This is a genomic window from Synechococcus sp. CBW1002 (assembly GCF_015840915.1).
GTDB lineage: Bacteria > Cyanobacteriota > Cyanobacteriia > PCC-6307 > Cyanobiaceae > CBW1002.
The window spans coordinates 958,010-1,014,592 of record NZ_CP060398.1 but is presented as its reverse complement, the minus strand read 5'-3'; the positions used below and the strand labels follow the sequence as shown (position 1 = coordinate 1,014,592).

Genomic DNA, 56,583 nt, shown 5'->3' with positions numbered 1-56,583 from the left:
GTCACATCGTGACGGATCAGCTCGAAGCGGGGATGGCCGATCCACTGGGCGATGTTGGCCTTGCGGCCGGTGAAGTAGTTGTCGAGGCAGAGCACCTCCTCGCCGGCCTGCATCAGCCGATCGACCAGATGGGAGCCCACGAAACCGGCGCCACCGGTCACCAGATTGCGCAGGGGGCCAGAGCGCAGTGATGGGGTCGGGATCATCGCTTCAGCCCTCCCCCACCCGCCAGACCCGCAGGCCAGCGGCCCGAGCCGCCACCGCATCGGCAACGCCGCGGGCGTCGAACAGCCAGGCCGGCTGGCGCATCCGAGCCATCAGGGCCGACCAGTCGAGCTGGCGGTAGTCGCTCCATTCGGTGAGCAGCAGGACCGCATCGGCGCCCTGCACGGCTTCATCGACGGTGGCTGCACGTCGCCAGCTCCCCTCCCCCGCCTGAGCCGCCTGAGCCGCGGCTGCGGGGGCCACCGCCGCCTGGGCCAGGTCCCGTTCGATCTGTTGCGTGCTCACCTTGGGATCATGGAGGCTCAGCTGCGCCCCCTCCTCGAGCAGATCGTGGCAGATGCGGATTGCCGGCGCTTCGCGGGTGTCGTTGGTGTCGGCCTTGAAGGCGAAGCCCAGCACCGCCAGGCGCTTGCCGGTGACGGTGCCGAACAGTTTCTGCACCACCAACCGGCTGATGCGGTGCTGTTGCCAGCTGTTGAGCCGCACCACCTGCTCCCAGTACGTCGCCACCTCCGGCAGGCCGTAGTGGTGGCAGAGGTACACCAGGTTGAGGATGTCCTTCTGGAAACAGCTGCCACCGAAGCCGGGGCCCGCCGCCAGGAAGCGGGCACCAATGCGGTTGTCCGTGCCGATCGCCCGAGCCACCTCCTGCACATCCGCTCCGGTGGCTTCACAGATGGCGGCGATGCTGTTGATCGAGCTGATCCGCTGCGCCAGAAACGCATTGGCGGTGAGCTTGGACAGTTCACTGCTCCAGAGGTTGGTGCGCAGGATCTTCTCCGGCGCCACCCAGTGGCCGTAGATCGCGGCCAGGGCCTCGATCGCGGCCGGATCCTCGCCGCCGATCAACACCCGATCGGGTTGCTCCAGATCGCCGATCGCCGTGCCTTCCGCCAGGAATTCGGGATTGGAGAGCACCGCGAAACTTTTGGCGGCCGGTCCACCGGCATCTTCTCGGGCCTCGGCCTCCCCCTGAGCCGCCTCCAGGATCGCCTTCACCGCTTCGGCGGTGCGCACCGGCAGGGTGCTTTTCTCCACCACGATCGTGTGGCCCCGGGCGCAGCGGGCCACCTGGCGGGCCGAGGCCTCGATCCAGCGCAGATCACTGGCCTGACCAGCCCCCAGCCCGCGGGTCTTGGTGGGAGTGTTGACCGAGAGGAACACCATGTCGGCCGCCGCGATCGCCGCGTCCACCTCGGTGCTGAAGTGCAGGTTCCGGCCCCGGGCGCGGCCCACCACCGCATCCAGACCCGGTTCATAGACCGGCAGGCGGCTGAGATCGGCATCGTTCCAGGCGGCGATGCGGGCAGCGTTGAGATCCACCACCGTCACCTGCAGGTGGGGGCAGCGATCGGCGATCACCGCCATGGTCGGGCCGCCCACGTAGCCCGCACCGATGCAGCAGATGGTGCGGATCCCTGAAGCGGCAGTCATCGCAGCGGTTCGCGGTGGGGCGAGGTTAAGGGGAGCTGAGGCCCCGGGCTCAGCAAGCCAGCAGATGCGCCAGTTGCGCTGGTATCTCAACCAACGCCAGCCTCCGGCCCGGACTCGTCCGATCCGCCACGGTTTCAGCCTCGACTCCAGGCGCTTCGCAGCGCCGCAGGTCCTTGAGCAGGGCCTCGCCGGCGACTGCCTCCTCGTCGCCGATCACCACCGCCCAGGCGGCGCCCTGGCGATCCGCCCGCCGCAGCTGCTTGCCAAAGGCGGCGCCACTGGCATCGAGCTCCACGGCGATTCCCGTGCGGCGCAGATCACGGCACAGCTGCAGCGCCACGGCCTCGGCTCGCTCGCCCCGGTTCACCAGATACACCTGCGGCGCTGCGGCCGCCATCCAGGGCTGGGCCTCCGATTGCTGCAGCAACAACACCAGCCGCTCCATGCCGAGGGCCCAGCCGATCGCCGGCGTCGCCGCCCCACCCAGCTGCTGCACCAGGCCGTCGTAGCGGCCGCCGCCACACACGGTGGCCTGGGCGCCCAGCTGATCGCTGGTGATCTCGAAGGCGGTGTGGCTGTAGTAGTCGAGGCCGCGCACCAGCCGCGGATTGAGCGTGAAGGGAATGCCGAGGGCCTCGAGCCCCTGGCGCACCTGGGTGAAGCGCTCATGGCTCTCGCCGCTGAGGGCGTCGGCCAGGGCCGGCGCACCCGCCAGCAGTTCCTGGGTTCCAGGGTGCTTGGAATCGAGCACCCGCAGGGGGTTCGTCTGGATGCGGGCCTGGGAGTCGGGATCGAGCTGCTGCCGATGGGCCTCCAGCCAGGCCAGCAGCTCGGTGCGGTAACGGATCCGGTCCTCGGGAGCTCCGAGGGTGTTGAGCTCGAGGGCCAGACCGCCCACCCCCAGATCGGCGAGCAGATCCCAGGCGATGGCGATCGCCTCCACATCGCTGCGGGCATCGGGGAAGCCGAGCAGCTCGACGCCGATCTGATGGAACTGGCGCTGCCGGCCCGCCTGAGGGCGCTCGTAGCGGAACATCGGCCCGCCATACCAGAGCCGTTGCGGCCCCTGGCTGAGCAGGCCGTGCTGAATCGCCGCGCGCACCACCGAGGCGGTGCCCTCCGGCCGCAGGGTGCAGCTGCGCTCGCCCCGGTCGAGAAAGGTGTACATCTCCTTCCCCACCACATCGGTGGCCTCACCGATGCCGCGGGCGAACAGATCCGTCACCTCCAGCAGGGGGGTGCGGATCTCGGCGATGCGGGCCCGGCGGAAATGGTCGCGGGCCGTGGCCTCCACGTGCTGCCACAGGCCGATGGAGGCGGGCAGCAGATCAACCATGCCCCGCAGACTCTGCAGCTTCTCCACCATCGCCCCGTGCCGGCCCGCCCCGTCATTGCAGACAGTCTGCGGGATCGCAGGCTGTCCGTACCCTGAAGCCAGGCCCGCTTCCCCTGCCCGCCATGGCCCTTCTGCTGATCACTGGCGGCGCCGGCTTCATCGGCAGCCACTGCTGCGTGGCGCTGCTTGAGGCGGGGCATGCGCTGGTGGTACTCGACAACTTCGACAACAGCTCGCCGGAGGCGCTGCGGCGGGTGGCGGAGCTGGGCGGCCTGGAGGGAGAGGCAGGCGGGCCCTGGCGCGATGGCGACGGCGCGGTGCGGCTACGTCTGGTGGAAGGGGATGTGCGCTGTGCCGACGATCTGGACACGGCCTTCACTCCCACCCCGGACGGCGCCACCCCCGGCGACATCACCCCGCCCGGCATCGCGGCGGTGGTGCACTGCGCCGGCCTCAAGGCTGTGGGGGAATCGGTGGCGGAACCGCTGCGCTACTGGGACACGAACCTGGGCGGCAGCCTGCGGCTGCTGGAGGCGATGCGCCGCCATGGCTGCCGCACGATCGTGTTCAGCAGCAGCGCCACCCTCTACGGTTATCCGGAGGCGGTGCCGATTCCGGAGACGGCCCCGATTCAGCCGATCAACCCCTACGGCCACTCCAAGGCGGCGGTGGAGCAGGTGTTGGCTGATGTGGCAGCGAGCGAGTCCGGCTGGCGCATCGCCCGGCTGCGCTACTTCAACCCGGTGGGATCCCACCCCAGCGGCCGCATCGGTGAAGACCCCGAGGGGATCCCCAACAACCTCTTCCCCTACCTCAGCCAGGTGGCGGTGGGCCGGCGCCAGACGCTGCAGATCTTCGGCAGCGACTGGCCCACCCCGGACGGCACCGGCGTGCGCGACTACATCCACGTCATGGATCTGGCCGATGGGCACCGGGCCGCCCTCGACACGCTGCTGCGGGAAGAGCCCCAGCTGCTCACCGTGAATCTGGGCAGCGGCCAGGGCCATTCGGTGCTGGACGTGGTGCGCGCCTTTGAGGCGGCCTGCGGCCATCGCCTGCCCTATGAGCTGGTCGATCGCCGACCAGGGGACGCCGCCACCACGGTGGCCGATCCCAGCCTGGCCAGCAAGCGGCTGGACTGGCGCACCCGGCGCAGCCTGGCGGACATCTGCCGGGATGGCTGGGCCTGGCAGAGCGCCAACCCCCGCGGCTATGGCCCCTGAGAGCCGCAGGCTTCCGCAGCAGCATCTCGTGCTGGCCGGCGGTGGCCACAGCCATGCCCTGGTGCTGCGGAGGTGGGCGATGCGGCCCGAGCGGCGACCGGCCGCCCTGGTCACCCTGGTGAGCCGCTCCGGCACGGCCTTCTATTCGGGCATGGTGCCGGGGCTGGTGGCCGGCTGGTACGACCGCCACGCCTGTGCCATCGACCTGCGGCGCCTCTGCTATCTGGCGGGGGCGGCCTTCGTGGAGGCGGAGATCACCGGGCTGGATCTCCGGAAGAGGGAGGTGCACCTGGCCGGCCGGCCGGCGCTGCGCTGGGACCGGCTCAGCCTCGATGTGGGAGCCGTGACCGCACCGACGGCAGGCGTGAAGGCTGGCGATAGAGGGGTGCCAGAGGCTCCCGTGCCGGTGAAGCCGTTGGAGCCCTTTCTGGACTACTGCGACGGCCTGACCCCCAGCGCCGGAGGCAGCCTGCGGATCCGCGGCGGTGGCGCCGCCGCCGTGGAGCTGGCCCTGGCCCTGCGAGGGCGGGGGATCGCCTGCGCTCTGCTGCTGCGCGGAGCGGAGCTCCATCTCGGCTCGGCCGCCGCCAACCGTCTGGGCGAACGGCTGCTGGCGGCCGCCGGCATCGGCGTGCAGCGCCACCAGCCGGAGAATGCCCCGGCTGATCTGGCCTGCACCGGCAGCCGGGCCCCGGCCTGGCTGGCCGCCGCGGGTCTGCCGGTGGAGCCGACCTCGGGCCGGGTGATCACCGATTCGAGCCTGCGGGTGATCGGTGAGGCGACGATCTTTGCCAGCGGAGATTGCGGCCTGATTGGAATAGATCCGCGTGCGGCCTCGGGGGTCTGGGCTGTGCGGTCTGCGCCGGTGCTGGCCACCAACCTGGAGCGCAGCCTGATCGGGCGCCCCCTGCGGCCCTGGCGGCCCCAGCGGCGGGCCCTGCAACTGCTGGGCCTACCGGGGCCTCCCCGCCAGGCGGTGGCGCTGTGGGGCCCCTTGGCGATTGGGCCGGCGGGGTGGCTCTGGCGCTGGAAGGAGCAGATCGACCGGAGTTTTCTGGAGCTGTTCACGGCCCTGCAGCCGATGCAGACCGCCAATGGCGAGCCGATGGCCTGTCGCGGCTGCGCCGCCAAGCTGGCCGCGGCGCCCCTGACCGCCGCCCTGGCCCGCGTCAGTGGCAGCAGCCATCCACCGGCGCCGGAGGATGCGGTGGAACTGGGCCGCGGCGCCAACGGTGAGCATTGGCTGCAGAGCGTGGATGGGTTCCCAGCCCTGCTGAGTGACCCCTGGCTGAATGCCCGGCTCACAACCCTGCATGCCTGCAGCGATCTCTGGGCCTGCGGTGCCTCGGTGCACAGCGTTCAGGCGGCCGTGACCCTGCCGGCTGTGGGGCCCAGCCTGCAGGAGGAGCTGCTGGTCCAGACCCTGGCCGGGATCCGCTCGGTGCTGGAGCCGATGGGAGCCTCTCTGATCGGCGGCCACACCCTCGAGGAGCGCCAGGAGCTGTCTGACGGGGTGGGTGCAGCGGCACAGAGGCAGGCCGCTGCTGAGCCACCCGGCCAACGGATCACCCTGGTGCTCACAGTGAACGGCGTTGCCCCGCCAGAACAGCTGTGGCCCAAGGGCGGCCTGAGCCCCGGGGATCAGCTGCTGATCATGAAGCCGATCGGCAGTGGCGTGCTGTTTGCCGCCGCCATGGCCGGCGCGGCCCGGCCGGAGTGGATCGCCGCGGCCCTGGCCGAGATGCAGCGCAGCCAGGCGGATCTGGTGCCGCTGCTGGCGCGTCACGGCTGCCGGGCCTGCACCGACATCACCGGCTTCGGGTTGCTGGGACACCTGGGCGAGATGCTCGGGATCGGTCGCGGCGAAGGACCCCCTCCCTTGGCCGTGCGGCTGCGCGCCGCTGCGGTACCCGCCCTGGCCGGTGCTCTGGAGCTGCTGGAGGAGGGCTTCGCCAGCAGCCTCGCCCCCGACAATGCGGCAGCCCTGGCCACGCTGGACGGCCCGATCCGACTGGACCAGCCAGCCCCAGGCTCCCCGTTGGGGCTGCTGATCGATCCGCAGACCTGTGGCCCCCTCCTGGCCGCTCTGCCGGCGGCCCAGGTCGCCGATGCCCTGGAGGCCCTGGCAGCAACCGGGTTTGAACAGGCCAGCGTGATCGGTGAAGTGGTCGAAGCCTGATCGAGGCCAAGCGCCCGAGCAGCGGTGACCGCTGCGGCTATGGGGGCCTGTGCTGGAATCCCCCCCGACAACGTTGCGGCCAGACCTGATCTCCGCGCAGCCCTGCCTATGGCCACGACTTCTGCCGTGATCGCGTCCGAAGACACAGCTCCGCACGGCAGGAGTCCACGCCGGTGGGGCTGGCCGGGCGAGGGGGCGACGGATTGGCTGGATGCCCTGCTGCCGCTGATCTTCGCCCTGCAGCTGTTCCGCTCCCAGGAACTGCTCGCCACCGGCCTGCTGCTGATCTGGCTGGCCCTGCGGCTGGTCAGTCAGGCGGTGCGGCAGGTGCGGCAGAGGCCGGCCGGAACCCCCTGGGCGGCCCTGATGCTCGGGCTGCTGCTGGTGAACGTGCGGGTGGTGCTGTTCGGCGAGGAGAGCAGTCCCTCCGGCCCCAGCGATCTGCTGATGGTGGTGCTGGGCCTGGCTGCCGGTGCCGGTCGGCGGCCAGCCTCCTGGCGGGCCTCGTTGCAGTGGATCGGCCTGGCGACCCTGCCTGTGGTGGTGCTGCTGGCCCTGCACTGGCCCGGCAGCCTCGACTTCAGCACCCCCCTGGAAGTCGTGCTGGAACAGAAGAAGGTTGGGATTGGCGGCCTGAATCGCGTCGCCACCCTGGCGATGCTGTTCAGTGTCTGCGCCGCCTATGGCGGGCTGCTGGAAAAGACCGGCTGGAAACGCCTGGCCCTGCTGGCCACGGCGCTGCTGGGCTATGGGCTCTGCCTGCGCACGGGATCACGCCTGGCCCTGCTGGCACCGCTGCTGGCCATGGCGATGGCGTATCTGATCAGTCGGGCCCGGGGCCGGTTGAAGGCCGGCCAGGCAGCGCTGCTGGCCCTGGGCGGCTCCGCGGCCCTGGCCGCCGTGATGAGCCTGTGGTGGTTCGTGCTGGCCCCCAGCAGCGGCCGCAATCTCCTCTCCGACCTGGGCCGCCTCAAGGCGGCGGAGTGCTACGGAGGCATCGCCTTTTCCGGTCAGAACCGCTTTCTGTACGGCATCGGCTTCGGCACGCGGGCGCGGGAGTTCTGCGCTGAGGCCACCGCCCAGGCGCGCGGTGACGGCTGGCGGCCGATGGGCCATGCCCACAACAGCGTCGCCCAGATCCTGGGCGAAACCGGCAGTCTCGGCCTGCTGGCACTGGTGCTGCTGCTGGTGATCCTGGTGATGGCGATCAGGTGGCGCCTGCGGCACACACCGTTGCGACTGGCCTGGGGACGCGACGGCACCACCCTCACGGAAGCGGCGATCGCCCTGGATCTGCTGCTGCTGTTCAACGCCCTGGCCACCACGGTGTTCCTGATCAATCCCGCCAGCCAGTGCCTGATCGGCTATCTGGCCGTCACCGCCTTGTGGGGGCTGCCGGACGCCGCAGTACCCGAGCCTCCTCCAGCTGATCGATGGCTTCCAGCCGGGCCTGGCGCAACCGCATCCCCAGCTGGGGACCAGGCGTCACACCCTGAGCCAGCAGATCCTTCGCAGACAACGGCGACCTGACATGGCGCCAGAGCAGCCACCAGCGCAGCAGGGGCCGCCGCCGGGTACTGCCACTGCCGCAGGCGAGGGCCAGGGCGACCGCCTCGGCTGAAAGCCCCGGACTCTCCAGCAGCTGGGTCCACTGGGAGGGCTCCGCTGGGCCATCGGCCGGAGCGGAAGCCGCCTCCGCCAGCCGCTGCAGCAGCAGCAGCCACTGACTGAGCAACTTGTGCTGGCGATGGGGCAACTGCAGCCGCTCGGCCAGGGCGAGGGGATCGGCGGCAGCCGCCACCAGGGCCGCCGGCAGGGGCAACCCGAAGCGCTGGGCCCACGCCAGCCGCCGCGGCCAGGTTCGATCCGCCTGGATCCGTTGATCAAGCAGCTGCAGCGCCCCCCACCCCTGCAGTGCCGTCAGAGCCCGGCGCCAGGCCTCCCTTTCCAGCAGTAGCTCCAGTTCCATGCGCAGCCGGGTGCCCAGGGCCGAGGGAGCCTGCCCCGGCGGATCGCCCGGCCGCCACCCCCAGGGCCAGGTGGCCAGGGTGCTCTGCAGTTGTTCCAGGCTCTCCGGGGCCAGCGTGAAACCGAGGCGGGCGACGTAGCGGGCACCTCGCAGCACCCGGGTGGGGTCATCGCGGACGCTGGCGGCGTGGAGAAAGCGGAGCTGGCGCCGGACCAGATCCCGTTGGCCGCCGTGGGGATCCAGCAGGCAGCTGGCATCCGGTGGGGAGGCGGGATCACCACGGCAGGGCACCAGCAACAGGGCCATCGCGTTGATGGTGAAGTCCCGCCGGGCCAGATCGTCATCGAGGCTGCCGTAGCGCACCCGGGGGTTCTCTCCAGGCACCGGGTAGCTCTCTTGGCGCGCACTGGCCAGATCAAGCAGCAGCGGCTGGTCGCCCGCCTGGAGGGCCTCACCGTGACAGGCGCCGAGATCCAGCTCCAGCTCCACCGTGCCGTAGGCACCGTGCTCCTGGAGAAAGGGCACCAGCTGGGGCCCCAACTGCTGCCGTAACCGGCGGGCGAGCCGATGGGCCGCCGGCGGCCGTTCCAGCGCACTGACCCGCTCCGGCTGGGAGTCTTCGGGAGCTGGCTGCCAGCTCCCCTCGATGGCAATAGCGGCCTCGGGGCTGGCTGCGGGCCAGCTGACCCCGCCCAGACTGGCCTCTTCCACCACCAGATCCAGGTCGGGCAGCCCCCGCCAGGGATCGTGGTGCACCCGGTGCAGCAGCAGATCGCGCACGGCACCGCCCACCAGGGCGAGGCGATGGTGCACGGCGGCCTGGCGCAGCAGGGGCAGCAACTGGGGCGGCAGGCCCGGGATCTCCATGACGCGCAAGCCCCGTCCAGACCGGAGATGGGGAGAATGGGCGCATCATGAAGGAACTGCGCCGGTGTCGGCCCTGACGCGCTGTCTGGAGGAGGAGGCCGGGGCGATCGCCGCCGCGGCCGGTCGCCTCGATGCCGGCCAGGTGGAGGCGGCCCTCGCGCTGCTCGATCGCTGCGCCGAGGATCGGGCCAAGCTGGTGATCACCGGCGTGGGCAAGAGCGGCATCGTGGCCCGCAAGATCGCGGCCACCTTCTCCTCGATCGGGCTGATGGCGATCTACCTCAGCCCCCTCGATGCCCTGCACGGCGACCTGGGGGTGGTGGCGCCGCAGGACGTGGCCCTGCTGCTCTCCAACAGCGGTGAAACCCAGGAGCTGCTGGAGATCCTGCCCCATCTGCAACGCCGCGGCAGTGCCCGCATCGCCCTGGTGGGCCGGCTGGACTCCAGCCTGGCCAGGGGCTGCGATGCGGTTCTGGATGGCTCGGTGGACCGGGAGGCCTGTCCGCTCAACCTCGCCCCCACCGCCAGCACCGCGGTGGCGATGGCGATCGGCGATGCCCTGGCGGCGGTGTGGATGGAGCGGCGCGGCATCTCCCCCCAGGACTTCGCCCTCAACCATCCGGCCGGCAGCCTCGGCCGCCAGCTCACCCTGCGCGTCGGCGACCTGATGGTGCCGGCCGACCGTCTCCACCCCCTGGCTCCGTCGGCGGATCTGCCGGCGGTGATTGCCCAGCTGACGCGCGATGCCATCGGCGCCTGCTGGGTGGCACCCCCTGACGAGCCCGAACGGCTGGCGGGGCTGATCACCGATGGTGACCTGCGCCGCGCCCTGCAGGCCCATGGCCCCGGCACCTGGGCCACGCTCACGGCCCGCGACCTGATGACCGCCGATCCGATCACGGTGGGGCCTGGCCTGCTGGCGGTGGAGGCGCTGGAGCGGATGGAGCGGAACCGCCGCAAGCCGATCTCGATCCTGCCGGTGCTGGCCAACGCCGGCGGCAGCGCCGATCAGGACAGGCACCTGCTGGGGCTGCTGCGGCTGCACGATCTGGTGCAGGCCGGCCTCACCAGCGGGCGGAGCCCGCAGCCATGATCGGCGCCCTGGAATGGATGCGACAACGGCGGCGCTGGCGACAGCTCGGGCCTCGCCTGGATCAGCTGCGCCTGGTGGTGCTCGATGTGGACGGGGTGCTCACCGACGGCGGTCTCTGGTACGGCCCCAACGGCGAGCTGTTCAAGCGCTTCGATGTGCGGGACGGACTGGGGATCCGCCTGCTGCAACAGGCCGGGCTGGAGGTGGCCCTGCTCAGCGGCGGCATGGGCGGTGCCACCGAGGCCCGGGCCCGCCATCTCGGCATCCGCCATTGCCTGGTGGGAGTGAAGGACAAACCCGCCGCCCTGGCGCGGCTGCTGGAGCAACTCGACCTGGAGCCAGCCAGCACCGCCTTTGTGGGCGACGACTTCAACGACCTGGCGGTGCGCCCCTGCGTGGGGCTGCTGCTGGCCCCGGCCGATGCGGCCCCACCCCTGCGGCGGCAGGCCGATGCTGTGCTCGAGCGCAACGGCGGCGACGGGGCCGTGCGGGAGCTGGTGGAGCGGATCCTGGGGCGCCGGCCGCAGTGGCGTCAGCTCTGTGCCGAGGGATGGCGCGACCGCAACGACTGAACGGCGATGTCCTGAGCCACGGGGCCTCCTGCGGCGTTCATCTGGGCCGCGATCCCCCTGGCCTGTTCGAGCTGTTCCGCCGTATCCACCGACAGGGAGTCGCCCTCCACCGGGAAGGTGCCGATGCCGATGCCCGCCTCGATCAGCCGCAGCTGTTCCAGCTTCTCGACCTGCTCCAGGGGCGAATGGGGCAGCGCGGCCCAACCGGCCAGCACATCGGCGCGGTAGCCATAGAGGCCCACATGCCCCCAGTAGGGGGCGTGGTCGGGCCAGTCGGCCGGCTCCACATCGCGCACGTGCGGGATCGCCGAGCGGGAGAAGTAGAGGGCGCGGCCATCGGCGGCCAGCAGGGTCTTGACCACATTGGGGTTGTGGACCTTGGCGGCGCTGAGGCGATAGACGGGCGTGAGCACCTCCGGCAACGGCCGGCGCCGCCCGAATTCAGCGGCCATGGCATCGATCACGGCGGGATCGAGAAAGGGTTGATCCCCCTGCACATTGATCACCAGGGTGGTCTCGGCACTCAGGGGCGCCGTCCCGGTGTCGGCCATGGTCAACAGGGTCTGCACCACCGAGGCGATCCGGTCACTGCCGGAGGGGCAGTCGGCGCCTGTGAGCAGGGCCGGGAAGCCCCAGCCGGCCGCGGCGTCCACCAGCTCCGGGCTGTCGGTACAGAGCACCACGGCGGCGGGGGTCTCGGCGGCGGCGCAGCGCTCCAGCACCCGCCGCAGCATCGGCTGGCCGCCGATGTCGGCCATCACCTTGCCGGGCAGACGGCTGGAGGCGAGCCGGGCCGGTACCGCCACGATCGTGGGCAGCGGCGAGGCGGCATCAGGACTGACGGAACGAGGCACGCGGATCACTCCCACAGACGGGAGGCGGCATCGCGGGCCGCGAACCACTCCGCCGCCAGCGCCTCCCCCATGGTGCGTTGCTCCCGGAACCAGGGGCCGCCCAGGGTCCAGTGCAGCAGCACAGGTCCCCCCTCGCCGGCCGATCGCTGTGGCGGAGGCTGCACGGCCACCAGATGGTTCCAGCGATCGGGAAGGGCACCGATCTCGTGGTCACCGGCCAGCCAGTGGAAGCGGTGCAGGTCGAGGCCGGTGGCCGTGTTCACGTAGTCGGGCGTGAGGGCGGTGCAGCGGCCAGCCTGGAACAGGATCAGCGAACTCCAGTTTTTCTTCGGGTAGGCGCTCTGCACTTCCCCCTGGAACTTGCGGGTTTCGGCCGGCACATGCTCGTGCTGCACACAGAGCACGGCATAGCGCTCGTCGCGCAGCGCCCAAAGTTCGGCGATATCGCCGCGGCAGAGCATGTCGCAGTCCATGAAGATCCCCCAGCCGCGGTAATCCATCAGGTGTGGCACCAGGAAGCGGCTGAAGGAGAAGGCGGTGCTCTGCTTGGGATCCCGGGCGCGCCAGTAAAGCCCCTGGGCCTCCAGCTGCGGCGTGACCAGCGGCGTGATCGCCAGAGGCGCCGAGCTGTGCTGATAGAGGCTGTCGATCAGCACCGTCACGGCGGCCCGCTCCCGCGGATCCACGCCGATGAAGATCGGGATGGGCTGGGTCATGGGGCGAGGCTAGGGCGATCCTGCACCTGGCCCGACCCGAGGCCTGACCCTGCCGCCATGACCTTCACCCTGATCGCCGGCCCCTGTGTGATCGAGAGCCGCGAGCTGGCTCTGGAGATCGCCGCACAGGTGAAGGCCATCACCGACCGGCTGGGCATCCGCTACGTCTTCAAGGCCAGTTTCGACAAGGCCAACCGCAGTTCCGGCGGCTCCTTCCGCGGCCCCGGCGTGGGCGATGGCCTGGAGGTGCTGGCCGAGGTGAAGCAACGCTTCGGGCTGCCGCTGCTCACCGACATCCACGAGAGCCACCAGGCCGCACCCGTGGCCGCGGTGGTGGACGTGCTGCAGATCCCCGCTTTTCTTTGCCGCCAGACCGACCTGCTGCTGGCCGCCGCCGCCGCGGTGCAGGGCACAGACAAGACGATCAACGTCAAGAAGGGGCAGTTCCTCGCCCCCTGGGACATGGCCCAGGTGGTGCGAAAGCTGCGGGAGGCCGGTGTGGAGAACCTCTGGCTCACCGAGCGCGGCACCAGCTTCGGCTACAACACGCTGGTGGTGGATTACCGCAGCCTGCCCCAGCTCCACGACCTGGGCTGCCCGGTGATCTTCGATGCCACCCATTCGGTGCAGCAGCCCGGCGGCCGGGGCAGCAGCACCGGCGGGCAGCGCGAGTTCGTGGCGCCCCTGGCCCGGGCGGCGGTGGCCGTGGGCGTGGATGGGCTGTTCATGGAGGTGCACCCCGACCCCGATCGGGCCCTCAGCGACGGGCCGAACATGGTGCCTCTGCACCGCCTCGAGCCGCTGCTGGAGCAGCTGTTGGTGATCCGTGCGGCCGTCGCGGCAGGCTTTCAGCCCTCCAGCCTCTGAGCGGCTGCGGGCCAGTGGCAGCGATAGAGACGCAGGTGAGGCCGGCTGGGCAGGTCGCGGCGGCAGGCATAGCCCAGCTCCTCAACCCGGGCGAGGGCTGGATCGATGCGACGCTGCACGGAGTCCGGGCCACCGGTCTCGGCCATTACCAACCGATCGGGGGGCTGCTGGCGGCGCAGCAGACGGCGCAGATCGCGCAGATCGCCCCAGGAATCCAGGCCCGTCGGGGCAGGACGGGGCGGCACAGGCCCTGGTGACACCGGGGCTGGATTCATCGTACCGGCCTGACGCAGCAGCCGCTCGGCCGTGCGGAAATGATGGGCCCGTGGACTGATCCGCACGGGCGTGTCCTGACTGACCAACACCAGCAGGCGGAAGTCGTTCATCTCGCGGGATCCCTGAAACACGCCTCCCTGTTGCAGGGGGCGGAAGGAATCCACCCAGAAGGTGAGCACCAGGGCCGTGGCCAGGGCCAGCGGCAGCAGCCGCAGCAGGCTGCTGGCCGGAGCCGGTAGAGACGCAAAGGCCAGCGCCACCACGGGAACCGCCGCAGGCAGCAGAACCACGAAGTAGCGGGGGTAGGCGATGGGCTTCACGAACGACACCCCCACCACCAGCAGCACCAGCAGGCCGCCGGAGAGCAGACCAGACCCGTCCAGCCAGGCCAGCCAGGGGCGTTGGATACCAACGCCAAGGCCAGCCTCTGCCGTGACACGCCGGCTGCACAGCACCAGATAAAGCGCTCCCATCGCCAGAAGCAGGGCCAGCTTCGGCAGCGGCCAGGGTCCCAGGGCCCGCGCCAGTACCTCCTCGGCCATGCCGCCATCGGGCCTGCCGATCCACTCGCCGGCCTCCGATCCCTCCAGCAGATAGCGGCGGCTGTGCCAGATCCAGGCGAGGCTCGGCAAGGCGGCCACGAGGCAAACCGCGGCGCTCTCCAGCCGCAGCCGCAGCGGCCGCCAGGGCACCGTGAGATCGGTGATCGCCAGGGCCACCCCGTAGAAGAGGCCGTAGTAGTGGGTGAGGCTGGCGGCGGCCAGGGCCAGGCCGTAGCCGATGCCATCGGCGGGCTTACCGCCCTGGTACCAGCGCCGGCGGCAGAGAAGGGCCAGGGCGATCCAGAGCACCAACAGCGCATACCCCTTGGCCTCGATCGAGAAGCGAATCGGGAAGGGGCTGCAGAAGGCCAGGATCACGGCCAGCGCCACAGCCAGATGGCGCCGTGGGGGTGCCAGGGGCCTGGCCATCTGAGCCACCTGGGCCACGATCACCCCCCCACCCAGCAGATAGGACCCCCAGGAAAATAGCCGCAGGAACACGGCCGTGTCGGGCACCAGCTGCCCCCAGAGCCAGAGCAGGCCGTAATAGAGGGGCGGGTGGGTGTCGGTGGTGAGATAGGTGAACAGATAGGCCAGTGAGGGCTGAAACGACTTGCGGGCCGTGCTGAGCTCATCGCCCCAGAGGCTGGTGGCATCCACCAGGGCCAGGGCCCGCCCGGCAAACAGCACCGCCACCCCAAGGCTCAGCCAGACGAGCCAGCGCAGCCCCGGTCCTGCGCTGGGGCGGTTGGTGGACGTCTCCTGCAGGGCGGTGTCAGGCAGAATCGGATCAGAGTGCATGGTCGGATCCCAGGGATCGCCGCTCAGGCCAGCGGCTCGATCGGCGCCAGGCGCGGATCGAGGATCTTCGGGCCCATGCCTTCAAATTTCACGGCGATCGAGATCTTCTCGCCACTGCCGAACAGATGGGTCACATGGCCATCCCCGAAGGCGGCATGGCGCAGCCGGTCACCCACCACCCAGCTTCGGGCCGCACCGGCGCGGCGCCGCACCGCATTGGTGGCGGCGCCGGCCTCCCCACCATCAGCCACGCGGCGGGACTCCTCGCGATCGACACGGGTGAGCCGATCAAGCCGCTGCTCCCGGCGCAGGGCCGCACCGCCGGAGCGCGGAATGTCGCCCTGCACCAGCTCCTCGGGCAGCTCCGAGAGAAACACCGAGGGCACCGCCGGCTCGCGCATGCCGCCCCAGAGGCGCCGCTCGCTGGCATGGGAGAGAAACAGACGCTCCTTGGCGCGAGTGATGCCGACGTAGCAGAGGCGGCGCTCCTCCTCCAGGGCGGCGGGATCCTCCAGGGAGCGGTAGCTGGGGAAGAGGCCCTGCTCCATCCCCACCAGAAACACCACCGGAAACTCCAGCCCCTTGCTGGCGTGCAGGGTCATCAGCGTCACGCGGTCCTGGTCGGTGTCCTTGCTGTCGGCGTCGCTGGCCAGGGCGGCCGAGGCCAGGAACCCCTCCAGATCCCCCTCCTCGTTCTCCTCCTGGTACTGCAAACCGGCATTCACCAGTTCGTTGAGGTTGCGCCGCCGGTCCTCGGCTTCATCGGTGCCGGCGGCGATCAGCTCGGCCAGGTAGCCGCTCTGCTCCAGCACCCGCTGCACCAGCTCAGAGGGAGGAGCGTCCTGGATGCGGCGCTGCAGATCCGTGATCAGTTCATGGAACTGCAGCAGCCCCTTGGCCGAACGGCCGCCGAGGGAGCGCACCGCCTCGGCATCGCTCACCACCTCCCACAACGGAATCCCCAGCTGATTGGAGGCATCGGTCAACCGCTCGATCGTGGTCTTGCCGATGCCGCGGCGAGGCACATTCAGCACCCGCAGCAGGCTCACCGTGTCGGCCGGATTGACCAGCAGCCGCAGATAGGCGAGCACATCCTTGATCTCGCGCCGGTCGTAGAAGCGCAGACCGCCCACCACGATGTAAGGGATCCCCCAGCGCACCAGGGCCTCCTCCATGGCCCGGCTCTGGGCATTGGTGCGATACAGCACCGCCATGTCACCCCAGCGCAGATCGGGATGGGCGGCCTCGAGCATGCGCATGCGGTGCACCACCGCCTCGGCCTCGGCGATCTCGTCGTCACAGCGGGTGAGGGTGATCAGCTCCCCCTCGCCGCGGGTGGGGCGGAGGATCTTGTCGATCCGCTCGCTGTTGTGGGCGATCAGGGCGTTGGCCGCCTCCAGGATCGTGGCGGTGGAGCGGTAGTTCTCCTCCAGCTTCACCATGGTGCTGGTGGACTCATCGGCAGCGCCGTCGCCGAAATCGTCCTGAAACCCCATCAGGATCGTGAAGTCGGCGGCACGGAAGCTGTAGATGCTCTGGTCGGCGTCGCCCACCACGAACACCGAGCGCCCCGCCCACTCCTCAAAGGCGGCGGGGTCGCGCCCATCGGTGACCAGCAGCTTGATCAGGTCGTACTGGGTGCGGTTGGTGTCCTGGTATTCGTCCACCAGCACATGGCGAAAGCGACGATGCCAGTAGTTCCGCACCTGCTCGTTCTGGCGCAGCAGCTGCACCGGGAGCAGCAGGAGATCATCGAAATCGAGGGCGTTGTTGGCGGCCAGGGCGCGGCGATAAAGGCGGTAGGCCTCGGCCTCCTTGCGGCCCCGCACCCCCTCCGCCCTGGCCTCCAGCTGCTCCGGCAGCCAGCCCTGGTTCTTGGCATTGCTGATCGCCCAGCGCACCTTCTTGGGCTCGAACCGCTTCGGATCCAGACCCAGCTCCTGGGTCACGATCTCCTTCACCAGGGTCTGGGCGTCGCTCTCGTCGTAGATCGAGAACTGCCGCGTCCAGCGCAGGCCTTCGGGGTCGTGGAACTTGTCGATATCGAAGCGCAGCAGCCGCGCGAACAGGGCGTGAAAGGTGCCGATCCACAGCTCCTTGATCACCTCGCGGTAGATGCGGCTGCGCAGCTGCTTCTGCTGCACCAGCGGCAGGGTGCTCCAGGGCTGGCCGAACTGGCTCTGGGCCAGCTTCTGGGCCAGCAACAGCTCCAGCCGCTCCTTCATCTCCCGGGCGGCCTTGTTGGTGAAGGTCACCGCCAGCAGATCGGCCGGATCGACGCCGTGGTGGCCGATCAGGTGGGCGATGCGATGGGTGAGGGCGCGGGTCTTGCCGCTGCCCGCCCCCGCCACCACCAGCAGGGGACCGGTGTGGTGGTCCACCGCCCGGCGCTGGGCGTCGTTGAGGCCGGCAAGAAAGCTCACGGGCTGAGGCTATCGCCGGGCAGAGGCGCCGGCGTGGCCGCCACCTGTTCGATCAGGCCCTGCAGGGCCTGCAGGTGGTGCTGCACCGTGAAGTGCTCCTGGCAGCGGCGCCGTCCCGCCGCCCCCAGCCGGCCGGCCAGGGCCGGGTCCTCCCCCAGACGGCGGATGGCCTCCGCCATGGCCGCCACGTCACCCTCCTCCACCAGCAGGCCCGTCACCCCGTGCTGCACCACCTCGGGGATGCCGGCGTGGCGGGTGGCCACCACCGGCAGGCCACTCAGCTGGGCCTCCAGCACCGCCACCGGCGATCCCTCCTGATCCCCATCCGGTGCGGTGAGCGAATGCTGCAGGAAGGCCCGCGCCCCCCGCAGCCGCTCGGCGATGGCCGGCGGCGGCAGCAGGCCGGCGAAGATCACCCGATCGTCGAGGCCGAGGTCGCTGGCCCGCTGACGGGCCCGGGCCAGCAGGGGCCCCTCCCCCACCATCTCCAGCCGCCAGTCGGGATGGCCGGCGCTGGCGCGGGCGAAGGCCTCGAGGCTGAGCAGCGGCCCCTTCTTGGCCACGAAGCGGCCCACCGCCAGGAAGCGGGGCGGAGCGGCGGCCGGATCGGCACCGGCGAAGCGGGCGGGATCGGCCCCCGAGGGACTGATCAGCACCGGCAGGGGCCGCTGGCGCTGCGTCGCCAGGGCCAGCAGGGTGGCGCGCATCGGCTCCGACTTGACCACCACCGCCGCCACCAGCTGCAGCAGGCGGCGATAGCGGGGCCGCAGCGTGGCCAGGTAGCGGCGGGAGGAGGCATCGGAACCGCGGAAATGAACGATCAGCGGCAGGCCGGTGGCGGGCACCAGCTCCATCACCCGCACCGCGTGGAAGCCGAATTCCGCCAGCACCAGATCGGGCCTCTCCTGGCGGCAGATGCGGATCGCCACCTGGGAGGGGAGCCAGGTGCCAAAGCGCTGCAGCGCCTCCAGCGGTACCAGGGCGGCCAGGCGGTAGCAGGCCTTGCTGACCAGGATTGCCAGGCCGTAGGCGAGCCGCAGGGGCGGGCCGCCCCAGGGCCGCTCGTCGCCGCAGTAGGCCACCGTGTCGCAGGCGAGGCCGGCCAGGTTGGCGCGGATGAAGGTCTCCGAGGGCGCCCGCCGCGAGGGGGCGAACACCAGCAGGCGCAGGGGCTTGGGAAGCGCCACCTCAGGCGAGGTTGAGCAGGTCGCGCCAGACCGGCTCGAGCACCGGCCAGTCGTGGCGGCGCAGCAGCGCCGCCGCCGCAGCGCCGCAGCGCCGCTGCAGATCGGGATCCTCCACCAGCTGCTGCAGGGCTGCCGCCAGAGCCGCCGCGTCGCCGGTGCGCACCACCAGCCCGGTGACCCCCGGCTCCACCAGCTCCAGGGGCCCGGGCGAGGCATCGGTGACCACCGACGCCAAGCCGAAGCCCATCGCCTCCAGCAGAGCATTGGGCATGCCTTCGAAGCGGGAAGGCAGCACGAAGATCGGCGCCTGGCGAAAGAAGCGGGGCGGATCGCTGCAGAAGCCCTCGAAGCTCACCTGGGCGGCAATCCCCAGCTGGCCGGCCTGCCGTTCCAGGGAGGCGCGCTCGGGGCCATCACCCACGATCCGCAGCCGCCATGTCTGCCGGATCGGCAGCGGCAGCTGGGCAAAGGCCTCCAGCAGCACGTCCACCCCCTTCTGGGGCACCAGCCGGCAGACCGTGAGGAACTCGCGCGCGCGCTCCGCCAGGGGCAGCCGCTCACCGGGGCGATGGCTCTGGGGCAAGGGGTTGGCCAGCAGGTCCAGCCGCCGGAACGGCTGCGGGAACTGGCGCAGCACCGCCAGCACACCGCTGGTGTTGGCGGTCACCACATCGGCGCGGCCGTAGAGCAGGGGCCGCAGCCGGTTCCAGGGGAAGGGCAGGTGCTGCAGGCGGGGATCGTTCCGCTCCGACACCACCAGATGGATCGGCAGATCCCAGACCGCCAGAGCGGACAGCATGTTGGTACGGCTGAGCAGGGCGAGCAGCCGCTGGGGCCGCTGCCGCTGTACCAGCTGGCGCAGGCGAGCCCCCTGGGGGCCAGCCACGTTGCGGGTCAGCCGCAGCAAGAGGCGCTGCAGGCCGCCACGCCAACCCGTCGCCGGCGGCCAGAGGGGCAGCTGCAGCCCGAGCAGCAGGCGCAGCCCCAGCGGTGAGAGACGGCGCCGGATCCGGCCGATCCAGAGGGCCGCCACCCGCCCAGCGATCGCCAGCGGCGAGCGATCCGAGACATCCACCTCGGGGCCCAGCCGCTGCCGGTCGCTGGCCACCAGCGGGCCCAGATCGATGTGCTCCACCCCGGGCGGAGGCTCCAGCACGGCCGGCTGATCAGGCAGCAGGGTGATCAAGCGCACCCGCAGACCACAGGCCGCGAAGTGCCCCGCCGCCAGCACCGCCACCTTCTGGGCACCACCGGGGCCCAGATGGGGCAGCACGATCCAGAGATCATCCCCGGGGGCTGAGAAAGCGGCGGCAGAGGCGGCGGTGGTCAGGGGCGCGGACATGGCGGAGGCACGGCTCAGGGCAGCAGGGGCTGAAGGGCATCGAGGAACTGCTCCCGCACCGTGGCTTCGCCATAGCGCTGGCGAACGGCGCGGGCCTCGCTGCCAAGGCGCCGCCGCAGAGGGGGATCATCGATCAGCCGCTCCAGTTCACGCTCCAGCAGCGCCGCATCGGCCTGGGCCGGCACCAGCCAGCCATCCTGGCCATGGCGAACGATCTCCTCCGGACCGGTGGGGCAGGCGGAGGCCAGGCAGGCACAGCCGCTCACCATGGCCTCGAGCAACACGTTGGGAAACCCCTCGTAGCGGGAGCTGAGCACAAACAGGTCGCAGGCTCCGTACCAATCGGCCACGTTGCCCACCGGGCCCGGCAGATGCACCCGCTGACGCAGCAGCGGGTCGGCCTGCCATTGCGCCACCAGTTCCGCCACGGCGCGGCGATGGCTGCCGCTGGCCGGATCGAGGCCCAGAATCACGAGATGCCAGCTGGGATGGCGCGGCGCCAGGCGGGCAAAGGCCGCCAGCAGCCGGTCGAATCCCTTCTGGTGGGGCTTGGTGCCCACCGCCAGCATCAGCGAGGCGCCGGCGGGGATCAGGGTGTCGGGGTCGATCCGTGGCGGGAAATCGGCCAGGGGCCAGCCGATCGGGTTCGGCACCAGATGGCAGCGCGACTCCGGCACCGCCTGGGTGGTGGCCAGCCAGGCCAGGGTGCGGCGGGTCTGTACGAGGTGGGCCGCCGCGCGCGGATAGGTGAGCCGGCGCAGCCAGCGCCAGGGCAGGGCGGGCGGCTTGGCGGGCGGATAGTTGCGCTCCGACACCACCACGGCCCAGGGCAGCCCGGCGCTGACCAGCAGCAGCTTGATCGCCGGCAGGGTCGTGATCCCCAGCGCCAGGCAGGGGCGCAGCTGACGCAGCAGCCTGCGCAGCCGCAGCAACCGCCACGGGAAGCCCCACCAGCCAAGGGCCTTGAGCCAGCGGGGCTCGGGCAGCTCGACGCGGCGATCCAGACCGGCGGGCAGGGGGTAGAAATCGCGCTCCGGCCCGTGGCGGGTGAGCAGCAGCACCGGCAGGCCGGCCTGCTGCAACCACTGGGCCCACTGCAGGGTGATGCGCTCGGCGCCACCGGCCTTGAGCGCATCGATGTAGAGCAGCACTGGCCCGGGCGACGGCGGCAACAGGGGATCCCCCATCAATCCCGCCGGCTCCGCGAGGCCCTGCCCCGGCTCCCTGAAGCCATGGCGGCAGGCTTGTAACGCAGCCGCCACAACCGCATCAGCCGCCGACTGGTGAGCCGTCGCTGCCGCAGGCGCACCGGCAGGGTGAACCACAGCACCTGCAGGATCTGCAGAGGGGTGAGTCCACGCCTCCAGGACCGATCGAGCCGGATCGGTCCGCCCGCCTTGAAGCGCATGTCGTTGCCATGGATGTTGCGGCGCGGTCCGTGGCCCCAGTCCATCTGGGCCTCCTCGAAGGGCAGACCGATCGCCGTCATCAGCCGCTGCAGTTCACGGCGCGGTTGGCCGGCGAGGCGCTCGTAGTGCACCAACAGATGGCGGCGGCGATGGAGCAGGTCATCAGCACGGAAATAACCATTGGCGTAGTTGTAACAAACCTCGCGAAGATCAGCGCCCTTCTTGACATAGCTGTGCACCAGTCCCAGGGGGCCGCGCAGCAGATGAATCGGCAGCAGGTCATAGCCGCCGTAAAGCTCCTGGCCCTGGAGAAGATCACGCAACCGCGGCAGACTCTTGGAGGAATCCACGATCGTTCGGCAACCGCTCACCGCCGCCACACTCTCGTAGAGCGCCAGGTTGTGGCCATGGTTCACCCAGGGGTCGACGCTATCGAGCCGCAGGGCGTCAAAGCTCAGGCCCGTACTGGCCCGCAGCTGGTCCTGCACGGACCTCCAGTAGGGACACTCGAGAGGATCGAGGCCATGGCAGCTGCAGCGCTTGCGGCTGCGATCAGTGGCGGAAAGCATCTTGATCTCACCCACACTGGTGAGGCCGGAATGACCGCTGAGCAACAGATCCAGCAGGGTGGAACCGCTGTGGCCGCGACTGGTGATGTAGAGCACCCGCAGGGGCGGCAGCAGGTGCCGGGACTCAGGCGAAGACGACATCAACGCAACCGTCATCAGGATGAAGTGGGCAACCCGGGCAGGGCGGCATCGCGGTAGCGCTGCAGCGCCGGTGCGATCCGGGTGCGAAAGCCGTGGCCATCGACCTTTTTCTTGAACAGCAGCGCCACCAGGGGATAGAGGGGCTCCAGCCGCCGGTCCTCCAGGCTGAGTCCTGTCAGGGCAGCCGCCACCTGGCGCGCGAAACCGGCATGGTCTTCGCGGGCAGGGGAGGCCTGGTGCCGGGGCGACTGGGCCTCCCGCACCACCGCCTCGATGCGGGTCGTCACCTGAGCCAGGGCGGCAGCATCCTGGCGCGACCAGGCCTCCAGCCAGGAGCAGCCGAGGCAACGCAGCAGATTGCTGAGCAGGCGATAGCTCACATCGGCGTCGATCCGATCGAGATCAAGCTGCTCGGCCAACTGGGCAGAACGCCGCGCCACAGCGGAGAAGGCCTGAAAATCCTCCAGGGAGAAGTGCAGGCGCCCCAGCACGGTGTAACAGGAGATCAGCAGCTTGGCCCTGTTCTCCCGATCCTCCCGCCCACAGCTGGGCGTTCCGGGATCCGCCTCCAGCTCTTCGGCCAGCCGGGCGATCGGCGCCACTGCCGCCGCCATCGACTCGGGATCCTGGTCTTCCAGGGTGCGGTAGGCCCAGGCGATGGCGCCATAGGCACGGAAGTGGGCCGGCAGCGGCTCAGCCGCCGCGATCCTCTGCAGCAGCAGGGCATGGTCGCGGGCGTGGGCGGAGCGGAAGCGGCGGCGGAACAACAGGCGATACAACAGCTCGCTGCTGCCCCAGTCGGACCAGAGGCGGATGAACAGTTCCAGGGCCGCTGCGACGTCGCCATCGGCGCAACAGCGCAAGGCCAGGGCTTCGAGCAACAGGGGGGCAGCGCCGGGAGCGCGGCACCAGCGCTCCAGCCAACGCCGGCCCCGGCGCGGCTGATCCAGCCGCTCGCAGATGATCACCACAGCCAGCCGCAACCGGGCCAAAGCCCAGCTCCAGGGGGCCAGGCGCCGCATGCCGGTGGGCCTCACACCCATCTCAGAGGGGCCGCGGCCAGAGCCCGAACCGCAGCAGCAACCGCAGGCGGAAGCGCGCCTGCGCCAGCCGGATCGCCAGCCGCTGCCGGCGGGAGAGCTGACGCCGCCAGCGTTCGTCGAGGCGGATCGTGGAGGCGCGGCTGGTGCGCGTGCGCTTGTTGCCGTTGACGTTGTGATGCTCGTGCCGGGTCCAGTCCAGCTGGTCGGGCTCAAAGGCGAGTCCGGCCGCCTGCATGATCCGCCCCAGCACCTGTTCCGGCTGGCGACAGAGGCTCTCGTAGGACACGAGCAGATGGGGATGATGGCGGAGCAGGTCGTAGCGGGGCCAGAGATTGCGGTGGTAGGTCTCCAGCTCTTCACGCCAGGGGCGTCCCTTGGCGATGTTGGAGCACACCACGCCTTCCGGCCGCCGCACGATGTGCACCGGCAGCACCTGCAGATCGGGGTCCTGCAGCAACAGCTTCAGGCGGGAGAGTTTCTTGGAGGAATCGACGAACACCGCGCACCCTGTCTTCTGCTGCAGCACCGTCAGCAGGCGGCGATTGGCGTCCCGAAACGCTGCCGGTTCGGTGGCGTGGATCTGCAGCTCGGCCAGGGGCGGTGAGCCGGAGGCCTCAAGCCGGCTGGACACGTCCTGCCAGAACAGGCAGGTGGCAAAACTGGATGCCCCGCAGGCACATTCCCCTTCCGATTTAGCGGTGAGTTTATGGATTTCACCCAGGGTCAGGCAGGCAGAATGGGAGCCGATCAACATATCCAGCAAGGTGGAACCGCTATGGCTATTGCTGGTGATGTAGATCAGCTTCAACGGGGGCATCGACGCGTCAGTAACAGAACGAATGAACAGAAAATCGGTAGCAGTCGAGGCTAGCAGTGCCCCTGAGGCTCGCTCTCCAGAAACGCCAGCATGCGGCGACTGCGCTCGCTGTAGGTGACGGAACCGGCAAGTCGCAGGCGCTCGGCGGCGGCGGCAGGGTCAGGCACCAGAGCCTCCGCCACGGCGGCGGCGAAGCTCTCGGCGTCTGGGGCAAGGGCCACCACGGAGGCATAGGGCTCCAGCGCCGGCAGTGGCGTGGCCACCACCGGCAGGCCAGCGGCCAGGTACTCGAAGAACTTCATCGGGAACATGGCGCGGGTATAGGCATTGATCCGCGCCGGAATCAACCCCACCGCCGCCCCCTTGAGATAGGCCGGCAAGGCCCCATAGGGCCGTGGGCCGAGGCGGTGGATGTTGGGGCAATCCGCCAGGGCAGTGATCAGCGTGGCGGGATCCCCCTCACCCACCGCCCCGATCAGCACGATCGACCAGTCCGGATGGCGACGGGCCACGGCAGCCAGCAGCTCCATGTTCATCTTGTAGGTCGCGATCGCTCCCACGAACAGGAGCCGCGGTGCCGGGATGCACCCCAGATCGGCCGGCAGGGGCAAGGCGGGATCCAGTGCCTGGCGGAAATGCTCCACGTCCACCGCATTGGGCAGCAGGGTGCAGCGCCGAGCCAGCGGCCGGCAGCGTTCCTGCAACACCGGGGTGGTGGTGACGACTCCATCCACCTGGTGGCAGAGCTGCTGTTCGTCGCGCCGGATTCGGGGCCCATCCATCCCCGGCTGCGTATCGATGGCATCGACACAGTGATAAAGCGAACGCCGGTAGGCGTGCACCGGCAGCAAGGCCGCCGTGCGGGGGTTGTAGGTCCAGAGCAGATCGCGGCGCAGGCCCAGCTGGAGCCGGGCCAGGGCCAGAGTGGTACGCAGCACGAGGCCATTGAGGCGGTCCACCCACGGCCCTGCTGGCAGGGGCAACTGCAGCGGCGAGATCACCCAGATTCCAGGGCGCACAGGCCGCGGCCTGGGGAAGGACAACCGCAGGCGGCGCCACAACCGGCCCCGATCCCGCTGCCCCAGGGTGGGGGGTCGCAGGCCGAGGGAATCCACATAAAGCACCCGATGACCCAGCTCCGCCAGGCTCACAGCCACGTGCTGTTTGTTGGTCCAGAAGGGATGATCCCAGTCGGCCGTGGCCAGCAGGGTGATGTCGAGGCCGGGGCTCACGAGGCGGCCGCGAGGCTGCGCTCCAGGGTGGCCACCAGTTCCTCAAAGCTGGAGGAAGCAGCCCGCAGCTGCTCGAAATTGCCGGCTGCCTTGATCCGGCCCGCCTCGAATTCGTAGATGCGGTCGCAGCGAACGATCGTGGAGAGGCGGTGGGCGATCACGATCGTGGTGCACCGTCGGCCGATGATCTCGAGCGCCTCGATCACCTCCGATTCCGTCTTGTTGTCGAGGGCGCTGGTCGCCTCATCGAGCAGCAACACCTCGGTGCGCCGGTAGAAGGCCCGCGCCAGTGCAAGCCGCTGGCGCTGGCCACCGGAGAGCCGCAGGCCATCGCGACCGATCGGGGTGTACAGGCCATAGGGAAGTTCGGCCACTACCTCGGCGAGCTGGGCCGATTCCAGCGACTCCCAGACCAGGTTCAGATCCACCTGATCGGGGTCTTCGCCGAAGGCGATGTTTTCCAGAACGCTGCCGCGGGTGAAGCTCACGATCTGGGGCACATAGGAGCAGCAGGACTGCCAGGCCCGGCGATCCTGCGAATCCAGGGGCGTGCCATCAATCAGAAGTTGTCCTTTCTGGGGGGTGAGCAGTGCGAGCAACAGCAGGCCCGTGGTGGTCTTGCCGCTGCCGGTGGACCCCACGAAGGCGACACGGGAACCTACCGGGATGGTGAGGCTGAGATCGGTGATCGTGGAGTGGTTGGTGGTGGGATAGGCATAGGTGATCCGATCCAGCCGGATCGTGCGGCGCGGAATGAAGGCCTGCGGGCTCATGGGAGTGCCTCCCGGCCCCAGAACAGCCGTGGGGATCTCACTACCTTCATCGGCAATCTGCATCAGCTTGAGCAGGCTGGAGATGTTGGGTAGACCGGAGCGGAGCTTGGTGATCGACGCGAAGGTTTCCTGCAGGGCTGGGGTGAGGCGCAGCGAGGCCAGGGCCAGGGTGGCGAGAAAGGGGATGACCTGCTTCACATCGGAGAAACCGCCACCGAGCACCGCCGGAAAGATGGCAAAGGAGAAAATCAGCGTGATGCCAAGCGGCTCGATCGTGAGCTTGGGGAACCAGGGCAGGAGCGTATTAAGAAACTCGAACTTTTTGGCCTCTTGGGCCTTGTCGCGGAAGGAATCGGCATAAAAATCCTCGGCGGCGTAGAGCTGGATCTCGCGGATCATCGTCATCGAGTCGATGAAGGTCTGCTTCATCTGCGAGGCCAGATAGAGCTTCTGTCGCTCTGCATGGCGCAGATAGGGCGTCATGAACACCGAAAAGAGGCCGTAGGCGAGCGTGAGACCAGCGAACAAACCGAGCGCATACCAGCGCCCCACATAGAGAATGCCACCAGTGAGCAACACCACCGAAAAGAACGACGAAAACAACGGCAGACAAGGCCGCAGAATGCCGCGTGTCACCTTGGTGACGTTGGTGAGCAGCTGCGTCGCCAGCTTGGAGTCGTCCTGGGCAAGATGAAACTCGTAGGGAAGATAGAGAATGCCGCGATAGAGATGATCGGTCAGATAGAGCCACATGCGCTCGATGTACTGCTCCTGCGAAATCACCAGCCAGAGGCGCGCCAGCGAGCGGAGCCACGAGATCAGGATGAAGGCACCGATCAGGAAGAGGACAAACTCAAAGCGATCTGAGCCGGGAATATGAATCGGAATGATCTGGCGCTTCGCCTTCGACATCAACAGCGAGGACATCAGCTGGGCCAGAATGCCCACTGACAGGATATCAAGAACACCAGGCAGCACTGCCAAGGGCAGCAGCCAATAGAACTGCCGCCTGAGTGATTTCGGGAGGGTCAGAATGAGCTGCCGAAGCTGATCGAGTGTCTGGCTTTTCGGCAGCCGCACGGAGAACACCTGTGATCTCCCCCAGCTTATGGGGGCTCCCCTGCCACGCCGCCAGGCAACGGGCCAGCCACTTAACCGATCGACCCAAGCTGGCGGGAAAGCAGGCGCCGCAAGCGATCCGCCCGCTGCCGCCAGCGCAGCTGCCAGCGGGGTGGGGCCAGCAGCGGCGGCTCGCCGGCGCTGAGCCTGTCCCAGTGGTGGTTGATCTCCTCCAGGGCATGGCGCCAGCGCCGCCGCAGCTCCGGCTCGCTGCAGGCCTCCAGCAGGGGCTGGAGACGATCCGGGTCAGCGCGCCAGGCGCTGGGATCCCTGACGGCGGCAGTGATCCGCTCCAGATCTGCGGCCAGGCTGCCGGCGCCGATCTGATGGGCAATCGACCCGGGATCAAGGCTGTCGGCCAGGGCGTGGTTGAGGCTGCTGAACACAACGCAGCCGCAGGCGAGAGCTTCGAGCGGCGGCAGTCCGAACCCCTCCGTCAACCCCCGCCCCCGCCAGTAGTCGGCCGAGTCGTAGAGCACCACCGTGGCCCGGTTGAACAGATCCACCAGATCGTCCACCCAGCCGCTCTGCACCTCCACCCGCAGTCCCTGGCGCCGCAGGGCCGGCACTAGTTGCGTGAGCACGTAGGCACTGCTCTTGCGCTGCTGCACCAGCACATCAATCGGGCGGCGGCCCTCCAGCCCATCGCCATCGCTCCCGTCAGAACCGGTCCCATCGCCGCCGGCGGCAGGGCCGCCCGGCCGGAGGCCGCGCTCCATCCAGTCGCGTTCGAGGGCGTTCGGCACCAGAAACAGGGGCTGGCGGGGCGCCGCATCCCCCCAGTAGCCGAGCGTGTTGCGGCTTACCGCCAACACCGGCACGGCGGGAGGCAGGGAGAAGCCATAGCCACTGCTGTGGGCGTGATAGGCCACTGGGCGTCCGCGCAGGCGGCGCAACTGGCTTGGCACCTCAAACCCCCAGCTCACAATCCAGAGGGCCTCGCCGGGCGGCTCCTCCGACGCCAGCAGATCATCGAGGAAGGCCAGGCCCTCCTCCCGCTTGCGGTAGGTCACCACCTCCGCCGGCACGATCTCCTGCAGCAGGCGCAGGGTCTGCAGCTCCACAAGCAAGCCGCCACAGCGGAACCGGCCAGTGGTGCCGGGCAGCAGGAATCTCAGGGGACGCAAGCGCACGGGCTCCAGCAAGGGCGAGTGTGTCGCATCCAGGCCCCGTCCAACGGCAGGGCCTGATCTCAGCCGGGCCTCAGGCCGCCACCACTTCAGTGCTGCCGGTGCGTTGGCGACGGGTGAGGAAGCCGAACAGCACCTTGCCGATGGCGGCGATGAGGTTGCCCTCCAGTTCCTGGAACATCACCATGTTGAGGTGGAACGCATGGTTGGCCTCCTCGACGATGCGATCGGCCATGGCCTGATCGATCGGCAGATGGTCCAGGGTGGCGCGGTAGTTGACCTTGAAGGCCTTCTCGTCGTCGATGGCGTCGAACTCGTAGAAGCGGAGGCCGTCGTGCTCGCCCAGGTTCATCGCCTTCTGGGCGATGTTCTTGAGGATCTGCCCACCGGAGAGATCGCCGATGTAGCGGGTGTAGTGATGGCCCACCAACAGCTCGGGGGTCTCACGGGCCACCTGACGCACCCGGTTGACGTACTCCACGGCACCGGGGGTGGGCTGCAGCTGCTGGCGCCAGTCGGAGCCGAAGTAGAAGGCCATGTCCTGCTCCAGCACCGCCTTGCGGTTGAGGGCGTCGAAGGCGATCGGGCCCACCACCGGATGGTCCTTGAGGCGGCCGATCTCCTCCTCCATGGCGCTGTAGAGGACGTAGAGGTTGGCGACGAGCCGGCGATAGCTCATCTTGTCCACCACCCCCTTGAGGAAGCAGCTCACAAAACCGGTGTTCTCGGCCATGGTGTGGGACTTCTTGGTTCCCTCACGCAACTGAGAAGCAAGCGCGACAGACATCAATCCGGAAAGCTGCATAGCCAGTCCAAGCAAGTTAGGCGCAGCCTTCCCAGCGGCGGCGACAAGGTTGCGAAGGATTACGTGGGCAGCGCCTGCCCCAGCCCTGCGCCGCAGCCCCAAACCCAACGGGGATCAGGCGGCTCGCCGATCGTCACCGGCTTCCGGGGGGCCGCCGTCGGCATCGGAGTCGCTGCTGCCGAGGGACTGGGCGCCAGCACCGAACAGATCGAACAGTTCGCGGCAGAGCAGCTGCAGGGTCTGGACCACCTCAGGACTGGGCAGGTGGCTGCCGGAGGGTTGCCACTCCCCCAGCGTGGCCAGTCGCCAGCGCTCCGATTCATAGGTGAGGCCGCGGATCAGAACCCCCAGCAACCGCGGCCGGCTGCGGGCGACCGCCGCCTCCGGCGCCCGCTCCAGCCGCAGCTGCAGCAGCAGCGAGCGGCATTGGGTGCGAGGGCTCCAGCCGGGGAAATGGAAGGAGAGATCCAGCGATTCCCGCTCGTTGAAGGCACGGGTGAGGGGATCGTCCCGCCAGGGGGTGAGGTTGGCGCGGGCCGCGGGGAAATGGCCCCGCACCAGGGTGACCACCGAGGCGATCGCCTGAGCCAGTTCCAGCGATCGTGCCTGATCGGCGGCGTTCATGCCGTTCCCCGGGAGCAGAACCAGATCATGGCCAAAACCTAGGCTCAGCCGGTCGGTCCATGCTGCGGCGCCCCGGCCGGTCGCGCCAGCCATGGTGGGCTGATCCCCATCAACCCCGGTCCCTTCACCCCCTCGCGCATGGCCACCTACGAGAAGCTCACCGCCCCCAGCAGCGGCACCGCCATCCGCTTCGAGAACGGTCAGCCGGTGGTGCCCAGCGACCCGATCATTCCCTTCATCCGCGGCGACGGCACCGGCGTCGACATCTGGCCCGCCACCCAGCGGGTGCTGGATGCGGCGGTGGCCAAGGCCTACGGCGGTGAGCGTCGCATCGAGTGGTTCAAGGTGTTGGCCGGCGACGAGGCCTGCGACCTCTACGGCACCTACCAGTACCTGCCCCAGGACACGCTCACCGCGATCGAGGACTACGGCGTGGCGATCAAGGGGCCCCTCACAACGCCGATCGGCGGCGGCATCCGCTCCCTCAACGTGGCCCTGCGCCAGATCTTCGATCTTTACTGCTGCGTTCGTCCCTGCCGCTACTACAACGGCACCCCCAGTCCCCACAAGCGGCCCCAGGACCTGGATGTGATCGTCTATCGGGAGAACACCGAAGACATCTACATGGGGATCGAGTGGGAGGCCACCGATCCAGTCTGCATCGAGCTGATCGAGCACCTCAATGACACGGTGATTCCCGCCAATGGCAAGCTCGGCAAGCGCCGCATCCCTGCCGGCTCGGGCATCGGCATCAAGCCGGTGAGCAAGGACGGCACCCAGCGGCACGTCCGCAAGGCGATCCAGCACGCCTTGGGCCTGGAGGGCTCGAAGCGCCATGTGACCCTGGTGCACAAGGGCAACATCATGAAGTTCACCGAGGGGGCCTTCCGCGACTGGGGCTACGAGCTGGCCACCACCGAGTTCCGCGACGTCTGCGTGACCGAGCGGGAAAGCTGGATCCTCGACAACCTCGCCCGTAACCACGGCCTCACGATTCAGGACAACGCCCGCCTGATCGAACCCGGCTACGACAGCCTCACGCCGGAGAAGAAGGCAGCAGTGGATGCTGAGGTGAAGCAGGTGCTCGACGCGATCGGCGAGAGCCACGGCTACGGCAAATGGAAGAGCATGGTGCTGGTGGACGACCGCATCGCCGACAGCATCTTCCAGCAGATCCAGACGCGGCCCCAGGAGTATTCGGTGCTCTGCACCCTCAACCTCAACGGCGACTACATCTCCGATGCCGCCGCCGCCGTGGTGGGTGGCCTCGGCATGGCGCCGGGCGCCAACATCGGCGACAACGCCGCCATCTTCGAGGCGACCCACGGCACGGCGCCCAAGCACGCCGGCCTCGACCGGATCAACCCCGGCTCGGTGATCCTGAGCGGCGTGATGATGCTCGAATACATGGGCTGGCAGGAAGCCGCCGACCTGATCACCGCGGGGATCAGTGCCGCGATCGCCAATGGGGAGGTCACCTACGACCTGGCCCGGCTGATGGAACCGCGGGTGGAGCCGGTGAGCTGCTCGGGCTTCGCCGAAGCAGTGGTGCGGCACTTCGGGGGATGAACGCCACCGACCCCTGCGTGCACTGCGGCTTCTGCCTGCCCACCTGTGCCAGCTACCGGGTGCTGGGCACGGAGATGGATTCGCCGCGGGGTCGCATCCACGCCCTCAAGGCGATCGCGGCCGGCGAGCTGGAGCTCGATGCCACGGTGGCGGGCCATTTCGACAGCTGCCTCGGCTGCTTCGCCTGCGTCAGCGCCTGTCCCTCCGGCGTGCGCTACGACGAGCTGATCGAGGCGACCCGGCCCCAGCTCAACGCTCCGGAGCTGCGCACCCCGGTCCAACGCAGCTTCCGCCGCCTGCTGTTCGCCCTGCTGCCCTACCCCCAACGGTTGCGGGCCCTGCTCACGCCCCTGCGGGCCTATGCCGGCACCCCCCTGCAGGCCTTGGCGCGCCGCAGTGGCCTGCTCCGCCTGCTCGGCCCCCAGATCGAGGCGATGGAGCGGCTGCTGCCGCCCCTGCCCGCCGAGAGCTTCGCGGACGGCTTCCCGCTGGTGGTTCCGGCGATCGGTCAGCGCCGCTACCGGGTGGGGCTGGTGCTCGGCTGTGTGCAACGCCTCTTTGATCCGGCGGTGAATGCCGCGGCGGTGCGGGTGCTGCGTGCCAACGGCATCGAGGTGGTGATCCCCCCGGCCCAGGGCTGCTGCGGCGCCATGACCCACCACCAGGGCGAAGAAGCGTTGACCCGCAGCCACGCCACGGCCCTGATCGACAGCTTCGCGGCGGTGGTGGGCCCAGGGCGGCCCGCCGGAGCCGAGCCGCTCGATGCGGTGCTGGTGGCGGCCTCCGGCTGCGGCCACACCCTCAAGCACTACGACGCGCTGCTGGCCAGCGAACCGGCCTGGGCCGCCCGTGGCTCCGCCTTCGCCGCCGGTGTGGCCGACCTGCAGGAGTTCCTGGAGCGGGTGGGCCTGAGCGACGCGTTCCGGCAAGGCCTGCAGCCCCTGGACCATGCCGATGGCAGCCGGGCCAGCGCCGATCGCCCCCTGCGACTGGCCTATCACGATGCCTGTCACATGCTCCATGGCCAGGGCATCCGTGAGCAGCCCCGGGCCCTGCTGCGTGCCATTCCCCATGTGGAGATCCGTGAGGCGGTGGAGGCGGGGGTGTGCTGCGGCAGCGCCGGCATCTACAACCTGGTGCAACCGGAGGAGGCCGCCGCCCTCGGACGGATCAAGGCCGACGACCTGCGCGGCACCGGAGCCGATCTGGTGGTGAGCGCCAACATCGGCTGCAGCCTCCAGATCCGCCGCCACCTGGACGACACACCCGGTGGGGCGGCCCCGCTGCCGGTGGTCCATCCGGTGCAGCTGCTGGAGCGCAGCTTCCGCGCCAGCGCTACCTGAGGAGAAACACGTGGGCGTTCTGGTGGATGGGGCCTGGCAGGATCGCTGGTACGACACCAGTGCCAGCGGCGGTCGCTTCGTGCGGGACAGCGCCCGTTTTCGCAACTGGATCACACCGGACGGTTCCGCCGGCCCGAGCGGTGAGGGCGGCTTCCCCGCCGAAGCAGGCCGCTACCACTTGTACGTATCGCTGGCCTGCCCCTGGGCGCACCGCACCCTGATCGTCCGGGCGTTGAAGGGCCTTGAGGATCTGCTGCCGATCTCGGTGGTGCACTGGTTCATGGGCGAGCACGGCTGGACCTTCGATCCAGGCCCCGGCGTCATCCCTGACCCCGTGTGCCAGGCGCGCTTCCTGCATCAGCTCTACACCCAGGCCGATCCTCACTGCAGCGGCCGCGTCACGGTGCCGCTGCTGTGGGACCGGCAGCGGGGCACGATCGTCAGCAATGAGTCGTCCGAGATCATCCGGATGCTCAACTCCGCCTTCGACCAGCTCGGGGCCCGGCCGGGCGACTACTACCCCGAGCCCCTGCGCCCCGCGATCGACCGGCTCAATGCCCGGATCTACGACACGCTGAACAACGGCGTCTACAAGTGCGGCTTCGCCACCAGCCAGGCCGCCTATGAGGAGGCATTCGAGCCCCTGTTCGCCACGCTCGACTGGCTGGAGCAGCACCTCAGCCAGCACCGCTATCTGCTCGGAACCCAACGCACCGAAGCCGACTGGCGCCTGTTCACCACCCTGGTGCGCTTCGATCCGGTCTACGTGGGGCACTTCAAGTGCAATCGTCGCCGCCTGGTCGAGTATCCCCACCTCTTCGCCTATGTGCGCGAGCTGTATCAGATGCCCGGCATCGCCGCCACGGTGGACTTCGATCACATCAAGCGGCACTACTACCAGAGCCACCCCACGATCAACCCCTCCGGCGTGGTGCCCCTGGGTCCATCCATCGATTTCCAAGCGCCCCATGGGCGGGAGCGGCTCGCCCCTCCATCCACAGCCAGCTGAGGTGCAAGGTGTCTGCGTCGCCGAGATTGCCCGGGAAGGTGAGCAGCGGCAGGCCCGCCAGCGGACCACAGGCACCCGCTGGCTGCACCAGTGACAACCCCGGCAGCAGCTGGCCGCGCAGATCCACCGCCGCCAGATCCAGTCCATCGGCCAGCAGGGTGTGGGTGGTGATACCGCCCTTGCTGATCAGATAGCCGAGATCCGGCGCCAGGCTGGCTGCCAGCCGGGCCATCAGGGCCGCCAGTGCCAGCCCGAAGGCGCGGCGCTCGGTGGCACTCCGGCAGAGCAGCTCCCCGCGGCTGCTGAACAGCACCGGCGTGCGGCCGCTGGTAAGGATCCGCCGCAAGGCCTGCCGCCAGTCCTGCTCGAGCGAGGCCAGCAGCGGCGCCGGCAGCGGCCCCTCCAGCACACGGGCCAGGCGGCGCACCTCCACCTCCACGCCGGCGCAGGCCGGATCGGCGAGCAACCGCTCCAGCTGGGCATCGGCCAGGGGAACGTGGGAGCCCACCAGCACCAGCCCCGGCAGCGGCGTGCCGGCGCGATCACAGCGGCGCAGGGCCGCCAGGCCGCCGGCATCCAGTGGCGGCGGCGGCAGCTCCGCCAGGCCATTCAGCAGGCTGGCGGCGGACTGGAACAGGAACCGCCGCGGCCGGCCCCATCGCTCTGCGGCGGCTGGAGCCGTGAGCTGCCGCAGCGCGGCTCCCAGGGCCAGCAGGTGCTGCGGCCGCTCCGCATCCACCACCACCACCGGATTCCCCTGGAACGCCGCCAGCTTCCGCAGCAGGGCCTGGTCTCCTCCATGTCCAGCACCATCCTCTGCGTGCCCTTCGTCTGCAGAACCCGCCGCTGCCTCAGCTCCTGCCGCCGCCTCCAGCTCCCGCCAGCCGATGCGCTCCACCTGATCGGCGCGGATCCGCCCGGCGCTCTTCTCCTCCACCCAGGCCGGCAGGTCGCTGGTGCCGTAGCCGAACAGGCCATCGCGGGCGAAGGCCGTGCGGTGCACCGGTTCCCCATGCAGGAGATGCACCCCATCCACCGTGGTGCGTCCCCCCGGCAGGAAGGCGGGTGCCAGAACCGTGGCATCGAAGGGACCCAGTTCCGCCGCGATCACCTCCACCTCCAGGGGGAAATGGCTGCGCAGGGTGGAATCGCCGCGGCTCACGATCAGCCAGGCACCGATCCGGCCGGCAGCCACCGCCTCCTCCAGCAGCGGCCGCAGGCAGCGGCAGAGCTGCCGCACCCGCTGCCGCGCCGCCTCGGGATCAAGGGCGCGGGTGTTGGCCAGCAGAAACAGCAGCGGCGCGGGATGGGCCAGCGCGGCCCGCAGGGTCCCGGCGTCCCAGCGCAGCAGCAGGGGGCAGCTGTGCACCGTCTGGGATCCGGTGGGATCGTCGTCGAGCACAACGATCTTCAGGGGTGCGTCCGCCATGGCACCATCGTGCCGTGATCAGTCCTGAGCCCCACGAGCTGCCCGATCTGGTGCGGGATCTGCATCAGCGGGCCTTGCCGTGGCTGCCGGCGGGCCAGGCCAGCCGGCTGACCTGGGGGCCAGCGGTGGAGCCGGGCAGCACGGTGCTGAGCTGCCGGCGGCTGAACCGGGTGCTGGAGCACAACCCCGGCGATTTCACCATCACCGTGCAGGCCGGCACACCACTGGTGGAGGTGCAGGAGGCACTCAACCACCACCGGCAGTGGCTGGCCGTCGACTTCCCCTGGGGCCGAGGCTCGTCCGGCTCGATCGGGGGCCTGGTGGCCCGCGGCCTGGCTGGTGGCTTCCGCCACCGCTACCTCGGCATCCGCGACCAATTGATCGGCATCGGCCTGCTACGGGCCGATGGGGTAGCAGCCAGGGCCGGCGGCAAGGTCGTGAAGAACGTGGCCGGCTACGACCTGATGCGGTTGTTCTGCGGCAGCTGGGGCTCCCTCGGCCTGATCACCGAACTCACCCTGCGCACCCTGCCCCTGCCGCCCCAGCGCCGCGGGCTCTGGATCCAGGGTGATCTGGCAGCCCTGGGGCGGCTGAGCCGCTGGCTGCTGCGCTCCAGCCTCACCCCCGAGCGGGTCGACTGGTGGAGCGGCCCCCTGGCCGCCCAGGCCGGCCTGGCGGATCAACCGCTGCTGCTGCTCAGCCTGGCCAGCGTCAGCCCCCAGACCCTGGAGGAACAGATCGCCTGCCTGGGCGAGCAGGCCCTGCAGGCCGGCCCGCTGCACTGCCAGCCCCTCGATGGCGAACGGCTCGAGGCCCTGCAGGCGATCGGACAGGGCCAGACCACCGCCGAACCGGCCTGGCTGCTGCGGCTGGGTGTGAAGCCCGGACAGGCCGAGCAGCTCCTGGCTGCCCCCTGCCTGCGGCAGCTGCCCCTGGTGCTGGGCGCCGGCAGCGGACTCGGCCTGGCCTGGGCCGCACCAGACGCGTGCCTGCCCGCCTATCGGGTCGAGGAGCTGCGCCGCCTCTGCAAGGAGCTGGGCGGCTACCTCACGGTGCTGCTGCAACCAACCGGCGCCGGCCTGGCCGCCTGGGAAGACGCCCCCTCCCGCCCCCTGATCGAAGCGGTGAAGCGCCAGTTCGACCCCAGACAGCTGCTGGCCCGCGGCCGTCTGCCGGGGGTGAGGCCCCTGACTTAGGAACGGGCCGGCGGCTGCACCACGTAGCGGCAGCGCAGCGTCTGGGAGGTGCCGGGCTCCAGCTCCAGCCGCCGCTGGGAGGCCGGATGGCCGGGCTCCAGGGCACCGCGCTCCGCCGTCCAGGGCTCCAGGCAGACCATCGCTCGCGGCGGATCGCTCCACACCACCGCCAGATCGAAAGGCGGCTCGGTCTCCAGCAGCACCTCCGGCGCGCCGCCGCCGGGGTGGAGCGTCACCGGCCCGGCGGGATGGGCCAACAGATCCACCCCGGCCGCCAGCCGGTCGAGCAGGGCCTCGGTGCTGGCCTCGGCGCCGGCCGCCTGGTCGCGGCAACAGGGCGGCAGGCCCGTGAGGCTCGCCTGCGAAAGGACCGGCACCGCCAGGTAGGGGTGCAACCCGAAGGCGAAGGGCATGGGCGGATCCAGGGGCCCACCCGTGTGGGAGACCGTGGCCTCGATCGCCAGGGCTCCCGGTTGCAACCGCAGCTCCAACGCCAGCCGGAAGGAGAAGGGATAGTGGGCTCGGGTGGTGCTGGGTCCATCCTCCAGGGTGAGGCGAACACCGCAGCCATCCGGCAGAGGATCGAGGCCCCAGGGCAGATCGCGGGCAAAGCCATGCTGGGAGAGCGGATAGCGCCCCTGGGGCAGCACCAGTTCGTTGCCGGCCAGATTGCCGCAGATGGGAAACAGCACCGGCATCCCTCCCCGCACCGACAGGGCGGGATCGGCGAACCGTTCCGCGTCGAAGTAGAGGATCTCGCGGCCGCCCCAGGGCCCATGGCAGAGCCAGCCGGTCAGCAGGCCGCCCCGTTCGGGTACCAGGCGCAGGGCATCGCCGCTGATCGGGTCGGTGAGGAGCCAGTGGGGATAGGGCTCAGAGCACGGGCGCAGCATCCGGCCGGGGATCCGCGGGCATCCCGACCGTAGGCGGAGTCTGCGCCGCCGGCAGCGCGGCCAGCCACGCGAGCAGGGCCCGGTTCACCTGATCGGGCACCTCATCGTGGGGGCAATGGCCGGCCTCCAGCACCACCTCACTGGTGGCCGCCGGCGCGTGGCGCTGGAAGGCGGCGCGGCGACCGGCGGCGTTGATCCAGGGATCGCGGATCCCCCAGAGCAGCAGCAGCGGTGCCTCCAGCTGGGCGAACAGCTCGTCCAGCGGCTGACCGCGGGGGATGTCGAACACGGTGCGGAACACCCCGAAGGCACCGGGATCGAGCGACGGGCGCCGGATCGCTTCGACCAGCTCCTCATCGACGTTGGTGCGATCCACATACACCTGCCGCAGGGTGCGGCGGATCGTGGAGGGTCGACGCAGATTCTCGAACAGCAGGCGCTGCAGCACCGGGCTGCGCAGCAGGGCGCCGCCGATGGTGCGGCGGGCGATCGCCCCCCAGCCGGCGGGCGGAACCTGCTCGTCGCTGAAGGGGCCGGCCGCATTCAGGAGCACCACGCCAGCGGCCTGATCCCCCAGGGCCGCCCCAGCCGCCAGGGCCGCGAAGCCACCCAGGGAGTTGCCCACCAGCACGGTGGGGCGTCCGATGCGCTCCTGCACGTAGGCGCAGAGCTGGTCGCACCAGAGGGCGCCGCCATACTCCGGCCCGGCCGGCTTGGCACTGCGGCCGAAGCCCAGCAGATCGATGGCATGCACCTCGTGGTGCTCCGCCAGCACCGGGATGTTGTGACGCCAGTGATCGGTGGAAGCCCCGAAGCCATGCACCAGCAGGATCGCCGGCCCCAGCGGCCTGTCTGGAGAGCGGCGCAGGCAGTGGATCGCATGGCCGCGGAATGACCAGGGCGGCGGGCAGGACCGCATGGGTTCGGCCGGAGAGAACACCACGGCAAGGCGTTGGGTGGTCGATGCTAGGCAGCACCGATGGGCTCACGCTCTGCCTGTCTCTCCCCGGATTGCCTGCCCGTTGCACTCCTTCCTTGCGCCGATCCCCCTCGCCGCCGCGGTGTTCAGCCCAGGACTCGACTGGGGTGGCCTGCTGCCCGGCATCGCCCTCTGGGCCCTGGCCCTCTATCTTCCGCTCAGCCGGCCCCTGGCCCGGTTGGAGCAGGCCCTGGCTGAGGGTCCCCTGGGCGAGATGGCGCAACAGGTTCTGCTCGCCCTCAGCAGCCTGCTCCTGGCCCTGGCGGTGGGCCTGCTCACGGAACTGGGGCTGGGCTGGGCACTGGGACCCAGCTGGGCCACGAGCCTCGGTCTGATGGGCGTGCTCGCCGGCCTGTTCTGGACCCTGGCCAGCCGTCGCGATGAACCCAGATCCTGAGCTGAGGGCGAAGGCCGGGATCAGCGCCAGTCCAGCCAGGCCAGATGCGGCACGATCGCTGCGGTCGAGGCGCGGTAAGCGGCGTAATCCGGATGGATGCCGAGAAGCTGACGCTCCTCTCGGCGGGCCTTGCCGCCCAGCACGGCGACGAGACCAAGCAGCAGGGCCAGATGTAACAGGCTGCCCAGGGCCACGGTCACGCCGAGGGAACAGAGCAACACGGCCTGATACATCGGATGGCGGCAGCGGGCGTAGGCGCCGCTGATCATCAGGGCGGCGCCGGGGATGGGATCAGGCAGGGGGCTGAGGCTGGATCCCAGCCACCAGAAGGCCTGGGCCGCCAGGGCCAGGCCCAGCACGAACAGGGCCCAGCCCAGCAGTTCCACAGGCCAGGGCCAGACCCATCCGAAACGTGCCAGCGGGGGCCAGGCCGGCAGAGCATGGGCGGCTATCAGGATCAGCTGAGCCACCAGCCACCACTCACCGCGGCGGTTATCGAGCAAGCCGCCCCAACTGAGGCCCCAGTTCCGCACGACCGGCTGCTTCTCAACCATGGGACCAGGACCGAGCTTCTGCTCGCTTGGGATTCAGGCTGGCTGCTCAGCCGGTTCTGGTTTGCCGGCGAGCACAAAGCGCAGCAGGATCGGAGCCAGGAAGGTGGTGCCGATCACCATCAACAGGATGGCTGCATCGAGGGCGGGAGTGAGCAAACCGGCCTGAGTACCGAGCCCCAGGAAGATCAGACCGACCTCTCCACGGGGCATCATGCCGATGCCCACCACCAGGCGATTGGTCTTCTCCTTGCTGAAGTAGCTCCAGCCGGAGGCCAACTTGCCAATGATCGCCACCGTGAGCAGGAAAGCTGCCACGATCAGGCCCTCGCGATTGTCAGGATTCATCGGGTTGAGCACAGAAAGATCCATGCCCGTGCCGATCAGCACAAAGAAGATGGTGGCGAACAGGGCCACCAGCGGCTTCACCGTTTCCTGGATGGCATGGGTGTGCTTGGAGCTGCTCAGGATCAGGCCGGCCGCGAACGCTCCAAGAGCTGCTTCCAGGCCGATCGCCTGGGCCGCGAAGCACGAGAGGGAGAGCACCACAAAGGAGGCCACCACCACTTCTCCAGGGGCCTTGAGCTGATCCAGCACCCAGTCGAACAGCGGAGCAGCGGTGCGGCTGAGGAACAGGGCCGCTGCCACGAACACACCAGCGGCCACCACAAGCTTGAGGATCGGGCCGATCGAGAGGGTGCCGCCACCGGCCACGGCCACCACCACCGCCAGGATGACGATGCCGAGGATGTCGTCCAGGACGGCGGCGCCGATCACCGTCTGCCCCTCGCGGGTCTTGAGGTACTTGAGTTCGCCGAACACACTGGCGGTGATGCCGATGCTGGTGGCGGTCATGGCCGCGCCGGCGAAGACCGCCGGGATCAACGGGACATGGAAGAAGTAGAGCAGGCCAGCAGTGCCGAGGGCGAAAGGCAACACAACGCCGGTCACAGCCACCGTGGTGGCCTGCATCCCCACAGCCACGAGTTCATCAAGCTCGCTTTCCAGGCCGGTGAGGAAGAGCAGGGCATAGAGACCGATCTGGGAGACGGCCGCGAGATTGGGGAAGGTCTCCGCGTAGATCTCCCGCACCTGCTCGGGGCTCACCTCAGCCAGAGAGCTGAGCAGGTTCACGCCGAAATTTCCCAGCTGCGCGTGGGTTTCGGGAGGCACGATCAGGTGCAGACCCGACACACCGATCAGCACACCGGCAACCAGCTCGCCAAGAATCGTGGGCAATTGCAGCCGCACCATCAGCTCGGCCAGGGCTCTGGCGGCCACAAAGATCACCAGGAAACGGCCGACGGCGATCAAGGTTTCCGCCACCTCCATCTGGTGGTTGCCGATCTCGATCAGCAGCGGTGGGAAAGGCATGGAAGGACTGAAGTGGCGCGACGTTAAGTCGAATACCGAGGGATGTGGGTTTGCGGATCTCTACCGGACCATCAGGGCTGGCTATGGCAGTCATCGCTACCGTCGAACCGGTTGACCTGTGTCAGGTCCTGTGGACCTCGGCCATGCCCGCCACCCGGTCGTCCTTCCCCGGCAGCCCCCCATGACCGAGCACCAGCCCCTCACTCTGCGCCTGCCGACCCCGGGCTGTTACGCCGATCCCGATCGCAGCGGCCTCACCGCTGACGACGTGTTCGACGGCATGACCGAGCACCTCTTCTACACGCTCGGCAAGCTCGCCCCCTCGGCCAGCCGCCATGACCTCTACATGGCCCTGAGCTACGCGGTGCGCGACCGGCTGATGACCCGCTACCTGGCCGGCATCGAGGCGATCGTCGCCAGTCCCGCCCGGGTGGTGGCCTATCTCTCCGCCGAGTTCCTGGTGGGCCCCCAGCTCGGCAACAACCTGCTGATGCTCGGCATCCGGGAGGAAGCCGCCGAGGCCCTGCGTCGCTTCGGCATCAACGACTTCGAAGACATCCTGGAGGTGGAGGAGGAGCCAGGCCTCGGCAACGGTGGCCTCGGCCGCCTGGCGGCCTGCTTCCTCGAATCGCTCGCCTCCCTGGAGATTCCCGCCACCGGCTACGGCATTCGCTACGAATTCGGCATCTTCGACCAGCTCATCCGAGATGGCTGGCAGGTCGAAATCACCGACAAATGGCTCAAGGGCGGCTGGCCCTGGGAGATTCCCCATCCCGATCAGGCCTGCTTCGTCGGTTTCGGTGGCCACACCGAGAACTACCGCGACACCAACGGCTGCCTCCGGGTCCGCTGGGTGCCCGAGGAAACCGCGATCGGCGTCCCCCACGATGTTCCCGTTCTGGGTTATCGCGTCAACACCTGCGATCGCCTGCGTCTCTGGCGCGCCGAAGCCACTGAGACCTTCGATTTCTACGCTTTCAACATCGGCGACTATTACGGGGCCGTGGAGGAGAAGGTCGGTTCAGAGAATCTCTCCAAGGTGCTCTATCCCAACGACGGCACCGACGAGGGCCGCCGTCTTCGCTTGAAACAGCAGCACTTCTTTGTTAGCTGCTCCCTGCAGGACATGCTGCGCTCCCTTGAGGTCCGCGCCATTCCTATCCAGGAGTTTCCCTCCCACTGGGCCGTGCAGCTCAATGACACCCATCCCGCCATCGCCGTGGCGGAGCTGATGCGCCTGCTGCTGGATGAGAAGCATCTCGAGTGGGAAGAGGCCTGGCGCATCACCAGCCAGTCGTTGTCCTATACCAACCACACCCTCTTGCCGGAGGCCCTGGAGAAATGGGGCATTGAACTGTTTGGTTCGCTTCTGCCCCGCCACCTTCAACTGATCTACGAGATCAACCGCCGCTTCATTCAGCAGGTGCGCCTGCGCTATCCCGGCGACAATGAAATCCTTCGCCGAGTTTCGATCATCGACGAGGATGGTCCCAAGGCCGTGCGCATGGCCCATCTCGCCACGGTGGCCTCCCACCACGTCAATGGCGTGGCAAAGTTGCACAGCAGTCTGGTGAAGACCCAGCTGTTCCCGGATTTCGCTGCCCTCTGGCCCGAGAAGTTCACCAATGTCACCAATGGCGTCACCCCACGACGCTGGGTGGCGCTCTCCAATCCCCTGCTCTCGGGTCTGATCACCGAGGCGATTGGCGAAGGCTGGATCCGTGACTTCAGCCGTATTCAGGAGCTCGAGGCCTTTTCGGGCGACGCCGGCTTCCTGGAGCGCTGGGGTGCAACCAAGCTGGCGGTGAAACATCACCTGGCTAATTATATTCACCGCCACACAGGAGTGCTGGTGGATCCAGCCTCTATGTTCGACGTGCAGGTGAAGCGAATTCATGAGTACAAGCGCCAGCATCTCAATGCTCTGCAGGTGATTGCTCTGTATCTGCGCATCAAGAACGGCACCGCTGGGGGCGAGGCTCCGCGCACTGTCATCTTCGGTGGCAAGGCGGCGCCGGGCTACTACATGGCGAAGCTGATCATCCGCTTCCTCAGCGCCATTGCTGAGACTGTGAATGCCGATCCCGACATGCAGGGACGTCTGCGGGTGATCTTCCTGCCCAATTACAATGTTAAGCTTGGCGAAAAGGTCTATCCAGCCGCTGATCTTTCCGAGCAGATCTCCACCGCTGGCAAGGAAGCTTCTGGTACTGGCAATATGAAATTCGCCATGAATGGTGCCCTGACGATCGGCACCTTGGATGGCGCCAATGTGGAAATTCGCGAGCGTGTTGGGGCTGCAAACTTCTTCCTTTTCGGCAAGACCACCGAGGACCTGGCCGATCTTCATGAACGTGGCTACCGCCCCTGGGAGCTGGTGAACGACATTGCCGAACTGCCTGAAGTTCTGCGTCTCGTGGAGCAGGGGCACTTCAGCAGCGGTGACACCGACCTGTTCCGCCCCTTGCTGCAGAATCTCACCGGTCGCGATCCTTTCTTCGTGCTCGCCGACTTTGACGCTTACCTCAAGGCCCAGGCTGCGGTGAGCCAGGCTTGGTCCGATCCAGGCGGCTGGAACCGCATGGCCCTGCTCAATGTGGCCCGTAGCGGCTATTTCTCTTCGGATCGCTCTGTTGATGAATATGCCGAAAAGATCTGGAAAGCGCAGCCTTTTCCAGTCAGAATCAGCTGTGAACTGGACTGAACGCCTGGAGCCAAGCAGAATCCTGTCGCTCAGCCCCGGTGGTCGGGCAGGTCGGGGGTCTGATGAAGCAAACGATTCAGCCGCAGCCGATCGGCATTGAGCGGGTCTGGAGCCAGCTCACCGGCCAGTTCGCGGAACTTGCGCTCCACCTCCTCAGGTACGCGCACATCAAAGATGCGCTCCATGAGGGCCTCAATCGAGAACAGATGGGCATTGATGTTCTCCAGATCAGCCATGGCCTGCTGGATGGCTTCGTTTTCGGCCACTGGTGCTGTGCCACCACCAGCCTCAACGGCCGGGGCCACAGGGGGCTCCAGATCGCCGTATTGCTTCTGAAGGTCTTCGAGCACCCGGCCCGCCAGGGTGCGGAACGACTGCAGGGCCGCCCAGTTCAGCTCCTGCTGCTGGCGCAGGGTTGGATTCTCGCGGATCAATCGGTCGTGTTCCCGATAGAAACGCTGGCAATCAGGGCATTGGCAGGGCTCGTCCGGCACCGCACTCCCCAGGTCTCATCAACGCCCATCATGGCACTGCACCGCCAAAGCGGACGAGTCCAGCCTGGAAGCAGGCTCAGGCCGAGGGCAGTTCCCCAGCACCCCAGTCCCCCAGGGGGCCGTCGTCGATCTCGAGATCGGCCATACCGGGCAGCGGAATCTCGATCGACGACACCACGTGGATCACGTCGCGCAGCCGCATTGAATCAGCGAACCAACCCATCGCCTGCTCCACATCACCGCGGCGCTCGGCATCAGTGGCCTGGTCTTCATGGGCCTCGGCCAGTAACGCCAGCCAGCAGAGGCAGCGAGCCTGCACGATCGAGAGATCCAGCTCGTCGGGTTGGGAAGCGGCGATCCTTTCGCTTTCCTGCTGTACGAGAAGGCGCAGGCGCAGGTCGTGGAGCTGGGTCATGGGTGCGACGCACGACTCAGAACACGCTAGCCCCGGTGCCAGGAAACATCCAGTGCGCTACCTGTAGTGGTTGCTACGACTGATGCAGGCAGCGCTGGTGGCGGCGCCACTGCCTCGAACTGAGTTCCTCTCGATGCGCTGCGCCAAGGGGTGGACCCGCTTCCGAACGCTGGCCGTCCTGGCGATCCTGAAGCTGGACTTGGGATACGCGTGAATGACCGGGCCAGAGCTTTCCCGCCCCCTGATGGCGGCCCTGGCCTGTGCCCTCGGCTGGCTGGGGTGGAGTGTGGTGATCGGGTGGATCGGGCACCGCCTGCCCCTGTCGCTGCTGCGCCAAGACAATCTTCTGACCCGGCCCCGCCCCTGGGGGGAAATGGCTGGAACGTACGAGAAGCGGCTGGGAATTCGGCACTGGAAAGGCTGGCTGCCTGATGCGGGCAACGCGTTTCCGGGGGGGGTTCGCAAGGCCAGCCTGGTGAGCCGCGATCCGCTTCGGCTGGAGCGCCTGATCGCCGAAACCCGCCGTGCCGAACTGGTGCACCTGAGCGTGTGGCCCTTCTGGCTGGCCACGCTGGGCTGGATGCCGCCCTGGGGGGTCCTGATCAATCTGCTGTTCGCTACCGCGTTCAACCTTCCCTGCATCTGGTTGCAGCGGTTCAATCGCCTGCGTCTTCAGAACGCCCTGGCGCATGTCGCTCGGACCTCTGAGAGCCCCTTCAGGCCTTAAAACGGAAGATCTCTGCACCATTGCATTGCCTGTCCAATGGCCTGATCAAGCTGTTCGATGACTCTGCGCCAGGCCGGCCTGTGCTGACACTCACCCATCAGGCTCCGCCCGCCGACCCAGGGAAGAACAGAGAGCATGGGCAGCCGGAAGATTGGCGGCGGCCCATTGACCCTCTGGGAAGGCATCGTGATGCACAAGATAGCCCCCCTGTTCGTTCCGAACAATCGAGCAGCGTTCGTACATCGCCACCAGAAAACCGCAGCTAGATCCCTCCGCTCCGCTCTGGTTCGTCGTGTTGCGAGCCATGGCGATCACAACCTTTTTGTCTACAATCGGACCGACAAACCAGGAGCTGGCACAGGCGGGTCATTTCTTCATGCCCACCGCCACGCTGATCAGGTGCGAGGGCGCAGGGATGAGAGGCGATCCAGACGCAGTTGATGGTCCTGGCTGGTGAGGCTGCGGTAGCCCAGCAAGACCACCCCGAACACCCCGAGCGCAGTGGCGGCGGAGATCATGAACAGGATGACGATCTGGTAGCGAACGGCGGCCGCAGGGGCCGCACCTTCCAGGATTTGACCTGTCATCATGCCGGGCAGGCTGACCAGGCCCATCACCATCATTGAATTGATCGTGGGGATCATGGCGATGCGAATCGCATCCCGCACCACCGCGTTGCATGCCTCCCAGCGGGTGCCACCCAGGGCCAGCCAGGCCTCCACCTGTTCCCGCTGGCTCAGCAGCCCCTCCATGAGGCGATCCAGGCCGAGGGAGATGCCGTTGAGGGTATTGCCCAGCACCATGCCCAGCAGAGGAATCAGGTACTGGGGCGTGAACCAGGGCTCAGGCTGGATGATCGCCACGATCGCCAGACCGGTGACCAGGGCCGAGGAGCCCATCACAGAAACTAGGCTGTTGCGATAGATCCCGGCGAAGCGCCGCCGTGTGCGCTGCACAGCCGAGATGCCGGCGATCAGGGCCATGACCAGAGCCAGCAACAGGATGGCCGGCGCATTGTCCTGGTGGAACAGCCACTCCAGCACCGATCCCACCAGGAGCAGCTGAACCACCATGCGGGTGGAGGCGATCAGCAGCGTGCGGCCCAGGCCCAGCCGTAGAAAGGCGGACAGGGCCACATTGACCAGGATCAGCAGGGTCGCCAGGGCGAGGCGGCCGTCGCTGATGCTGAGGGCTCCGGTGGTGATCGGCGTCATACGGTCAGATCCAGGCGGCGATTCCCGAAGCGGCGCAGCTGGTCGCCGTCGTGACTGGTGATCACGCAGGCCCGATCGCCCCCCTCCAGCCAGCCGGCCAGCAGGCTCTCCACCGCCTCCGTGGAGGCCGGATCCAGGGAGGCGGTGGGCTCATCGAGCAGAAGGATGTCGGGCTCGAGCTGCAAGGCACGCAGCAGATTGAGCAACTGTCCTTCACCTCCGGAGAGCCGCTCGGCGTCCAGGTCGAGAAAGGCCCTGTCACGTCCCAGGGTCTCCAACCAGCCCTCGAGGATGTCGGGCCGCCAGCGGCGTTGCTGATGGACGGCCAGCTGAAACACGGCCTGGAGGTTGTCTCGAACCGTGCCAGGGAACAGCACCGGCCGCTGGGCCAGATAGATCAGGCAAGATCGCCACACGGGCAGGCCCCAGGCAACAGGAGTGCGGCCCCGCAGCCAGAGCCTGCCCTGCTGCAGCGGATCCAGCAGGGCCAGGCTGCGCAGCAGCAGGGTCTTGCCGGCACCGGAAGGCGCCACCAGGGCCAGGCGATCACCGGGCTGCAGCTCCAGCTCCAGATCCCGCCAGAGCCAGCGTGAGCCCAGCTGGTGGAACAGCCCCTCTGCCCGCAAGAGCAAGGTGTCGTCCGTTCCCATGCCCCGTCCTGCTGGGTGGTGATGCGCCGGCCGCAACCCCTCGATGCTCGCGCCTGAGGATGGGTGGGTCACCCGTCCGTCCGCAGGGTTGCAGCCCCGCTGGAGCAGGCCACGATCGGGGCCGCGCGAACCGCCAGCATCACGCCCAGCAGGACCAGCCCCGTGCCCAGCAGCACCGGCGGGCCCAGCGGTTCCGCCAGCACCACCGCCGCACTGACGACTGAAACGGCAATGGTCAGGGATCCGACGATGGCCACGGTGGCCACGCTGAAGCGTTGGTAGCAGAGGCGCAGGCTCCACTCACTGCCCAGCACCACCGTGAGGGCATACAGCCCGATCACCCCCGCCACCCACCACAGCTGCAGATGCATGAAGTGCTCCGGGCCGTAGAGCACCAGACCGATTCCCAGAAAGATCGACGCCGCCAGCAACGACGGCAGACCGGTGGTGAGGCCGATGCCGAGGCCTTCCCGGCCCAGCTGCCTGGCCGTGACAGCACTGCAAGAAAAGCCTCCCACACCCACAATCCCCCAGGCCAGGCCCGACACCCGGCCCATCGCCATCGCTGCCCCGCTGCCCAGGGAGGCCAGGACCAGCCCAAGGGCGATCACTCCGGTGGTAAGCCAGAAGCGGCGGGGCAGCGGCTCGCCCAGCCACAGCACCGACAGCAGCGCCGAAGCCGGCAGCACCAAAGTGAACACCAGGGTCTTCTCGATCACCGCCAGGGCCTCGATGGCCATGTAGCTGCCGAGGGGCCCCACCAGGCTCCCAGCCAGCATGTCGAGACCGAGAAGCTGCCACTGGCGCCGCTCCAGCCGGGGCAACTGCTGGCGGAGAGTCTGGTGGTCGGCCACCACCAGACTGGTGCCCACCACCACCAGGGCGAAGAAGAACAGGTTGCAGGCACTGATCGTGTTGAGGCCATCCACCGGATGGCGGGCGCCTTGGATCTGCAGCGCCCGCACGATGGTGCTCTCGAGACCCTTCAGCACGACATAGGCCAGCAGTGCCACCATGGCGATGCGGTCCACAAGCAGCCCCAAGCATCGTGCCGGTGGCAGCAGCCAGCAACCGACTTCTCGGTAGCCTCACCGCCATCGCCCTGACCAGCTGGGATGGGGTGGCGGCGGTCATGGCGGCACATCGAATCCCGGCATGTGAGCTTCTATGAAAGTTCCGGCTTGCTGCTGGCGGCGGCGGCGGTGCAGGGCAACCAGACGCTTGCCCTGATCGTGGAGCTCAGCGGGGAAGGAGAAACCTGGTTGGATGTGCTGCGCTTTCAGCTGGAGCCAGGGTCTGACGGCCAGATCCTGGTGGATCGGACCTCCAGGACGCCGATCAAACGCCGGCGCTGCCGAAGCTGACACCGTCGCCGGCCTCATGGATCCCCGGCGCAGGCGCTGACCGGAGGGGCAGGGTCGGTGGGGTGGATTCAAGGCGCCAGAGCTGGCGATGGAGGCGGAGCAGCTCCTGTCCCACGATGGCCTTCACCCCCAGGGACTGGAACACCGGGTTGGTCGTGAGGATGGCCTGCACCGGTGCGGCTGGCCTCCGGCCGGTGAGGCTGGGCCCCTGAACCCGCGTCATGCTGGCCGGTTGCTCGCCGCAGAAGCCCGCTACACGCAGAGGCTGACTGGGTCCGAGGGCCGGCAGCACCGCTGCCAGCTCCGGCGAAACGAACAACCCTTCGGCGCCGGTGTCGGCCAGGGCCTCCACCATGCCGGCGCGACTGCCGGTGGCCAGGGACAGCAGCGGCACGCCGCGGTGCCAGCGGAGGGGGATCGTTGCCTCGCCTTCGGCCCCGGAACTCCTGGGCGACGCCTGATCATCTGAGGCCCGGTCCGCGGCTTGCAGGGCACGGCGGCCGAAGGCCATGACGCCGCCGAGGGGATCGATCCAGAGCGGCAACTGGCGCAGCTGCGGAGCCCCCAGCACGCCGTCCACGTCCGGCGGCAGGCCACCGACCGGCAGCACCAGAGCCTCGACGCCGCTGAGGCTGAGAAGTCCCCCTGCCTTGAGAGTCTGCGTCAACAGGTTCAGCGGCGGCAGGGACGTGCGCCGCGGCCTCAGAGTGTCGCAACCCTTGCCGGCACCGGCAAGGCCGAAGTCGGCTGGTGGGATGGGGGTGCTGGGCCACCGAGCCTGCCAGGATTCCGGGCTTCAGCGCAGGGCCCTGGAGCTGGATCAGGGCCGCAATCGCCCCCAGCAACGAGGCCAGGCCCGCCGCCGGCAGCATCACCGGCGGCCCTGCACGATCACTGGCGGGGTGCCGCCTGAGGCACCGGGCAGGGCCGGCACCACGGAGGTCTGCCCGTCCCACTTGTCGAGGAAGAGCTTGTAGAGCACCTGGTCATCCAGGCTCTTGTTGAGGATCTCGTAGCGGAGGGCCTCCTGCTCGGCGATCTTCACCTCGGTCTGGGAGCGCAGCAGCCGCTGATCCGCGATCTGCTTCTGCTCGATGGCGGCGCGGTATTCCTCGGCGATCTGCAGGCCGGTGAGATCCAGGCCCTGCACCGTCACGTAATCGAACTTCTTCAGTTCCTCCGCCACCTTGTCCTGTACCAGTTCGGAGATGCTGTTCCACTCGGTGGCGATCGTGACCAGCTCGTACTGGGAGAACACCGACTTGAGCGCCTTCAGCAGCGAGGGCTGAATCACCCGCGGGTAGATCTGCTGGTTGTCGGTGGCGATCGTTTCGAACACCCGGCCCGCTTCGCTGGGTCGGATCGCGTACTTCATCGTGGCCGTGGCCTCGATCACCTGCAGGTCTTTGGTCAGGGTGGAGAACTGCTCCGGTCTCACCTGGGTGCGCACATCAAAGAACGACGTGGCCTGAATCAGGGGAATCTTCAGGTTGGGGCCGGGTCGTCGCTCCCCGCCGGTCACCCGGCCCAGAGTCGTCACCACGGCCACGTTGCCGGCGGGAACGATGAAAATCGTCTGGCTCAGCAGGATCAGCAGGGCCACAATCCCCGCCACGACCAGCTGAAGTGCTGTGCCGAACCCATCACCACCGGCCGGTCGCATGGAACCTTGCATGAAGACCTTGATTGCCTGGGTGAACGCAAACCCTAGGCAGCCCGAGAGGGCGGTCCCGGCATGGCGGCAGCCCACAATCACGGCGGGCCAGGTCCTGGACGGGGCTGGCGGGACTCGAACCCACGACCTACGGTTTAGGAAACCGTCGCTCTATCCGGCTGAGCTACAGCCCCAGTGGGGTGACCTGGGAGCTCCATTATCGACATCGCCCCCTGACATGGCTGTGCCTACAGTCGCTGAAGAAAGCAGGCGAGGTGGTCGCGATCGGAGACGCTGTGCCTTTCGGGGTGCGGTGGCGTCCGGTTGAGGAAAGTCCGGGCTCCCCAATGGCCAGGCTTGCTGGGTAACGCCCAGTGCGGGTGACCGTGAGGAGAGTGCCACAGAAACACACCGCCGATGGCCGGTCACCGGGGCAACCCGACCCGTGCACAGGTAAGGGTGCAAAGGTGCGGTAAGAGCGCACCAGCAGCATCGAGAGGTGCTGGCTTGGTAAACCCCGGCTGGGAGCAAGGCCCAGGGACAACGGTTGGCCATGGCACCCGTCCCGCCCCCAATGCGCCGCTCGAGGCCGCCGGTAACGGCGGTCCCAGACAGATGATCACCCTCCTCGCCCCCGGGCGGTGGAGAACAGAACCCGGCTTATGTCCTGCTTTCTGCCCTTTTCAACACTTTCCTCCAGGTCCTGAGCGCCACGCATGCCTGCGAAGCCCCGGCCGCCTGCCCCGCCGTCGCTCCCGCTGCACCGCCAGAAGCAGCTTCTCGCCTTCCTGCGTCAGCTCGAGCTCGACCCCACCGCTGCCGGTGGACCCGGAGACGATGCCGCCACGCTGGCCCCGATCGAGGAGGCCCTGACCCACACTTCCGCCGGCCGGCCGCAGCACCACGAGCGGCTGGAGTTTCTCGGTGATGCAGTGCTGCGACTGGCGGCGGCGGAATATCTGCAGCGGGAGCATCCCGATCTGAGCGTGGGTCAGTGCTCAGCCTTGCGCGCCCAGCTGGTGAGCGACCGCTGGCTGGCGGAGCTGGGGGAGCGCTGCGGCCTGGAGGATGTGGTGCGGATCGGCGCCATGGCCGAGGGCGACCTCGCCGGCCGCCGCACCGTCCTGGCCGAAACCTGCGAGGCCCTGATCGGTGGCCTCTACGAAAGCTGGGGAGGGAGTCTTGAGCCTGTGCATCTCTGGCTGGATTCCCACTGGCAGCACACCACCGCCGCGCTGCTTGCTGATCCGGATCAGCACAACTGGAAATCGGCCCTGCAGGAATGGAGCCAGGGCCAGTCCCTGGGCTTGCCCGTCTACCAGTGCCAGGAGCGCAGCCGCCGCCACGCAGACCCACGGCGGTTTGTGTGCCGCGTCAGCCTCGCTGGCTCCACCGCCACCAATGGGGCGGAGGAATCCCTGGGTGAAGGCTGGGGGGGCTCCCGTCGTGAAGCTGAGCAACAGGCCGCCAGGGCCGCTCTGCAGCACATTCGCAGGCAACAGTGCTGAAAGCACTGCCCGCAGGACAGTCAGTGCACGACGCGCAGCGTCAGCAAGGGAGGCACAGGCAAAATGGAAACGTCACTCCTGGGCCAGGGCAGTCAGCGGCATGGTCACGAGCTTGTCCCAGTTGCCGCCTTCAAACAGCACCGCCGCCCGGCTGCCGCTGATCCGCTGCACAAAGCCTCGGTAACCGTTGTAGATCGAGCGGGCGTCGTTCACCACCACAGTGGAGCCGGGCAGGATCGGAAGGTCAGCCATGGAAGAAGCCCGGAGCGGGCCGGCGCGTGGCGTCATTATCGGGGGTTCGGGGGCAGGACACAGGCGATGAGCGAAACCGAGCTGCTCGTGGTGGGCCGGGTGGTGGCCGCCCAGGGCCTGCAGGGGGAGGTGCGGGTGCTGCCCCTGAGCGATTTCCCGGAGCGGTTCACCCGCCCCGGTGCCCGCTGGATGAAGGGTCGCCAGGGCCCACCGCGGCAACTGGTGCTGCAGCGGGGCCGGCAGCTGCCGGGCAAGGAGCTGTTTGTGGTGTGCTTTGAGGGCATCAACAGCCGCGAGGCCGCTGAGGCGCTGGTGGGCGACGAGATGCTGGTGCCCGCCAGCGACCGCCCGCCGCTGGCCGATGGTGAGTTCCATGTGCTCGATCTGGTGGGGCTGGAGGTGCGGCTGCTGCCGGACGGGGAGGTGATCGGCACCGTGCGCGACCTGATCCATGCCGGCAATGACCTGCTGGAGGTGGAACGCACCGCTGGCGGAGACTCGGCGTCCCGCTCCCTCCTGATTCCGTTTGTGGAGGCGATCGTTCCGGAGGTGAACCTCACCGAAGGCTGGATCGGCCTGACCCCGCCCCCCGGCCTGCTCGATCTCTGAGGCGACACCTCATGAGGCTTCAGGGTTGATGCCTCCCCGGTGGCCTGGAGCGACAGCGGTTCCGATTGAATGGGAATCCCCCACATCCGCACCGGGACATTCCATGGCGCCCTCCTCCTCCGCCCCCCTGGTGCCGGTGATCCTCTGTGGTGGCACCGGCACCAGGCTGTGGCCGCTGTCGAGGGCGAGCTACCCCAAGCAGTACTGGGCCCTGGCGGGTGATGCCGAGGAAACGTTGCTGCAGCAGACCCAGCAGCGGCTGGCGGGTCTGCCTGGGCTGGCAGCGCCGCTGTTGATCTGCAACGAAGATCACCGCTTCATCGTTGCTGAGCAGATGCGTCAGATCGGCGTGGAACCGGCGGCGATTCTGCTGGAGCCGGTGGCGCGCAACACGGCTCCGGCGGTGGCGGTGGCGGCGCTGCAGGCCACCAGCCGTGGTGAGGACCCCCTGCTGCTGGTGCTGGCGGCCGATCACGTGATTCGCGATCTGACCCGCTTCCGAGCCACGGTGCTGGCGGGCATCCCGGCGGCGGCGGCAGGCCAGCTGGTCACTTTCGGGATCGTGCCCAGCGCTCCGGAAACCGGCTACGGCTACATCGAAGCCGAGGCCCAGGAGCCGATGGCGGCCGGTGAGATTGCGGCCCCGCTGCCGATCAGACGATTTGTCGAGAAGCCGGATCGGGCCACCGCTGAGCAGTTCCTGGCCAGCGGCCACTTCACCTGGAACAGCGGCATGTTTCTGTTCCGTGCCAGTGCGATTCTGGCGGAACTGGACCGGCTGGCCCCGGAGGTGGTGAGTGCCTGCCGGGCGGCCCTGGATCACGACAGCAGCGACCTGGAATTCCTGCGGCTGGAGCGTGAGGCCTTCGCCGGCTGCCCGAACGTGGCGATCGATGTGGCGGTGATGGAGAAGACGAAGCTGGGAGCCGTGCTGCCGTTGGCGGCGGGCTGGAGCGATGTCGGCAGCTGGAGCGCCCTGTGGGAAACGGCCGACCAGGACGAGGCGGGCAACGTGCTGCGGGGCCGGGTGATCAGCCAGGACAGCCGCAACTGTTATCTGCGCAGCGAACACCGGCTGGTGGTGGGGCTGGGGGTGGACGACCTTGTGGTGGTGGAAACGGACGATGTGGTGCTGGTGGCCCATCGGGACCGGGCCCAGGACGTCAAAGGGGTGGTGGGGTTGCTGGAGCGCGCCGGTGCGCCGGAAAGCAAGGCGCACCGGCGCATCTACCGGCCATGGGGCCATTACGACGGCGTCACCGAAGGGGAGCGCTGGCAGGTGAAGAAGATCCAGGTGAAGCCCGGTGCCAGCCTGTCGCTGCAGATGCACCACCACCGGGCCGAGCACTGGGTGGTGGTGAAGGGCACGGCGATGGTGGAGAAGGACGGTGTGGAGGAGCTGGTGGGGGAGAACCAGAGCACCTACATCCCGCTGGGGGCCAAGCACCGGCTGAGCAACCCGGGCAAGATTCCTGTGGAGCTGATCGAGGTGCAGAGCGGCCCCTACCTGGGCGAAGACGACATCGTCCGCTTCGAGGATCGCTACGGCCGCAGCGAAAGAAGACTGGGAACGCTGGCCTGAAGTCTATGTCCCAGGAAGCAGGCGGTCGCAAGAGCAGGCTTGAATAGGCATCGGTTGAAGATGTCAGTCATACATTTGGGCATTCTTGACCCTTTCCAGCCAGCCGCACTGATCCAGGGACGAGTGGATTTTCTCCATGATCAGAGCTTTTTTCGCGGCGTTTACGCCAAGATCATTTTCCACTGGGAACTGTTGAAAAGAATATTTTCCCTCGTTTTCCAGGCCTAGCATTCCCAGGACATCGTCAGAGCCGATCAGCTCTTTGAAGCCGACAGCCTTGACGAATCCCAGTGCGTGCATTGCTTTCAGGAATGGCGTGTGTTCAGCCACCGAAAGAACGGAGCTTCCTGGAAGAGTGCTCTCAAGCTCTGACTGTGACTGAATGTATTCGCGGGGGGTCTGTGCAGGGTGAGGTGGGTGCCTTTTATTGGACAGGTTTGGTCCCTGACATCGTTAACCCTGGGCGGGAGGGACAGGATTCGTTCTCAGTGTAGACCTCATGGGGAGTTCGACCTCCCAGAGAGCTGTGGGGCCTTACATGGCAGGTACCCGTTCAGGAGTCGGGACAGCTCGCAACGAACATCGGGCTTGCTGAACCCTTGACGGTGGCTTGATTCCTGGTTGCATCTCAGTAAGAGACTCCTTGCGATGACCACCCCACCGGCCGGGATTTCAGAAGCCGATTGGGCCGCCACCCCGGTGGGAGTGAAGGCTGGATTTCTTGAGCTGGTCAGTCAGTGCCAGAGGCAGCAACAGGAGATCGAGCAGCTCCGCATCCAGCTCACCGCCCTGGCGACCGAACTGGCCCATCTGCGCGAGCGGATCGGCCGCAGCTCCCGAAATTCTTCCAAGCCTCCCTCCAGTGATGGCCAGGGGTTTAAGCCGCCCGAACGACGCAAGGGCAGTGGCCGCAAGCGCGGCGGCCAGCCGGGCCATCCCGGATCTGGGCCGGAGCTGCTGCCGATCGAGCGGGTGGATGAGGTGGTCGAGCACCACCCCCAGGCCTGCCGCCGCTGCGGCACGTTGCTACAGGGTCAGGATCCCGAGCCCTTGAGGCACCAGGTGATCGAGATTCCACCGATCACGCCTCTGGTGATCGAGCACCGGCTGCACCGCCTGGTCTGCCCCTGCTGTACCACCAGCACCTGTGCCTCGTTACCGGCGGAGGTGGAAGTAAGCCATTACGGTCCCCGGCTCAGTGCTCTGGTGGGTCTGCTGGGTAGTGCCTTCCCGTTGAGTTTCAGCAAGACCCAGGCGCTGCTGGATCAGCTGCTGGGGGTACAGATCAGCCGGGGAGCGATGGCCACTATCCGCCAGCGCTTGAGTGCAGCACTGGAGCAGCCCATGCAGGAGGCCCTTGCGTTTGCCCGTCAGCAGTCGGTGGTCTATGTCGATGAAACCGGTGCCCCCACCGGTAATGCCGATGGGGGCAACCCCGATGGCCGGCGCGGCTGGGAGTGGGTCATGGTGACCGCCATGGGGGTGACAGTGTTCTTGCAGAGCCTGAGCCGCTCGGCTGCCGCCGCGATCGACCTGCTCGGGAATGCCTTTGGCGGAATTGTGGTGAGCGATCGCTTCTCCGCCTACAACCATCTCCCGCTGGAGCAGCGCCAGCTGTGCTGGGCGCACGTGATCCGCGATCTCACTGCCATCGCTGACCGTCAGGGCGCCAGCGGTGAGATTGGAGCGGAGCTGCTGGGCCTGCAGCAGCAGCTGTTTGCCCAGTGGCACCGCTACAAAGACGGAACGATCGACTGGTCCACGTTGCAGCAGGGCTGTCGGCCGATCCGCCAGGCGTTTGTGGGCACGCTGCAGCGGGTTGTGGAGCTGGGCTGCCAGCGCGGCGAGCGAACGCCGTGGGCCAAGACGGTGCGTACCTGCCATCAGTTGCTGCAAGTGAGCGATGGCCTCTGGACCTTCCTGGAGATTGAAGGGATCGAGCCCACCAACAACGCAGCCGAGCGTGCCCTGCGCCATTCGGTGATTCAGCGCAAGATCAGCCATGGCGTCCAATCCCGCCAGGGTGCGATCTGCCGCAGCAGGCTGCTCACGGTCACCACCAGCCTGCGGCAACAGGGCCGTGATATCTGGCAGTTCCTGGAGCAGGCCTTGATCGCCCATCATCGCGGCGGTGAGATGCCATCGCTGTTGCCGAATCCCTGAGCCGGCCGTCATCGATCGTGGTGTCTGTGGTTGCTCGTTGATCAGCGATCAAGGGTGGAATGCTGCGCTGCTGCGTAACGGCCCCTGAACGGATACCATGGCAGTACCTCCACAGAAAGCGGGCCAGGCTGATTTCTGCCTCCCAGCCATCGCTGTAGGCACGTAGGTACACCTCCTCGTACTTGACTGTGCGCCACAGCCTTTCCACCAGGATGTTGTCATAGCAGCGTTTCCTTCCGGACCAGCTGATCCCGATTTTCTCGGCTTGCAGCCTTGCCACGAAGTCCGTGGAGGTGAACTGGCATCCTTGGTCGGAGTGGAAGATCTGTGGCTTGCGGCCAGCCCCCAGCGCCACGTCCAGGGCTTCCAGGCAGAATTCCGTGTCAAGGCTGTTGGAGAGTTTCCAGCTGAGAACATTCCTGGAGAAGAGATCCACGATCGCCACCAGGTAGAGAAAGCCTTTCTGAAGCGGGATGTAGGTGATATCAGTGGCCCAGACCTGATCCACTGCCGTGACCAGGCTGAGATCCACCAGGCAGGGGAAGCGCTCGGATGGATGACCCGGAATCGTCGTGCGCGGTTTCTGGTAGATCGCCCGTAAACCCATGCGGCGCATGAGGTTTCGCACCCGGTCACGGCTGATCGGGATCCCATCTCTGGCCAGATAGCCCACCATCCGGCGGCTGCCGCAGCAGGGATCCTCCAGGTAGAGAGTATCGATCCTGGCCATGATCCGCAGCGTCGATTCCCGCGCCGGTGTGGGCTGGTAGTACAGCGTGGATCGAGGCAGCCCCAGCAGCGCACATTGGCGGCTGACACTGAGCTCAGGGTGGTCGTGATCGACCAGCTTGCGCAGTTCATGGGCATCAGAGCAGCTGAGACTTTTTTTTGAGCCATTCCAGCTCCATCTGGAGCCGGCCGATCTGCTGGAACAGCTCC

General features: G+C 68.2%; 52 protein-coding genes, 1 tRNA gene and 1 other RNA gene (2 of these 54 only partly in view). 18 read left to right on the top strand and 36 right to left on the bottom strand.

All coding sequences use genetic code 11. The features are described from left to right. The 3 genes in view from H8F24_RS04790 to hisS are tightly spaced (at most 49 nt apart) and all read right to left on the bottom strand, a layout consistent with a single transcriptional unit that may run on beyond the window. Positions 1-206: the 5' portion of a UDP-glucuronic acid decarboxylase family protein gene (locus H8F24_RS04790; RefSeq protein WP_197171202.1), read on the bottom strand. 757 nt of this gene lie to the left of the window's left edge; the window shows 206 of its 963 coding nt (coding positions 1-206); it begins with the start codon at positions 204-206; its stop codon lies off the left edge, out of view. Between the two features lie 4 nt (positions 207-210). Continuing rightward, a complete protein-coding gene (locus H8F24_RS04785) occupies positions 211-1,659 on the bottom strand; it encodes a nucleotide sugar dehydrogenase (RefSeq protein WP_197171200.1) in 1,449 nt (482 codons plus the stop codon). Positions 1,660-1,708: 49 nt separating this feature from the next. Then, positions 1,709-3,022: a histidine--tRNA ligase gene (gene hisS, locus H8F24_RS04780; protein WP_197172009.1), complete on the bottom strand. Its 1,314-nt coding sequence runs from the start codon at positions 3,020-3,022 to the stop codon at positions 1,709-1,711. A 95-nt stretch (positions 3,023-3,117) separates the two neighbouring features. Between hisS and galE the strand changes: the two genes are divergently transcribed. Then, positions 3,118-4,218, top strand: coding sequence for a UDP-glucose 4-epimerase GalE (gene galE / locus H8F24_RS04775; RefSeq protein WP_197171198.1), 1,101 nt, complete (start codon positions 3,118-3,120; stop codon positions 4,216-4,218). Beyond that, positions 4,208-6,397, top strand: coding sequence for an AIR synthase-related protein (locus H8F24_RS04770; RefSeq protein ID WP_197171196.1), 2,190 nt, complete (start codon positions 4,208-4,210; stop codon positions 6,395-6,397). The genes galE and H8F24_RS04770 overlap by 11 nt, the downstream gene beginning before the upstream one ends. A gap of 1,375 nt (positions 6,398-7,772) precedes the next feature. Here H8F24_RS04770 and H8F24_RS04765 read toward each other — a convergent pair. Next, positions 7,773-9,233 (bottom strand): CCA tRNA nucleotidyltransferase, encoded by a 1,461-nt coding sequence (locus tag H8F24_RS04765; RefSeq protein WP_197158026.1) that lies wholly within the window; start codon positions 9,231-9,233, stop codon positions 7,773-7,775. 64 nt (positions 9,234-9,297) lie between these two features. On the opposite strand from H8F24_RS04765, the gene H8F24_RS04760 reads away from it, so the two are divergent. Further along, the gene (locus H8F24_RS04760) at positions 9,298-10,326 is read left to right on the top strand and encodes an SIS domain-containing protein (protein WP_231598102.1); all 1,029 of its coding nucleotides are present in this window, start codon (positions 9,298-9,300) and stop codon (positions 10,324-10,326) included. Next, entirely contained in the window at positions 10,323-10,898 is a 576-nt protein-coding gene (locus H8F24_RS04755; protein ID WP_231598101.1) for an HAD family hydrolase, read from the top strand. Before H8F24_RS04760 ends, H8F24_RS04755 begins: the two co-directional genes overlap by 4 nt. Here the strand turns inward: H8F24_RS04755 and kdsB are convergent. Together kdsB and H8F24_RS04745 are read right to left on the bottom strand one after the other, a co-directional pair. Next, the gene (gene kdsB, locus H8F24_RS04750) at positions 10,859-11,752 is read right to left on the bottom strand and encodes a 3-deoxy-manno-octulosonate cytidylyltransferase (protein WP_231598100.1); all 894 of its coding nucleotides are present in this window, start codon (positions 11,750-11,752) and stop codon (positions 10,859-10,861) included. The two genes, H8F24_RS04755 and kdsB, sit on opposite strands and share 40 nt — an antisense overlap. A 5-nt stretch (positions 11,753-11,757) precedes the next feature. Further along, a complete protein-coding gene (locus H8F24_RS04745; RefSeq protein WP_197171194.1) occupies positions 11,758-12,468 on the bottom strand; it encodes a hypothetical protein in 711 nt (236 codons plus the stop codon). Positions 12,469-12,525: 57 nt separating this feature from the next. Here H8F24_RS04745 and kdsA point away from each other — a divergent pair, with 57 nt between their 5' ends. Further along, positions 12,526-13,335, top strand: a complete 810-nt coding sequence (kdsA, locus tag H8F24_RS04740; RefSeq protein WP_197171192.1) for a 3-deoxy-8-phosphooctulonate synthase — start codon at positions 12,526-12,528, stop codon at positions 13,333-13,335. On the opposite strand, the gene H8F24_RS04735 is transcribed toward kdsA, so the two are convergent. From H8F24_RS04735 to H8F24_RS04675, 13 genes are all read right to left on the bottom strand, one after another. Next, on the bottom strand, positions 13,317-14,954 hold the full coding sequence (locus tag H8F24_RS04735; protein WP_197171190.1) for a glycosyltransferase family 39 protein: 1,638 nt from the start codon (positions 14,952-14,954) through the stop codon (positions 13,317-13,319). The genes kdsA and H8F24_RS04735 overlap by 19 nt on opposite strands. A 23-nt stretch (positions 14,955-14,977) precedes the next feature. After that, on the bottom strand, positions 14,978-17,377 hold the full coding sequence (locus H8F24_RS04730) for a UvrD-helicase domain-containing protein (RefSeq protein WP_197158034.1): 2,400 nt from the start codon (positions 17,375-17,377) through the stop codon (positions 14,978-14,980). Further along, positions 17,374-18,564, bottom strand: a complete 1,191-nt coding sequence (locus tag H8F24_RS04725; protein ID WP_197171188.1) for a glycosyltransferase — start codon at positions 18,562-18,564, stop codon at positions 17,374-17,376. The genes H8F24_RS04730 and H8F24_RS04725 overlap by 4 nt, the downstream gene beginning before the upstream one ends. Before the next feature lies 1 nt (position 18,565). Further along, a complete protein-coding gene (locus tag H8F24_RS04720) occupies positions 18,566-19,906 on the bottom strand; it encodes a glycosyltransferase (protein WP_197171186.1) in 1,341 nt (446 codons plus the stop codon). Between the two features lie 14 nt (positions 19,907-19,920). Continuing rightward, positions 19,921-21,078: a glycosyltransferase gene (locus H8F24_RS04715; protein WP_231598099.1), complete on the bottom strand. Its 1,158-nt coding sequence runs from the start codon at positions 21,076-21,078 to the stop codon at positions 19,921-19,923. A 14-nt stretch (positions 21,079-21,092) separates the two neighbouring features. Further along, a complete protein-coding gene (locus H8F24_RS04710) occupies positions 21,093-22,025 on the bottom strand; it encodes a sulfotransferase (RefSeq protein WP_197171182.1) in 933 nt (310 codons plus the stop codon). A 14-nt stretch (positions 22,026-22,039) separates the two neighbouring features. Beyond that, complete coding sequence (locus tag H8F24_RS04705; protein WP_197171180.1) at positions 22,040-23,068, bottom strand: hypothetical protein; 1,029 nt, start codon at positions 23,066-23,068, stop codon at positions 22,040-22,042. Between the two features lies 1 nt (position 23,069). After that, positions 23,070-23,699: a hypothetical protein gene (locus H8F24_RS04700; protein ID WP_197171179.1), complete on the bottom strand. Its 630-nt coding sequence runs from the start codon at positions 23,697-23,699 to the stop codon at positions 23,070-23,072. A 236-nt stretch (positions 23,700-23,935) separates the two neighbouring features. Beyond that, on the bottom strand, positions 23,936-25,117 hold the full coding sequence (locus H8F24_RS04695) for a glycosyltransferase (protein ID WP_197171177.1): 1,182 nt from the start codon (positions 25,115-25,117) through the stop codon (positions 23,936-23,938). Further along, positions 25,114-26,970 carry an ABC transporter ATP-binding protein gene (locus H8F24_RS04690; protein WP_231598225.1) on the bottom strand — a complete coding sequence of 619 codons (1,857 nt, stop codon included), beginning with the start codon at positions 26,968-26,970 and terminating at the stop codon, positions 25,114-25,116. The genes H8F24_RS04695 and H8F24_RS04690 overlap by 4 nt, the downstream gene beginning before the upstream one ends. Before the next feature lie 71 nt (positions 26,971-27,041). Then, positions 27,042-28,136, bottom strand: coding sequence for a glycosyltransferase (locus H8F24_RS04685; RefSeq protein ID WP_197158050.1), 1,095 nt, complete (start codon positions 28,134-28,136; stop codon positions 27,042-27,044). Positions 28,137-28,212: 76 nt separating this feature from the next. Then, positions 28,213-28,926 (bottom strand): heme oxygenase (biliverdin-producing), encoded by a 714-nt coding sequence (locus H8F24_RS04680; RefSeq protein ID WP_197158052.1) that lies wholly within the window; start codon positions 28,924-28,926, stop codon positions 28,213-28,215. A gap of 132 nt (positions 28,927-29,058) precedes the next feature. Further along, positions 29,059-29,568: a hypothetical protein gene (locus H8F24_RS04675; RefSeq protein ID WP_197158054.1), complete on the bottom strand. Its 510-nt coding sequence runs from the start codon at positions 29,566-29,568 to the stop codon at positions 29,059-29,061. A 138-nt stretch (positions 29,569-29,706) separates the two neighbouring features. Here H8F24_RS04675 and H8F24_RS04670 point away from each other — a divergent pair, with 138 nt between their 5' ends. Genes H8F24_RS04670 through H8F24_RS04660 form a run of 3 tightly spaced genes read left to right on the top strand, consistent with a single transcriptional unit; the run spans position 29,707 to position 33,489 of the window. Then, positions 29,707-31,137 carry an NADP-dependent isocitrate dehydrogenase gene (locus H8F24_RS04670; RefSeq protein WP_197158056.1) on the top strand — a complete coding sequence of 477 codons (1,431 nt, stop codon included), beginning with the start codon at positions 29,707-29,709 and terminating at the stop codon, positions 31,135-31,137. Next, entirely contained in the window at positions 31,134-32,480 is a 1,347-nt protein-coding gene (locus H8F24_RS04665) for a (Fe-S)-binding protein (protein WP_197171175.1), read from the top strand. Before H8F24_RS04670 ends, H8F24_RS04665 begins: the two co-directional genes overlap by 4 nt. Before the next feature lie 10 nt (positions 32,481-32,490). After that, on the top strand, positions 32,491-33,489 hold the full coding sequence (locus H8F24_RS04660) for a glutathione S-transferase family protein (protein WP_197158060.1): 999 nt from the start codon (positions 32,491-32,493) through the stop codon (positions 33,487-33,489). Here H8F24_RS04660 and H8F24_RS04655 read toward each other — a convergent pair. Then, positions 33,395-34,918 carry a four-carbon acid sugar kinase family protein gene (locus H8F24_RS04655; protein ID WP_197171173.1) on the bottom strand — a complete coding sequence of 508 codons (1,524 nt, stop codon included), beginning with the start codon at positions 34,916-34,918 and terminating at the stop codon, positions 33,395-33,397. The two genes, H8F24_RS04660 and H8F24_RS04655, sit on opposite strands and share 95 nt — an antisense overlap. Positions 34,919-34,932: 14 nt before the next feature. On the opposite strand from H8F24_RS04655, the gene H8F24_RS04650 reads away from it, so the two are divergent. After that, positions 34,933-36,114, top strand: a complete 1,182-nt coding sequence (locus tag H8F24_RS04650) for an FAD-binding oxidoreductase (RefSeq protein WP_197172006.1) — start codon at positions 34,933-34,935, stop codon at positions 36,112-36,114. Here the strand turns inward: H8F24_RS04650 and H8F24_RS04645 are convergent. Further along, positions 36,111-37,007, bottom strand: a complete 897-nt coding sequence (locus tag H8F24_RS04645; protein ID WP_197171171.1) for a galactose mutarotase — start codon at positions 37,005-37,007, stop codon at positions 36,111-36,113. The two genes, H8F24_RS04650 and H8F24_RS04645, sit on opposite strands and share 4 nt — an antisense overlap. Next, complete coding sequence (locus H8F24_RS04640) at positions 36,988-37,926, bottom strand: alpha/beta fold hydrolase (RefSeq protein ID WP_197172004.1); 939 nt, start codon at positions 37,924-37,926, stop codon at positions 36,988-36,990. The genes H8F24_RS04645 and H8F24_RS04640 overlap by 20 nt, the downstream gene beginning before the upstream one ends. Before the next feature lie 103 nt (positions 37,927-38,029). On the opposite strand from H8F24_RS04640, the gene H8F24_RS04635 reads away from it, so the two are divergent. Further along, the gene (locus H8F24_RS04635; RefSeq protein ID WP_370594797.1) at positions 38,030-38,383 is read left to right on the top strand and encodes a hypothetical protein; all 354 of its coding nucleotides are present in this window, start codon (positions 38,030-38,032) and stop codon (positions 38,381-38,383) included. 20 nt (positions 38,384-38,403) lie between these two features. On the opposite strand, the gene H8F24_RS04630 is transcribed toward H8F24_RS04635, so the two are convergent. After that, positions 38,404-38,937 carry an isoprenylcysteine carboxylmethyltransferase family protein gene (locus tag H8F24_RS04630; RefSeq protein WP_197171169.1) on the bottom strand — a complete coding sequence of 178 codons (534 nt, stop codon included), beginning with the start codon at positions 38,935-38,937 and terminating at the stop codon, positions 38,404-38,406. A 33-nt stretch (positions 38,938-38,970) separates the two neighbouring features. Then, positions 38,971-40,308: a cation:proton antiporter gene (locus H8F24_RS04625; RefSeq protein WP_197171167.1), complete on the bottom strand. Its 1,338-nt coding sequence runs from the start codon at positions 40,306-40,308 to the stop codon at positions 38,971-38,973. A 181-nt stretch (positions 40,309-40,489) separates the two neighbouring features. Here H8F24_RS04625 and H8F24_RS04620 point away from each other — a divergent pair, with 181 nt between their 5' ends. Beyond that, the gene (locus H8F24_RS04620; protein ID WP_197171165.1) at positions 40,490-43,012 is read left to right on the top strand and encodes a glycogen/starch/alpha-glucan phosphorylase; all 2,523 of its coding nucleotides are present in this window, start codon (positions 40,490-40,492) and stop codon (positions 43,010-43,012) included. A 29-nt stretch (positions 43,013-43,041) separates the two neighbouring features. On the opposite strand, the gene H8F24_RS04615 is transcribed toward H8F24_RS04620, so the two are convergent. Together H8F24_RS04615 and H8F24_RS04610 are read right to left on the bottom strand one after the other, a co-directional pair. After that, on the bottom strand, positions 43,042-43,506 hold the full coding sequence (locus tag H8F24_RS04615) for a hypothetical protein (RefSeq protein ID WP_197158072.1): 465 nt from the start codon (positions 43,504-43,506) through the stop codon (positions 43,042-43,044). 76 nt (positions 43,507-43,582) lie between these two features. Further along, positions 43,583-43,921: a hypothetical protein gene (locus tag H8F24_RS04610; protein WP_197158074.1), complete on the bottom strand. Its 339-nt coding sequence runs from the start codon at positions 43,919-43,921 to the stop codon at positions 43,583-43,585. A 214-nt stretch (positions 43,922-44,135) separates the two neighbouring features. Here H8F24_RS04610 and H8F24_RS04605 point away from each other — a divergent pair, with 214 nt between their 5' ends. Continuing rightward, on the top strand, positions 44,136-44,648 hold the full coding sequence (locus H8F24_RS04605; protein WP_197158075.1) for a hypothetical protein: 513 nt from the start codon (positions 44,136-44,138) through the stop codon (positions 44,646-44,648). A 395-nt stretch (positions 44,649-45,043) separates the two neighbouring features. Here H8F24_RS04605 and fetB read toward each other — a convergent pair whose 3' ends face one another. The 3 genes from fetB to H8F24_RS04590 form a co-directional block, all read right to left on the bottom strand. Continuing rightward, on the bottom strand, positions 45,044-45,862 hold the full coding sequence (fetB, locus tag H8F24_RS04600; RefSeq protein ID WP_197158077.1) for an iron export ABC transporter permease subunit FetB: 819 nt from the start codon (positions 45,860-45,862) through the stop codon (positions 45,044-45,046). Next, positions 45,859-46,512 carry an ATP-binding cassette domain-containing protein gene (locus H8F24_RS04595; protein WP_197158079.1) on the bottom strand — a complete coding sequence of 218 codons (654 nt, stop codon included), beginning with the start codon at positions 46,510-46,512 and terminating at the stop codon, positions 45,859-45,861. Before H8F24_RS04595 ends, fetB begins: the two co-directional genes overlap by 4 nt. A gap of 68 nt (positions 46,513-46,580) precedes the next feature. Further along, positions 46,581-47,555: a hypothetical protein gene (locus H8F24_RS04590; protein ID WP_197171164.1), complete on the bottom strand. Its 975-nt coding sequence runs from the start codon at positions 47,553-47,555 to the stop codon at positions 46,581-46,583. Between the two features lie 114 nt (positions 47,556-47,669). Here H8F24_RS04590 and H8F24_RS04585 point away from each other — a divergent pair, with 114 nt between their 5' ends. Then, on the top strand, positions 47,670-47,876 hold the full coding sequence (locus tag H8F24_RS04585; protein ID WP_197171162.1) for a hypothetical protein: 207 nt from the start codon (positions 47,670-47,672) through the stop codon (positions 47,874-47,876). Here H8F24_RS04585 and H8F24_RS04580 read toward each other — a convergent pair. The 3 genes from H8F24_RS04580 to H8F24_RS04570 form a co-directional block, all read right to left on the bottom strand. Continuing rightward, complete coding sequence (locus H8F24_RS04580; protein WP_197171160.1) at positions 47,851-48,543, bottom strand: hypothetical protein; 693 nt, start codon at positions 48,541-48,543, stop codon at positions 47,851-47,853. The genes H8F24_RS04585 and H8F24_RS04580 overlap by 26 nt on opposite strands. 204 nt (positions 48,544-48,747) lie before the next feature. Next, positions 48,748-49,551 carry a prohibitin family protein gene (locus tag H8F24_RS04575; RefSeq protein WP_197158085.1) on the bottom strand — a complete coding sequence of 268 codons (804 nt, stop codon included), beginning with the start codon at positions 49,549-49,551 and terminating at the stop codon, positions 48,748-48,750. A gap of 99 nt (positions 49,552-49,650) precedes the next feature. Next, positions 49,651-49,724, bottom strand: a tRNA-Arg gene (locus tag H8F24_RS04570). Between the two features lie 68 nt (positions 49,725-49,792). Between H8F24_RS04570 and rnpB the strand changes: the two genes are divergently transcribed. Then, positions 49,793-50,209, top strand: an RNA gene (gene rnpB / locus H8F24_RS04565) — RNase P RNA component class A. Between the two features lie 37 nt (positions 50,210-50,246). Then, a complete protein-coding gene (gene rnc / locus H8F24_RS04560) occupies positions 50,247-51,038 on the top strand; it encodes a ribonuclease III (protein ID WP_197171158.1) in 792 nt (263 codons plus the stop codon). A 72-nt stretch (positions 51,039-51,110) separates the two neighbouring features. On the opposite strand, the gene H8F24_RS04555 is transcribed toward rnc, so the two are convergent. Then, positions 51,111-51,290 (bottom strand): NAD(P)H dehydrogenase subunit NdhS, encoded by a 180-nt coding sequence (locus H8F24_RS04555; protein WP_197158089.1) that lies wholly within the window; start codon positions 51,288-51,290, stop codon positions 51,111-51,113. A 66-nt stretch (positions 51,291-51,356) separates the two neighbouring features. Between H8F24_RS04555 and rimM the strand changes: the two genes are divergently transcribed. Beyond that, complete coding sequence (gene rimM, locus H8F24_RS04550) at positions 51,357-51,899, top strand: ribosome maturation factor RimM (RefSeq protein ID WP_197171156.1); 543 nt, start codon at positions 51,357-51,359, stop codon at positions 51,897-51,899. 103 nt (positions 51,900-52,002) lie between these two features. Next, positions 52,003-53,481, top strand: a complete 1,479-nt coding sequence (locus tag H8F24_RS04545; RefSeq protein WP_197158093.1) for a mannose-1-phosphate guanylyltransferase/mannose-6-phosphate isomerase — start codon at positions 52,003-52,005, stop codon at positions 53,479-53,481. Positions 53,482-53,544: 63 nt separating this feature from the next. Here H8F24_RS04545 and H8F24_RS04540 read toward each other — a convergent pair whose 3' ends face one another. Then, entirely contained in the window at positions 53,545-53,811 is a 267-nt protein-coding gene (locus H8F24_RS04540) for a hypothetical protein (protein ID WP_197171154.1), read from the bottom strand. Positions 53,812-54,129: 318 nt separating this feature from the next. Here H8F24_RS04540 and H8F24_RS04535 point away from each other — a divergent pair, with 318 nt between their 5' ends. Next, a complete protein-coding gene (locus H8F24_RS04535; RefSeq protein ID WP_197170082.1) occupies positions 54,130-55,644 on the top strand; it encodes an IS66 family transposase in 1,515 nt (504 codons plus the stop codon). On the opposite strand, the gene H8F24_RS19185 is transcribed toward H8F24_RS04535, so the two are convergent. Then, the gene (locus H8F24_RS19185; RefSeq protein ID WP_231598224.1) at positions 55,535-56,491 is read right to left on the bottom strand and encodes an IS3 family transposase; all 957 of its coding nucleotides are present in this window, start codon (positions 56,489-56,491) and stop codon (positions 55,535-55,537) included. The two genes, H8F24_RS04535 and H8F24_RS19185, sit on opposite strands and share 110 nt — an antisense overlap. Positions 56,492-56,510: 19 nt before the next feature. Then, a protein-coding gene (locus H8F24_RS19180) for a transposase (protein WP_231598098.1) crosses the window boundary here: on the bottom strand, positions 56,511-56,583 show its 3' portion. The gene runs 215 nt beyond the window's last position; 73 of the gene's 288 nt are visible here — the last part of the coding sequence; its start codon lies off the right edge, out of view; the stop codon is at positions 56,511-56,513.

Bases quoted from the DNA above. Each gene is read 5' to 3' on its own strand.
- H8F24_RS04710 (WP_197171182.1), bottom strand. From the start codon at position 22,025: ATGTCGTCTTCGCCTGAGTCCCGGCACCTGCTGCCGCCCCTGCGGGTG.
- H8F24_RS04620 (WP_197171165.1), top strand. From the start codon at position 40,490: ATGACCGAGCACCAGCCCCTCACTCTGCGCCTGCCGACCCCGGGCTGT.
- H8F24_RS04595 (WP_197158079.1), bottom strand. From the start codon at position 46,512: ATGGGAACGGACGACACCTTGCTCTTGCGGGCAGAGGGGCTGTTCCAC.
- H8F24_RS04745 (WP_197171194.1), bottom strand. From the start codon at position 12,468: ATGACCCAGCCCATCCCGATCTTCATCGGCGTGGATCCGCGGGAGCGG.
- H8F24_RS04705 (WP_197171180.1), bottom strand. From the start codon at position 23,068: ATGGGTGTGAGGCCCACCGGCATGCGGCGCCTGGCCCCCTGGAGCTGG.
- H8F24_RS04630 (WP_197171169.1), bottom strand. From the start codon at position 38,937: ATGGTTGAGAAGCAGCCGGTCGTGCGGAACTGGGGCCTCAGTTGGGGC.
- fetB (WP_197158077.1), bottom strand. From the start codon at position 45,862: ATGACGCCGATCACCACCGGAGCCCTCAGCATCAGCGACGGCCGCCTC.
- kdsA (WP_197171192.1), top strand. From the start codon at position 12,526: ATGACCTTCACCCTGATCGCCGGCCCCTGTGTGATCGAGAGCCGCGAG.
- rnc (WP_197171158.1), top strand. From the start codon at position 50,247: ATGCCTGCGAAGCCCCGGCCGCCTGCCCCGCCGTCGCTCCCGCTGCAC.
- H8F24_RS04785 (WP_197171200.1), bottom strand. From the start codon at position 1,659: ATGACTGCCGCTTCAGGGATCCGCACCATCTGCTGCATCGGTGCGGGC.
- H8F24_RS04625 (WP_197171167.1), bottom strand. From the start codon at position 40,308: ATGCCTTTCCCACCGCTGCTGATCGAGATCGGCAACCACCAGATGGAG.
- H8F24_RS04665 (WP_197171175.1), top strand. From the start codon at position 31,134: ATGAACGCCACCGACCCCTGCGTGCACTGCGGCTTCTGCCTGCCCACC.
- H8F24_RS04735 (WP_197171190.1), bottom strand. From the start codon at position 14,954: ATGCACTCTGATCCGATTCTGCCTGACACCGCCCTGCAGGAGACGTCC.
- rimM (WP_197171156.1), top strand. From the start codon at position 51,357: ATGAGCGAAACCGAGCTGCTCGTGGTGGGCCGGGTGGTGGCCGCCCAG.
- H8F24_RS04640 (WP_197172004.1), bottom strand. From the start codon at position 37,926: ATGCGGTCCTGCCCGCCGCCCTGGTCATTCCGCGGCCATGCGATCCAC.
- H8F24_RS04770 (WP_197171196.1), top strand. From the start codon at position 4,208: ATGGCCCCTGAGAGCCGCAGGCTTCCGCAGCAGCATCTCGTGCTGGCC.
- H8F24_RS04680 (WP_197158052.1), bottom strand. From the start codon at position 28,926: ATGTCTGTCGCGCTTGCTTCTCAGTTGCGTGAGGGAACCAAGAAGTCC.
- H8F24_RS04605 (WP_197158075.1), top strand. From the start codon at position 44,136: ATGACCGGGCCAGAGCTTTCCCGCCCCCTGATGGCGGCCCTGGCCTGT.
- H8F24_RS04655 (WP_197171173.1), bottom strand. From the start codon at position 34,918: ATGGCGGACGCACCCCTGAAGATCGTTGTGCTCGACGACGATCCCACC.
- H8F24_RS04545 (WP_197158093.1), top strand. From the start codon at position 52,003: ATGGCGCCCTCCTCCTCCGCCCCCCTGGTGCCGGTGATCCTCTGTGGT.
- H8F24_RS04575 (WP_197158085.1), bottom strand. From the start codon at position 49,551: ATGCAAGGTTCCATGCGACCGGCCGGTGGTGATGGGTTCGGCACAGCA.
- H8F24_RS04765 (WP_197158026.1), bottom strand. From the start codon at position 9,233: ATGGAGATCCCGGGCCTGCCGCCCCAGTTGCTGCCCCTGCTGCGCCAG.
- galE (WP_197171198.1), top strand. From the start codon at position 3,118: ATGGCCCTTCTGCTGATCACTGGCGGCGCCGGCTTCATCGGCAGCCAC.
- H8F24_RS04555 (WP_197158089.1), bottom strand. From the start codon at position 51,290: ATGGCTGACCTTCCGATCCTGCCCGGCTCCACTGTGGTGGTGAACGAC.
- H8F24_RS04610 (WP_197158074.1), bottom strand. From the start codon at position 43,921: ATGACCCAGCTCCACGACCTGCGCCTGCGCCTTCTCGTACAGCAGGAA.
- H8F24_RS04645 (WP_197171171.1), bottom strand. From the start codon at position 37,007: ATGCTGCGCCCGTGCTCTGAGCCCTATCCCCACTGGCTCCTCACCGAC.
- H8F24_RS04720 (WP_197171186.1), bottom strand. From the start codon at position 19,906: ATGTCCGCGCCCCTGACCACCGCCGCCTCTGCCGCCGCTTTCTCAGCC.
- H8F24_RS04670 (WP_197158056.1), top strand. From the start codon at position 29,707: ATGGCCACCTACGAGAAGCTCACCGCCCCCAGCAGCGGCACCGCCATC.
- H8F24_RS04535 (WP_197170082.1), top strand. From the start codon at position 54,130: ATGACCACCCCACCGGCCGGGATTTCAGAAGCCGATTGGGCCGCCACC.
- H8F24_RS04675 (WP_197158054.1), bottom strand. From the start codon at position 29,568: ATGAACGCCGCCGATCAGGCACGATCGCTGGAACTGGCTCAGGCGATC.
- H8F24_RS04755 (WP_231598101.1), top strand. From the start codon at position 10,323: ATGATCGGCGCCCTGGAATGGATGCGACAACGGCGGCGCTGGCGACAG.